Raw genomic sequence first — 56,246 nt, 5'->3', positions numbered from 1 at the left:
CTGGCCGACGTCGGTCACCCGGACGACGGCGCGGCCCTCTTCGTCGGAGGCCGCGAGATCGACCTCGGCGCTGATGCCCCAGTCATGGTCGCCGTTGGGGTCGGCAAAGGTCTGCCGGACGCGCCACAGGCCGTGCTCGGGATCCTCCTCGATGAGCAACAGCTTGGGGCCGCGTGCGTCGGGTCCGGTGCCGAGGTCGTCGTACTCGTCCCAGTACTTGTCCATGGCGTCGCCCCAGGCGTCCGCGTCCCAGCCGGAGTCGGCGTCCATCTGGCCGAGCTCCTCCACGTGGTCGAGGGCGGCGAGCTCGACGCGGCGGAAGAGGGCGTTGCGGACGAGGACGCGGAAGGCGCGGGCGTTCGACGTGACGGGCTTGACCTGGTCGGCCTTCTCCTGGGCCTCCTCGGCCGTCATGACCTCCGGGTTGGCGAGCTGCTCCCACTCGTCGAGGAGGCTGGAGTCGACCTGGCGGACCATCTCGCCGAGCCAGGCGATGAGGTCCTCGAGGTCCTCGGACTTGAGGTCGTCCGGAATGGTGTGCTCCAGGGCCTTGTACGCGCTCGCGAGGTAGCGCAGCACGATGCCCTCGGTGCGGGCGAGCTCGTAGAAGGACGTGAACTCGGTGAAGGACAGCGCCCGTTCGTACATGTCGCGGATGACGGACTTCGGGGAGAGGGGGTGGTCGCCGACCCACGGGTGGCTGGTGCGGTAGGTGTTGTACGCGTGATACAGCACCTCCTCCAGGGGCTTCGGGTACTCGATGTCCTGGAGGCGCTCCATCCGGTCCTCGTACTCGACGCCGTCCGCCTTCATCTGGGCCACGGCCTCGCCGCGCGTCTTGTTCTGCTGGGCGGCCAGGATCTGGCGCGGGTCGTCGAGGGTGGACTCGACGACGGAGACCATGTCGAGGGCGTAGGAGGGGGACTCCGGGTCGAGGAGTTCGAAGGCCGCGAGGGCGAACGTCGACAGGGGTTGGTTGAGCGCGAAGTCCTGCTGCAGATCGACCGTGAGGCGCACGATGCGACCGGTGGCATCCGGCTCGTCGAGCTTCTCCACGACGCCGCCGTCGAGCAGGGAGCGGTAGATGGCGATGGCCCGCCGAATGTGCCGCAGCTGCTGCTTGCGCGGCTCGTGGTTGTCCTCGAGCAGGCGGCGCATCGCCTCGAAGGCGTTGCCGGGACGGGCGATCACGGACAGGAGCATCGTGTGCGTGACCCGGAAGCGCGAGGTCAGCGGCTCCGGCTCGGACGCGATGAGCTTCTCGAAGGTGTTCTCGGTCCAGCCGACGAAGCCCTCGGGCGCCTTCTTGCGCACGACCTTGCGGCGCTTCTTCGCGTCGTCGCCCGCCTTGGCGAGCGCCTTCTCGTTCTCGATGACGTGCTCGGGGGCCTGCGCCACGACGAAGCCCGCCGTGTCGAAGCCCGCCCGTCCGGCGCGCCCCGCGATCTGGTGGAACTCCCGCGCGCGCAGCGTGCGCACGCGGTTGCCGTCGTACTTCGTCAGGGCGGTGAACAGCACCGTGCGGATGGGGACGTTGACGCCGACACCGAGGGTGTCCGTGCCGCAGATGACCTTCAACAGGCCCGCCTGGGCCAGCTTCTCCACCAGGCGCCGGTACTTGGGCAGCATGCCCGCGTGGTGCACGCCGATCCCGTGCCGGACGTAACGCGACAGGTTGCGGCCGAACTTGGTGGTGAAGCGGAAGTTGCCGATGAGTTCGGCGATCTGGTCCTTCTCCGCGCGGGTGCACATGTTGATGCTCATCAGCGACTGGGCCCGCTCGACGGCCTGAGCCTGCGTGAAGTGCACGATGTAGACGGGCGCCTGCTTGGTCTCCAGGAGCTCGGTGAGCGTCTCGGTGATCGGCGTGAGCCGGTACTCGTACGAGAGCGGGACCGGGCGCGTCGCGGAGCGGACCACGGACGTGGGACGCCCGGTGCGGCGGGTGAGGTCCTTCTCGAACATGGAGACGTCGCCGAGGGTCGCCGACATCAGGATGAACTGCGCCTGCGGCAGTTCGAGCAGCGGGATCTGCCAGGCCCAGCCGCGATCCGGCTCCGCGTAGAAGTGGAACTCGTCCATGACGACCTGGCCGATGTCGGCGTCCTTGCCGTCCCGCAGCGCGATGGACGCGAGCACCTCGGCGGTGCAGCAGATCACGGGGGCGTCGGCGTTGACGGAGGCGTCGCCGGTGAGCATCCCGACGTTCTCCGTGCCGAAGAGCTTGCACAGGTCGAAGAACTTCTCCGACACCAGGGCCTTGATGGGAGCGGTGTAGAAGGTGACCTTGTCCTGGGCCAGGGCGGTGAAGTGCGCGCCCGCCGCGACCAGGCTCTTTCCGGAGCCCGTCGGGGTGGACAAGATCACATTCGCCCCGGAGACCACCTCGATCAGCGCCTCCTCCTGGGCCGGGTAGAGAGTGATCCCCTGGTCCTCGGCCCACGACGAGAAGGCTTCGAAGAGGGCATCGGGGTCGGCGTCCGGCGGCAGCTGATCGATAAGGGTCACACCCCCATCTTGCCTTCCTTCCCACCCGATCAGGGAACCGGACGTCGGAACGAAGATCACGAACGCTACGCTGTGGGGCCAACAGGGCGTCAGCTAGGCGGAAATGGGGCGGGGAACAACCATGATGGGTCCGGCACACTCACTGTCGGGAGCGGCGGCCTGGCTGGGGGTGGGCGCGGCCGCGGCGGCCGCGGGGCACACGATGCCCTGGCCGGTGCTCCTCGTCGGCGCCCTGATCTGCGCGGGTGCGGCGCTCGCCCCCGACCTCGATCACAAGTCCGCGACCATCTCGCGGGCCTTCGGACCGGTCTCCCGGGGACTCTGCGAGATCGTCGACACCCTGTCGCACGCGGTCTACAAGGCGACGCGCAAGCAGGGCGACCCCCGGCGCAACGGCGGGCACCGCACGCTCACCCACACCTGGCTGTGGGCGGTCCTCATCGGCGCGGGCACCTCGGCCCTGGCGATATTCGGCGGGCGCTGGGCGGTCCTCGCGATCCTCTTCGTGCACATGGTGCTCGCCATCGAGGGCCTGCTCTGGCGGGCCGCGCGCGGATCGAGCAGCGACGTGCTGGTCTGGCTGCTCGCGGCGACGAGCGCCTGGATCCTCGCGGGCGTCCTGGACCAGCCGGGCAACGGCTCGGACTGGCTGTTCACCGAGCCCGGCCAGGAGTATCTGTGGCTGGGCCTGCCGATCATCCTCGGCGCCCTGGTGCACGACATCGGGGACGCGCTGACGGTGTCCGGCTGCCCGATCCTGTGGCCCATTCCCATCGGCCGGAAGCGCTGGTACCCGGTCGGCCCGCCCAAGGCGATGCGGTTCCGGGCCGGGAGCTGGATCGAGCTGAAGGTCCTGATGCCCGTGTTCATGCTGCTCGGGGGTGTGGGCGGCGCGGCCGCGCTCAACTTCATCTGAGCTCAGGGCGCCGGTGGCGGCTCACCGTGCCAGGACTTCCAGAGCGCGGCGTAGGTTCCGTCGGCCGCCACCAGGGCGTCGTGGGGGCCGAGTTCGGTGAGCCTGCCGTCCTCCATGACCGCGACCCGGTCGGCGTCGTGGGCGGTGTGCAGCCGGTGCGCGATGGCGATGACGGTGCGGCCGTGCAGGACGGCCGCGAGGGCGCGCTCCGTGTGGCGGGCGGTCGCCGGGTCGAGCAGCGCCGTGGCCTCGTCGAGTATCAGGGTGTGCGGGTCGGCGAGGACGACGCGCGCGAGGGCGAGCTGCTGGGCCTGCGCTCCGTGCAGCACCAGGCCGCCGGGGCCCAGCTCGGTGTCGAGGCCGTCGGGGAGGTCCCCGGCCCATGCGGCACCGACAGTCCGCAGCGCGGCGAGCAGTGCCGCGTCGTCCGCGGACTCCGCGGCGATGCGCAGGTTGTCGCGCACCGAGCCGAGGAAGACGTGGTGTTCCTGGGTGACCAGGACGACCTGCTGGCGCAGCCGCTCCGGGGACAGCTCCGCGATGGGGACGCCGCCCACGGTCACCGTGCCGGAGTGTGGCGCGTCGATGCCCGCGAGGAGTCGGCTCAGCGTGGTCTTGCCCGCTCCCGACGGCCCGACGACCGCGAGCCGCTCGCCCGGCCGCACCGTCAGATCGACCCCGCGCAGCACGTCGCCGTGACCGTCGTAGGCGAAGCGCACGGAGTCGACATCGATGCGGTCGTCGGCGGGAAGGGCGGCGACGGTGGGTTGTTCCGGTGGTTGTGCCGGGGGTTGTTCCTGCTGTGGGACCGGACGCCGGTCCCGGCCCCGCTCCTCCGCGGCGTCGGCCTTCGCGAGGCCCTCGATGCGGGCGAAGGAGGCGCTGCTGCTCTGCAGGGCCTCGAGCTGCTGGAGGATCGTGTCCAGGGGCTGGGAGAGCTGGCGCAGATAGAGCGCCGAAGCCACCACGGTGCCGAGGCTGACGGCTCCGTGGTCGTGCAGCACGCTGCCGATCAGCAGCACCCCGACCACCGGGACGACGTACGAGATGTCGATGGCCGGGAAGAGCACCGACCGGAGCCGCAGTGTCCGGGTCCGGGTGCGGAGGCACCACGCGATGGCCTCGTCGGCGGCGGCGATGCGGCGACGGCGCAGGCCGAGCGCCTCCACGGTGCGGGCGCCGGACGCGGTGGCCGCGAGTTCCTCGGCGAGCACGGAGTGCGCGGCGCCCTCGTCGAGGTAGGCGGCGGGCGCACGGCGCAGATACCAGCGGGAGGCGAACCAGATGCCGCAGAGGCCGAGCACGCCGCAGACACCGAGCAGCGGGGAGAGGACGAAGACCGCGCCGAGCAGGAACAGCGCCTGGACCGCGGCGACGAGGACATCGGGGCCGGTGTCGCGCAGGGCCAGGCCCGTGGCGGCGACGTCGGTGGTGCCGCGCACGGTCAGGTCGCCCGTGCCGGCGCGCTCGACCGCCGAGGTGGGCAAGGCGAGGGCGCGGTCGAGGAACTGTTCGCGGACCCGGGCGAGGGTGCGTTCACCGAAGCGGTGCCCGACGAGGCGGGCGTAGCGGGCCAGGACCAGTTGGACGACGGCGGCCGCGACGATGGCGAGGGCGAGCCGGTCGACCGTGGCCACGCCGCCGCCGTCCTTGACGGTGTTGATGATGCGGCCGAGCAGCCAGGGGCCGAGGAGCCCGGCGGCCGAGGCGAGGGCGTTGAGGAGGAGAAGGAGGGCGAAGGCGCGGCGGTCCCGGCGGATCAGACGGAGCGCGGCACGGCGGACCTGGCCGGGACCGGCGACGGGAAGCCGGCCGTCCGTCGCGGGGTCGGGAGCGGAGCGGCGAGGAGTGGACTTCACCTGGCGATCTCCTGGGGGTGCGGGTGGTCGTCGTCCAGCGGCTCACGGGGCGGCCTGCCCTCGTCGCCGTCCCCGGTCCTGACGCTGCTGTCGTCGCCGTCCCCGGTCCTGTCGCTGTCGCCGTCGCCGTGGCTGCGGTCGTGGCTGTCGAGATCGTCCTCGCCCCGCGCGACGAGTCGCCGATACCCGGGCTCAGTGGCGAGCAGGTCGCGGTGGCTGCCGACGTCGGCGGGGCGGCCGTCCGCGGCCAGGTAGTACACGGTGTCGGCGAGGTCCAGGACGAGAGGGGAGGCGGTGGTGATGAGCGTGGCGCGGTCGGGGCGGCCCGCTCGGGTGGCGCGGATGCGCTTTGCGATGGCCGCCTCGGTGGGGGCGTCCACGGCCGACGTGGGCTCGACCGCCAACAGGACGTCCGGGTCGGCGAGCAGGGCGCGGGCCAGTCGGACGCGCTGGCGCTGGCCGCCGGAGAGGTTGCGTGCCTGGGCGTGGAGGGGTGAGTCGAGCCCGAGGGGCAGGCCGTGGACGATGTCGTCGGCCAGGGCGGCGGCCACGGCTCGGGCGAGCTCGGCGTCGTCCACGTCGTCCGGTTCACGTCGACCCGCGAGAGCGGCACGCAACGTACCGGCGAAGATGTCGGCTTCGTTGTCCGCGACCAGGATCGTGTTGCGGACCTGGTCGAGGGGGAGTTCGTCGAGTCGAGTGCCGCCCCAGGTGGCGGCGGAGGGGGTGAAGCGGCCAAGGCGGTCGACGACGGCCACGGCGTCGGCGGGGCGCTCGCCGACGAGCGCGGTCAGCCTGCCGGGCGCCACCTCGACCCCGGACTCGGGATCGACGAGGGATCCACCGGGTGCCCGGGCCAAGGCTCCGCCGGTCGCCGGACCCGCAACGCCCGCCCCCGCCGCGAAATCCGGCTCCAGCCGCAGGAACGCCACGATCCGGCGGCCCGCGACCACCCCGTGGGTGAGGTCGTAGCCGCCCTCGATGAGGGACATGACCGGGACCACCAGGACCGCGACATAGCCGTACACCGCCACCAACTCGCCCACCGTGATGGACCCTTGCGCGGCCATCCGCGCGGCGAGCCACGTCACCGCGGCGAGGAACAGCGCGGGCAGGCCGAGGGCGAGGGCCTGGAGCCAGCTGAGGACCGCGCCCACCCGGTAGCCCTCCTCGACCAGCTCACCGGAGCGCTGCCGGTAGCGCGCGGCGAACACCTCTTTGCCGCCCAGGCCGTTGAGGACGCGCACGCCGCCGACGAGGTCGCTGAAGACGGCGGCGAGGGAGCTCTGCCGTTCCCGGTAGGCGGTCTCCACGCCCTGGAGCCGCCCGAGGAGCGGGCCGACCAGGACGGCGAGCAGCGGCACCCCCAGGAGCACCACCACCGCGAGGAGGACCGAGACGGAAAGAAGGAGCGCGGCGACCACGCCGTACGCGAGCACCGCGCCCACACCGGGACCGGTGACGGTCAGGGTCTGGCTGACGACCCGGACGTCCCCGCTGCCGATCGTGGCGACCTCACCGGCCGAGACCTGCCGGGGCAGCGCCGCGCCGAGCCGGGTCGCGTGGTCCACCACCACGCGGACGGTGCGGTAGTACGCGTCCATGCGGATCCGCGTCATGGTGCGGTGCCGCATGATCGACAGCCAGGCGTTGAGCACCCCGACCGCGAACAGGACCGCGACCCAGCCCGCCAGGGCAGCCGAGTCGCCGGGCAGGAGCCCGTCGTCGACGGCGCGCGACAGCACGTAGGGAGGCAGCGTCAGACCGACCATCCACAGCGTGCCGTACGTGGCCCCGGCGGCGACGCGGCCCCGTTGCCGGACGGTCAGCCACCACAAGTACCGGAGCGGGCCGCGACGTTCGGGCGCCGGGTCCGTGAGCGGATTGTTGGCCAGGGCACTCATCCCCGCACCCTAGCCCGCGCCTCTCACTCCCCGTCCGGCAGGCCCGGGCCCCACGCAGGCGACGCAGACAGGTCCGGCGCCGGGCAGCCGGGTCAGTCCGCTCACCCGTGCCACGACCTCCACAGCGCCGCGTACGCCCCGTCCTCGGCCACGAGCCGCTCGTGGCTGCCGAGTTCGCTGATCCGGCCGTTCTCGACCACCGCGATGACGTCCGCGTCGTGCGCGGTGTGCAGGCGGTGGGCGATGGCCACGACCGTGCGGCCGTCCAGGACCCGGGCGAGGGACCGCTCCAAGTGCCGGGCCGCGCGCGGGTCGAGGAGCGACGTCGCCTCGTCGAGGACCAGCGTGTGCGGGTCGGCCAGGACCAGACGGGCCAGCGCGATCTGCTGCGCCTGCGCCGGGGTGACGGCGAGGCCGCCCGAGCCCACCTCGGTGTCCAGTCCGTCGTCCAGGGCGCGCGCCCAGCTGTCCGCGTCGACCGCGCCGAGCGCCGCCCACAGCTCGGCGTCCTGGGCGCCCGTCCGCGCGAGCAGCAGGTTGTCGCGCAGGGAGCCGACGAAGACGTGGTGTTCTTGGTTGACCAGGGCCACGTGCGCGCGCACCGATTCCGCGGGCATGTGCGACAACTCCGCGCCGCCGAGGGTCACTTGGCCGGTGCGCGGCCCGTAGATGCCCGCGAGCAGCCGCCCGAGGGTGGACTTGCCCGCACCGGACGGACCGACCAGCGCGACCCGAGTGCCCGGGGCGACGGCCAGGGACACCTCGCGCAGCACGTCGACGCCCGGCCGGTAGCCGAAGTGCACGTCGTCCGCGAGGACGTCGCGCCCGTCGGGGGCCACCGAGGCGTCGCCCGCGTCCGGTTCGATCTCCCGCACGCCGACGAGCCGGGCCAGCGAGACCTGGGCGACCTGCAGTTCGTCGTACCAGCGCAGGATCAGGCCCAGCGGCTCGACGAGCATGATCGCGATGAGCGAGCCCGTCGTCAGCTGGCCCACGTCGATCCAGCCCTGCAGCACGAAGGTCCCGCCGACCATCAGCACCGCGAACAGCACCGTCGTGTGCGTGAAGGTGATGACCGGGAAGAAGACCGACCGGAGGAAGAGCGTGTAGCGCTCCCAGCGGACCCATTCGAGGATCCGTCGCTCCGACAGCTCCACGCGCCGCTCGCCGAGGCGGTGCGCCTCCACGGTGCGGCCCGCGTCGACGGTCTCGGCGAGAGCCGCGGCCACGGCGGCGTACCCGGCGGCCTCCGAACGGTACGCGGACGGCGCCCGCTTGAAGTACCAGCGGCAGCCGACTACCAGGAGCGGCACCGCGAGCAGCACGGCGGGCGCCAGCGGCGGCGCGGTCACGGCGAGCCCGGCGAGCAGCAGCCCCGCCCACACCACGCCGATCGCGAGCTGGGGCACCGCCTCCCGCATGGCGTTGGCGAGCCGGTCGATGTCGGTGGTGATCCGCGACAGCAGATCGCCCGTACCGGCCCGCTCCAGGACGCCCGGCGGCAGCCCCACGGAGCGCACCAGGAAGTCCTCGCGCAGATCCGCCAGCATGCGCTCGCCGAGCATCGCGCCGCGCAGCCGCACTTCCCGTACGAAGACGCCCTGCACGACCAGCGCGACCGCGAACAGGCCGAGGACGAGGCCCAGATGGATGTCCCGGGCGCCGTCGGAGATGTCCTGGACGAGGTCGCCCAGGAGGTACGGGCCGACCATCGAGGCCAGCACCGCCAGCGCGTTGACCGTGATGAGCAGGGCGAAGGCGCCGCGGTGCCGCCGGAACAGCTCGCGTACGTACGCGCATACCGTCGCGCCCGTGCCGACGGGCAGGGTGGCGGCCGTCGTCGGGGCCGCCGGATCGTACTCCGGTGGCGCCAGGCCGATCATGCGGACTCCTCGATGTCGATGGCGATGTCGGTGCTGTTGGTGCGGTCGGCGCTGCCGACCCGGTGGCTCGCGGGGACCTTCGGGCCGTTGCCGTTGCCGTTGCCGTCCCCGTCCCTGTCTCCGTCTCCGTTCCCGTCCCTGCCCCTGCCCCTGCCGTCCTCGGGCTCGCGCGTCACCACCGCCCGGTACCGCGGTTCGCTGTGCACCAGTTGGCGGTGTTCGCCCACTGCGGCGACCTCGCCGTCGTGGACGAAGACGACGCGTTCGGCCTGGTCCAGGAGGAGCGGCGACGACGTCAGGACGACGGTCGTGCGGCCCTCGCGCAGCTGCCGCAGCCCTGTCGCGATGCGCGCCTCCGTGTGCGCGTCCACGGCGGACGTGGGCTCGTCGAGTACCAGCGCCTCCGGGTCCGTGACCAGCGAGCGGGCCAGCGCGAGCCGCTGGCGCTGGCCGCCGGACAGGGACCGGCCGCGCTCCGTGAGCGGCGCGTTCATGGGGTCGTCGTCCAACGACGCCTGCGCGAGCGCGTCGAGGACGTCGGCGCACTGCGCCGCGGACAGGGCCACCTCGGCGCCGACGGCACCGGACGCCGGTACGTCGAGGACCTCCCGCAGCGTCCCGGAGAGCAGCACCGGGTCCTTGTCCTGGACCAGGACGGCCGTGCGCGCCGTGTCCAGTGGCAGCCCGTCGAGTGGCACCCCGCCGAGCCGGACCGACGGCAGGCCCCGCGCGCCGTCGTCCGCCGGGTGCCCGCCGAGCCGCTCCGCGAGCAGCCCCGCCGCGTCCGGATCGCCGCACACCACCGCCGTGAGACACCCCGAGGGGGCGAGCAGCCCGGTCGCCGGGTCGTACAGGTCCCCGGTCGGGGCGTCGACGTCCACGGTTAGGTCCGCGACCGCCTGGGCTTCTGAAGCCTCCGGAGCTTCCGAAGCCTCCGGCGCGCTCCGCTCCAGCGCGAGCACCCGGGCCGCACGCTTCGCGGAGGGCCGCGAGAACGCCCAGGCCATGCAAATCTCCTCAAAATGCCGCAAAGGGTAATTGAGGATGGTGATCGCGCTGTAGACGGTGACGAGTTCGCCGACCGTGATCCGCCCCTCCCGCGCCAGGTTCACGCCGTGCCAGAGCAGGGCGATGAGCATGAGACCGGGCATCAGCACCTGCACCGCCGAGATGGCGGCCCACATCCGGGCGCTGCGCACCGCTGCCGTCCGCACTTCCTGCGACGCGCTCCGGTAGCGGTCGAGGAAGAGCTCCTCGCCGCCGATGCCGCGCAGCACCCGCAGGCCCGCGACGGTGTCCGAGGCGAGCTCGGTGGCGCGCCCCGCCTTCTCGCGCTGGAAGTCGGCGCGCCGCGTCGCGCGCGGCAGCAGCGGCAGGGCGGCGAGCGCCATGACCGGCAGGCCGATCGCGACGACGAGGCCGAGCGAGGGCACGTACACGAGCAGCCCCACGCAGACCACGGCGACCGTGAGCGCGGCGGCGGTGAAGCGCGACACCGCCTCCACGAACCAGCCGATCCTCTCGACGTCGCCTGTGGAGACCGCGACGAGTTCGCCGGCGGCGACCTTGCGCGTCAGCGCGGAGCCGAGCTGTGCGGTCTTGCGGGCGAGCAGCTGCTGGACGCGGGCGGCCGCCGTGATCCAGTTGGTGACGGCGGTGCGGTGCAGCATCGTGTCGCCGAGCGCGATGCCCACGCCGCACAGCAGGATCAGCCCGCCGCCGAGCGCGAGCCGCCCGCCGGAGCCGTCCAGGACGGCGTCGACGGAGAAGCCCACGACGTACGGGAGCACGGCGATGGACAGGAAGTGCAGCAGCCCCCAGGACAGGGACTTGAGCTGACCGCCGAGTTGGTTCCGGCCGAGCCAGAGCAGGAACCGGGGGCCCGAGCGAGCGTCCGGCTCGCCCGGGTCGGTATACGGAAGATCGCGAATCTGCATGACGTCCCAGAAATCGGCATGACGGACTGGCCGCAGCGGACCTCAAGCGGTCGTCCGGCGGTCGGTGCGCGGTAACGAATGGTGAAAGGTTCGCGTCGCTGAGTGGTCCGGGGCAAACGGTTTTCCGTCGGGAGGCAAAGAATCGGCCCCCTTGTGCCCGCCCGGCCGGGGCCCGGCCGGGAAGCGCGGGACCGGGTGCGACCATGGACCGCATGCGAATAGCCGGTGCTGTGCGAACGGTGGCCGTGGCGGCGGCCTGCTCCTTCCTCCTGACGTCCTGCGGGAGTTCGGGCGACGGCGGCGGGTCCAAGGACGACGAGGGCGGACCGGGTTCCGGCCACACGGACGGGCGCGCCGCCGACCTCAAGCGCATCCCGGACGTCGGCGACCGGCTCCAGTCGAAGATCCCGAAGGACGCGCGCCAGGTCGTCGCGGTCTACGGCGACGGCGTGAACGCGATCACCTCGACCGTCGTCCTCTACACGAAGACGGGTGACTCGACCGGCGCCACCTGGAAGAAGACCCGCAGCTGGCCCGCGCACAACGGCAAGCGGGGCTGGACCACCGCCCACCGCGAGAACGACAAGCGCAGCCCCGTCGGCGTCTTCACGCTCTCGGACGCGGGCGGCGTCCTCGCCGACCCGGGCGCGAAGCTCCCGTACTCCCGCAGCGACTCCATCCAGGCCCCACACTACTGGCCCAAGTCCCACTGGCACGACTTCGACTACGTCATCGCCATCGACTACAACCGCGCCAAGGGCACCCCGCCCAACGACCCCACCCGCCCCCAGGGCCAGGAAAAGGGCGGCAGCATCTGGCTGCACATGGACCACGGCAGTGGCACGTCGGGCTGTGTCAGCCTCTCCAAGTCCGGCATGGAGTACCTGCTCACGACGCTCGACCCCAAGCTGCACCCGGTCGTCGTGATGGGGGACAGGGCCGCGCTCAAGGCGTGAGCTTCGCGCCCTCGCAAGGACTGCCGTCGCAAGGACCACCCTCGCAAGGATCAATAGGCGTGGCGCAGTTCCGGCCACAGCACCGACCACCGGGCGGCCGGTCCGGCACACAGCACGACGGCCGCACGCTGCTCCTCGTTGTCGATGCCGTGGCCGTTGTCGACGCGGGCGACGGTGCGGCAGCCGGTGAAGTGCCGCTCGATGCCGGACGCGTCGGCCTGCCGGACAAGGAGGACGGGTCCGGTCGCGGAGTCCGGCGGCGGGCCCCAGTCGGCGTAGCTCATGTGGCCCGAGTACGGGGCGGGCAGCCCGCGCGCGGGGCCGTAGCGCTCCAGGGCGCCCGCCTCCCCGTAGTTGCTGGTGAAGAGCACGGCGCGGGAGCGGTCGGGCGCAGGGATGCGGGCCCAGCCCTGCCGTGCGGCGTCGGCCAGTTCGGGCCAGCCGAGCTGCTCGCCCTGCTCCTGGTTGAGAGCCATCGGCACGGCGAGGTCGTCCGGTGCGAGCACCGGCAGGGTGATCGCGGCGTTGACGGCGGCCGAGAGGGCGACGGCGGTGGCGAGCAGCGCGCGGCGCCGCCGCATCCGGCCGCGGCCTGCCCTGTCGCGCTCAACCCGGCCGCGGCCTGCCCTGCCGCGCTCAACCCGGCCGCGCCCGGCCCACCGCAGCACGGGCTGGCACCCCGCGGCGAGCAGCACGACCAGCAGCGGCACCGTGTAGTACCCCTTGCCGCCGACGGCCAGGACGACGACGCACAGCAGCGGGTACGCCACCGCGAAGGCCCGCGCCCACCGCAGCTCCGGGTCACGCCACAGCCGACGCCACCCGGCGATCCACACCGGCACGAACAGCGGGGAGAGATAGATCAGTTGCTGCGGTACGAGCAGGGCGCGGTTCTCCGCTCCGTCCTCCCCGCTGATGCCACGGGCCACCGTGAACTGCGGCCAGTCGTGGGCCGCCTGCCACACCAGGTTCGGCGCGGCCAGGGCCAGCGCCACCGCGCACCCGGCGGCGAACCAGCGGTCGCGCAGCACCGCGCGCGGCCCCACCCAGCCGATCGACGCGAGCAGCACGGCCACGAGCAGCACCACGAGGTACTTGTTCTCGATGCCGATCCCCGCGGCGGCGCCGGCCACCGGCCACCACCGCCCGTCCCGGGTCCGCAGGACCCGCAGGACCAGCCAGCTCACCACCACCCACACCAGCAGGTCGAACGTCGCCGTGGACACCATGTGCCCCACCGCGAGCACCTGCCCGCCCAGCGCCACGAGCGCGGCCGCGAGCAGTTGGGCACCGCGGCCACCGCCCAACTCCCGTGCCACCAGGGCGACCACGAGCACGGTGGCGCACGCGGCGAGGGTCGCGGCAACCCGCAGCCCGACGAGGCTGTCCCCGAACGCCACGGTGGAAGCGCGCGCCAGCAGCGGGGTGAGCGGCGGCTGATCGACGTACCCCCAGGCGAGGCGCCGCCCCGCGGCGAGGAAGTACAACTCGTCGCGGTGGTACCCGTACCGGGCCGACAGGAGGGTCAGCACCCCCGCGTACAGGCCGACGAGGCACCACACGGGCCGCCACGCGAACGGCGGCGGCTCCCCGTGCACCGCGCCGCCCCGCCCCACGCCCCGTGCCCGGTCTCCGTCCGCCTTCATCCCCGTGCCCCCGCCCCTGCACGCAGCCGCGCCGATGGCCGGGGAGCGTACTGATGCCACGGCACCCGGTCGAGAGTTCCCGAGGCCATTGCGCCGAGCAGGCACCGCACCGTAGAACTCCGCCCATGAAGAGACGCGTCATGTCCATGCTGGCCGGAGCGATCCTCGCGGCGGCCGCCCTCCTCGCGCCGGGCGCACCCGCCACGGCCGCCGGCGGGCGGCCCGACGTCCCCGCCGAGTTCGGCACCGACTGGCACGACCCCGTCACCGCCGCCCCGCCCGTCCCGAAGCCGCACACGAAGTCCTGTGAAGTGACGCTCGCCGACGCCCAGTTCCGTGACTTCACGCCCTACAAGGGCAGCTACACACCGCCCACCGCCTGCGGGCACGGCCGCTGGGGCAAGGTGGTGCTGCGCCTCGACGGCAAGGTGAAGGGGCGCCAGTTCGACCGGCTCGGCTATCTGCGCGTCGGCGGCGTCGAGGTCTTCCGCACCTCCACGCCCGAGCCGTCGCCCGACGGGATCACCTGGTCCGTCGAGAAGGACGTCACCCGCTACAGCGCGACGCTCCGCCGCGACCAGCCCGTGGAGATGCTCATCGGGAACGTCGTCGACGACACGTACACGGGTGTCATCGACGTGAAGGCCACGCTCACGTTCTACGCGCCCGAGAGCCGCAAGCCGTCCTCGTCCTCGTCTTCGTTCTCATCCTCGCGCTCATCGTCTTCGTCATCGTCCTCCTCCGCGAGCGTCCCGGACCAGGTCCTGCCCCTCACCGACAACAACACCGTCACCACCCCGCGCAACAGCGAACGCCTCGTCGCCGAGGTCTACGCCACCGGATCCGGGGGCGGCTGCGAGGAGTACTGGTATCTGACGGTGCCCGACGCGGCGCCGTACTCGTGCAAGGCGGCGGACGGGCCCTACCGCGAGGTGCAGATCAGCGTGGACGGCCAACTCGCCGGTATCGCGACGCCGTTCCCGACCGTGTGGACCGGCGGCTGGTCCAACCCCTTCCTCTGGTACGTGATTCCGGGCCCGCGCGCCTTCGACATCAAGCCCGTCGAGTACGACCTCACGCCCTTCGCCGGGCTCCTGAACGACGGCCGCCCGCACCGCGTGGACGTCTCCGTCGTCGGGGTGCCGAAGGGGCAGGCCGGGTGGAGCACGCCCGTCAACGTCCTCGCGTGGCAGGACGAGAAGAGCGACCACGTGACCGGCGCGCTCACCCGCCACGACGCGGGCGGGCTCACCAACAAGACGTCCTACACGCCCGGTTCGCCCGGCACCGAGCACCGCCTCGACACCCGGGGCGGCCACCGGCTCACCGTCTCGGGGTACGTCGACACCTCGCACGGCCGCGTCACCACGACCGTGACCCGCGAGCTCGCCCACACCTCCGCACACAGCTGGACCGACGGCGAGTCGAAGGACGCGCTCACGGCCGAGTGGACCGACCGCGAGCGGATCACCAGCGGCGGGCGCACCACCCGTACCCACCGCACGTACACCATGGACGGCACCACCACGCTCGGCGCGGGCGACCGGCTGCGCACCGTCCTCGGCCTCGGCGACCGGGCCGAGACGGTGACGTCCGCGCACGGGCGGCGCCCCCACAGGACGGTGCTGGAAGACCGTTACGCGGGCGACGCCACGTACACGGCCAACGTGCCGCGCGACCAGCGGCACGCGGTCGGCACCTCGCGGGAGCGCTACCGGCTGCTCACCGACCGGGGCTGCTACGACCGCGGCATCGCCACCGAGCAGGGCACCCTGACGGAGGACCGGCGCCGCTGCTGAGAGGGCGGTCAAGTGGCGTGACGTGTCGGCGGGTTGGTGCCCGTACCGCGATCGGTACGGGCACCAACCCCCTCTTCCCGTCCCCTTACGGCTCCTGCGGCTTCTCCGAGTCCATGCCGGGCCGGGACTTCTTCCACAGGCCACGGGTGAAGTCCGGGATCTCCTGCGGCGCGCCCTTCGCCTTGATCGAGGCGTGGCTGAGCGGCACCGGCGAGGTCCAGGTCGCGGCGTCGTACACGTCGAAGTCCGGCACCAGGCCGAGGCGCATGCACTGCATCAGGCGGAACACCAGCATGTAGTCCATGCCGCCGTGCCCGCCGGGCGGGTTGGCGTGCTCCTTCCACAACCAGTGGTCGAAATCGGTGTACTTGGCGAAGTCGCCCCACTCGTCGTTCGCGTGGTCGGGCTCGATGTAGATGCGCTCGGGATAGTCCTCGAAGACGCCCTTCGTGCCGCCGAGGCTGTTGATCCGGGAGTAGGGGTGCGGGGTGCTGACATCGTGTTCGAGGCGGATGACGCGGCCCTTCGCCGTCTGCACCAGGCTGATGGTGCGGTCGCTCTCGATGTAGGTCTCCTTCCAGCTCGGGTCGCCCGCGGGCATGTGCGCCTTGCGGTACTCGGCGAGGCCGAGCGAGGGCGTGCCGAAGCTGGAGATGTGCGTGACGCGGTCGCCGCGGTTGACGTCCATGTAGCCCGCGACCGGGCCGAAGCCGTGGTTGGGATAGAGGTCGCCGCGCAGCCGGGTGTGCCAGAGGCGGCGCCACGGACCCTCGTAGTAGTCCGGGTCGAACATGAGCCCGCGCAGGTCGTGGTTGTAGGCGCCCGCGCCGTGCAGGAGGTCGCCGAACTTGCCCGCGTGGGCCATGCGCAGGACCCGCATCTCGTTCTTGCCGTAACAGCAGTTCTCCAGCTGCATGCAGTGTCTGCGGGTGCGTTCGGAGAGGTTCACCAGCTCCCACAGCTGGTCGAGCTGGAGCGCGATGGGACACTCCACACCGACGTGCTTGCCGTTCAGCATCGCCGTCCTGGCCATTTCGAAGTGCCAGTCCCAGGGCGTGGCCACGTACACGAAGTCGATGTCGCCGCGCTTGCACAGGTTTTCGAAGTCGTGCTCGCCGTTGGTGTACGTGGCCGGGGCGGGCTGGCCCGCGTCCGTCACCTTCTTCGCGGCGGCCGCCGTCTTCTCCTTGACCGGGTCGCACAGCGCCACGACCCGCACTCCCGGCTGCACCAGGAACAGGTCGATCATGCTGCCGCCGCGGTTGCCGAGCCCGACGATGGCGACCCGCACGGTGGAGCGCCGCTCGAAGGGCACGCCGATCATGGTCTTGCCCTGCCGGGCGGGCGCGGCACCCGCCTCTGCCGCTCCTGCTGCCTCCGACACGCCTGCCGCCGCGGGTGTCGCGTCGGCGGCGTGCGCCGTCGTGGCGGAGAAGGCGCCGAGGCCGATGCCCGCACCGGCCGCCAGGCCCGCCGAGCGCAGGACCGTGCGTCGGGAGGCGCCGGACGCCTCCTCGGGGGCGGGGGAGCCGTTGTTCTCGTCAGGTACCGGTGTCGCGTTCTCGTCGTGCATCGGACCTCCGTCGTCGTGGTCTCTACCACTGGGCGGAAGTCACCCTGGTGCGGGTGCGTGCGTGATGCAAGAGGCCGAAGTGGCCAGGGAGTTGGACTTTTCAGCCCGCGGGACGCACACCCCGCGGGACGCTCACCCCGCGGGACGCTCACCCCGCGGGACGCGTCGCCCGCTCCAGTTCGATGAGCACCGAGTAGTAGCCGCGCCCCGTCGCGTGGTCCATGCCCACCTCGCACATGCGGTTCGCCGACAGATGCGCGTCGAAGTCGCGCGCCGTCACCTCCGCGGCCTCCTTGCGCGTGGCCGACTCGGTGAGCTCCTTGTGGAGCATCCCCCGGTCCCCGGCGAAGCCGCAGCACTTGGCGCTGTCCGGCACCACCACCTCGTCCGCGCACGCCTGCGCGACGGCCCGCAGCTGGGCCGTGTCGCCGAGGTGCTCCATGGAGCAGGTGGGGTGCAGGACGGCGGAGCGGGCCGTGCGGTGCACCGTGAGGCGGGGGAGCAGCTCCTCGGCGGCCCAGACGAGGGAGTCGACGATCGTCAGCTCGGCGTGCAACTCCTTGTTGGCGTCGGTGAGATAGGGCACCACCTCGTGCGCGATGCCGAGCGTGCAGGACGAGGCGTCCACGACCAGCGGAAGGCGGCCGCCCGCCGTCCAGCCCCAGGCCGCCTCGACGATCCGGTTGGCCATCACGGCGTTGCCCCGGTCATAGCCCTTGGAGTGCCAGATCGTCGCGCAGCATGTCCCCGCGACGTCCTCCGGGATCCATACCGGCCTGCCCGCGCGCGCGGAGACGGCGACCACGGCCTGCGGGAGGGTGCGGTCGCCGGGGCTCGCGAAGATGCGGTTGACGCACGCCGGGTAGTAGACGGCCGCGGCGCCCACCCGCGAGGTGCCCGGCAGCTTCCGGCGCGCCGCGCCCGGCACCTGCGCGAGCCACTCCGGTACGAGGTCGGGGCGCACCGCCTTGCGGGCGGCCCGGGTGACGGCGGTGAGCAGCCGGTCGCTGATCTTGTCGGCGGCGGCCACGGCCAGCCGCGCCGAGGCTTCGACCGCCTTGAAGTTACGGGCCGCGAGGGCGGCCACCTGCTCCTCGCGCGCGGAGTGGCGCGCGTGCCGGAAGCCCTTCATGTACGCGCCCGTGTCGATGCCGACGGGACAGGCCAGCTTGCAGGTGGAGTCGCCCGCGCAGGTGTCCACGGCGTCGTACCCGTACGCCTCGACCAGCCCTTCCTGGACCGGGGAGCCGTCCGCCTGGCGCATCATCTCGCGGCGCAGCACGATGCGTTGGCGCGGTGTGGTGGTCAGGTCCTCGCTGGGGCAGGTCGGTTCGCAGAAGCCGCACTCGATGCACGGGTCCGCGATCGGCTCGACCTTCGGGATGGTCTTCAGGCCGCGCAGATGGGCCTTGGGGTCGCGGTCCAGGACGATGCGCGGCGCGAGCACCCCGTCCGGGTCGATGACCTGCTTCGTGCGCCACATCAACTCCGTGGCGCGCGGCCCCCATTCGAGCTCCAGGAACGGCGCGATGTTGCGGCCGGTGGCGTGCTCGGCCTTCAGGGAGCCGTCGAACCGCTCGACGGTCAGGCGGCAGAAGTCGTCCATGAAGGCCGCGTACCGCTCCACGTCCGCGGGCAGCCCCGCGTCGAACGCCAGCAGGAAGTGGAGGTTGCCGTGCGCCGCGTGACCGGCCACCGCCGCGTCGAAGCCGTGCCGCACCTGCAGCTCGAGGAGGGCCTGGCAGGCGTCGGCGAGCCGCGCGGGCGGCACCGCGAAGTCCTCGGTGATCAGCGTCGTCCCTGAGGGCCGCGAACCGCCGACCGCCGTCACGAACGCCTTCCGCGCCTTCCAGTAGCCCGCGATCGCCTTCGCGTCGCGCGTGAACGCGTTCGTCACCGACGCGACGGGTGCGACGAGTTCGAGCCCCTCGACGACCCCGGCCGCCGCCTGCTCGTACGCTTCCTGCCGCGCCTCGTCCGGAGCCCGGAACTCCACGAGCAGCGCCGCGGTCTCCTTGGGCAGCCGCGCCCAGTCCTGCGGCACGCCCTTGACGCTCACCGATGCGCGCAGCGTGTTGCCGTCCATCAACTCCACGGCGAGAGCGCCCGCGTCGTTGAAGAGCGGGACGGCGGCAGCGGCGGCGGGCAGCGACGGGAAGAACAACAGCGCGGTCGAGACGTGCCGGTCCAGCGGCAGCGTGTCGAAGACGACCTCCGAGATGAACCCGAACGTCCCCTCCGAGCCCACCATCAGGCCGCGCAGGATCTCCACGGGCGTGGCCCCGTCCAGGAACGCGTCGAGCCGGTAGCCGTTGGTGTTCTTGATCTCGTACTTGGCGCGGATGCGCGCGACGAGGTCCGGGTCGGCCTCGATCTCCCGCTTGATCTCCGACAGGCCCGCGCACAGGGCGGGTTCGGCGTGCGCCAGCTGCTCGTCGGCGTCCGGCTCGCCCGTGTCGACGACCGTCCCCGACGGCAGGACGAAGGTCAGTGAGGCCACGGTCCGGTACGAGTTCCGGGTGGTGCCCGCCGTCATCCCGGAGGCGTTGTTGGCGACGACGCCGCCGATGGTGCAGGCGATGGCGCTCGCCGGGTCGGGGCCGAGCACGCGCCCGTAGCGGGAGAGCGTCGCATTGGCGCGCACCACGGTCGTGCCGGGCCCGATCCGCGCCTGCTCACCGTCGCCGAGCACCTCGACGCCGGCCCAGTGCTTGCGTACGTCGACGAGGATGTCCTCGCCCTGCGCCTGCCCGTTCAGCGAGGTGCCCGCGGCACGGAAGACGACCTCGCGGCCCTTGCCGTGCGCGTACGAGAGGACCGCCGAGACGTCGTCGATGTCCTCGGCGACCACGACGACGCGCGGCACGAAGCGGTAGGGGCTGGCGTCCGAGGCGTACCGCACGAGGTCCGAGACCTTCGTGAGGACCTTCTCCGCGCCGAGCAGCTCGGTCAGCTCCGTGCGCAGCGGCTCCGGGGTGCCCGGGGCCTGTGCGTCCGGGACCCGGTCGGGGGCCGGGTCATGTCCGGGGCGGACGGCGGGACGCAGTGCTTCGGGGTCGGGCTCCAGCAGCGGCATGGCCTCTCCACGGGTCCTCGGGGCCGCGGGTCCCGGGGCCTCTCAGGTCCTCGGGTCCTCGGGCGAAGGGCGGCGGTGTCAGCAGCGACGGTCTTCCGGTACGTCGAGCAGCGTGTTCAGCAGGCCGCCCAACTGCTCGCGCTGCTCGGCGTCCAATGGAGCCAGGATGTCCTCTACGGCGGCCCGGCGCGCGCCGCGCAGCTCCCGCAGTGCCTCCCGGCCCTCCTCCGTGAGCTCGATCCGCACCACCCGGCGGTTGCTCGGATCGGGCGCCCGGCGCACCCGCCCGCCCGCCTCCAGCCCGTCGACCAGCGTCGTCACCGCCCGCGGCACCACTTCGAGGCGCTGCGCGAGATCGGCCATGCGGGGCGGTTCGCTGTAGTGCGCGAGGGTCCGCAGCAGCCGGGACTGCGCCGGGGTGATGGCGAGCTGCGAGTGCTCCAGGTGGTGCTTCTGGATGCGGTGCATCCGGCGGGTGAGGCGCAGCAGCTGCTCGGCGAGCTGGCCGTCGGCGTCGGCGGGGGGAGTCGGGCCCGGAGTCATGGGGGGAGAATAACAGGACCTTGCTCATTGTGAGCATAGGTAACAGTGAGTCATGCTCTCAAAGGGGCGGGGCGGCGGCGAGGGACGCGGCCGCCGGGTGGCATGGTCCCAGGAAGACGGCGATGCCCCGGCCGCCGGGGGAGGGGTGGGTGACCTGGGTCCAGCCCCGGCGGCGGTAGAAGGCGAGGGCGCGGGGCGAGCGGACCGAGGTCAGCAGCCAGCAGCGGCCGCCGGGCGCGCCGGCGGCGACGGCGTCGAGCAGCGCCGCGGCCACCCCGCTGCCCTGGGCGGCGGGCCGGACGGCGAGTTCGTCGATCTCGCGCGCGCCGCACAGCCACCGCGCGGTGCGCTCGGCGCCGAGCAGTGCGGCGGCCTGGGGGTAGCAGCGGTCGGCGGGGAAGGGTGTGCGGGTGGTCCAGGCGGTGGCGAAGCCGACAACGTGCCCTTCCCGTACGGCCGTCGCGGCGGTGAACCCGGGCCGGGCCACCTGCTCAGGGAGGCGCTCGGCGAACGCCTGGGCGGCGTGCTCGTCCTCGTTCCAGGGCGGGGCGCAGAAGGCGTCGGCGTAGACGGACCGTAAGGCCCCGGTGTGTGTGAGGAGTTCGGGGCCGGTGAGGATGCGGATGGCGACGTCGGTGAGGGCGCGGGCGCGGATGTCGGCGCCCGTGCGGGGTCGGATGTCGGCGCCGGTGGGCTTATGGGTGGCGGCCCCCGTCGTGCCGCCGCCCGTCGTGTCGCCTCCCCTCGTGCCGCTGCCCGTCACGCCGCCGCCCGCGCGGCGGCGACCGGGTGCAGGGCGGCGCGTTCGAGGGGAGCCGAGGGGTCGATCGACACGTCCAGCGGCGCCGGTTCGGCACCGGCCCGCACCAGCAGGTCGCCGACGGCCGCGATCATGGCGCCGTTGTCCGTGCACAGCCGCAGCGGCGGTACGCGCAGCGCGACGCCCGCGGCCCGGCAGCGCTCCTCGGCGAGCGACCGCACCCGCGAGTTGGCGGCGACGCCACCGACCACGACGAGCGTCCCCACCCCGTGCTCCGCGCAGGCGGCCACGGCCTTGCGGGTCAGCGCGTCGGCGACGGCCTCCTGCAGCGACGCGGCCCCGTCCGCCACCGGCAGCACGCTCCCCGTGTGGCCCTCGGCCCAGCGCGCGGCGGCGGTCTTCAGGCCGGAGAAGGAGAAGTCGTACGAGCCGGGCAGCGGCCGCGGGAAGGCGACGGCGCGCGGATCACCGTCCCGCGCCGCCCGGTCGATGGCCGGACCTCCGGGATACGGCAGCCCGAAGACCCGCGCCACCTTGTCGAAGCACTCGCCCGCCGCGTCGTCGAGGGTGTCCCCGAGGTGCGTGATCGGGTCCCGCGCGAGGTCGCGGACGAGCAGCAGCGAGGTGTGGCCTCCGGACACGATCAGCACCATGCACGGGTCGGGGAGCGGCCCGTGCTCCAGGGTGTCGGCGGCGACATGGCCGGCGAGGTGGTGGACGCCGTACAGCGGAACGCCCAGCGCGTAGGCGATCCCCTTGGCCCCGGCGAGCCCGACCTGCAGCGCGCCGGACAGCCCCGGCCCGGTGGTCACGGCGACGGCGCCGATGTCGCCGAGCCCCAACCCGGCCTGGTCCAGCGCCTGTTGGACCACCGGTCGCGGCGCGTGCACGTGCGCCCGCGCCGCGATCTCGGGAACGACGCCTCCGTAACGGGCGTGCGCGTCCATGCTCGACGCCACGGCGTGCCCGAGCAGCCGCCCGTCGCGCACGAGCCCCGCGCCGGTCTCGTCGCAGGACGACTCGATGCCCAGGACGACCGGGGACTTCACCGTCGCTCACCCCTTGCTGCAGAGATTTTGTTATTGCGAACAGTATGCAATAAGGATGGGAGGGGTGTGCGCCCGGGGTGCTTCGTGTACGGCAGACGTATGCGGCCATGGCGAGAGATATGGGTGACGCGCTGGGTGGAGCGCAGGGTGGAGGCCCTGCTGCCGGAGGTGGTGCGGCGCGTGCTCGAGGGTGCGGAGCCGCAACCTGAACGGGTGTCGCGGCGATGGGCGACGGTGGTCTCGGCCGACATCGACACCGATGCCGGTGTGGGGGCGGTCTGGATCGTGTGGTGGCCCGGGTCGGCGTGGGCGCGTGAGTGCATCGAGCACCTGGAGTGGTACCGGGGGCAGTGGCGGAACACGGGCGGCAGCGGTGGCTCGGTCGATGATGATCCAGCGGCCGTCGGGGCGGTCGATGTCCTGGAGGTGTCCGACGGGGGAGGTGTACGCAGCGCCGCTTTCCGCGACAGCCCGCCCCGTTCCCTGGCGGAGATTCCCTGGGTGGGCTGCAGCGTGGTGCGCGTCGGGCCGGACGTCGCCCAACTCCTCGTCGGTGACCGCCGGATCGAGGTTCCCGAACGGCGCGCGCTCGTCGTCGCATGGGCGGCTCCGCCTGACTGCCACCCGGTTCGCCCGGTCGTCGTGGCCCTCGGGCGCGACGGCGCCGAACTCTCCCGCATGGGACCCCACGACGTCCTGGACACCTATACGTGGGCCCGGCTGAGGGATGAGCTGAGGGATGAGACGTAGGCGGGCGTCACCACCCGTATGGCGGGGACACGACATCGCTCCCACCGGGAACGGCTCCTTGCGTCGACCGGTCGTCCGGCCGTCGGCGACGAGAGGGTCCCTCCAGGGGCCCATGGCGAAAGGTCACCGCATGCGCAAAGCACTTGCCGGCATCACCCTCACGGCGATGGGCGTTCTCGGACTGACGGTCACGGCGGCGACGGCGCACGCCGACACCCCGGGCGTGGTCGTGTGCAAGGAGGTCAAGGCCATCTCCGGCCTGAAGGGCGCCTATGAGGCGCACTCCTGCTCCGGGGTGCCGGGCACCTACCAGCCCGGCGACCTCATCACCGGCAAGCCCGGCAGCGTGCAGGAGTACCGGTGCCTGACGGTCGACGCCCGCGACCTCAAGGCCGTCGGCGCCCTGGGCTGTGTGCCGAAGCCCGGCGTGCCCGCGACCACGACGCCGGTCCCGGCCGTGAAGTAGGCCGGTCGGGCCGGTCGGGCCGGTCCGGGCAACTCCTGGGGCCGTCAGACCTCGACCTGGATCTCCACCTCGACCGGTGCGTCCAGGGGGAGGACCGCGACGCCGACCGCGCTGCGGGCGTGGACGCCCGCGTCGGCGAAGGCGGTGCCGAGCAGTTCGCTGGCGCCGTTGACGACGCCGGGCTGGCCCGTGAAGTCGGGGGCGCTGGCCACGAAGCCGACGACCTTCACGACGCGCTTGACGGCCGAGAGGTCGCCGACGACGGACTTCACGGCCGCCAGCGCGTTGAGGGCGCAGCGCCGGGCCAGCTCCTCGGCCTGTTCCGGGGTGACCTCGGCGCCGACCTTTCCGGTCAGCGGGAGGGCTCCGTCGACCAGGGGCAGCTGGCCGGAGGTGAAGACGTACGAGCCGTTGCGTACCGCCGGGACGTACACGGCGACGGGCGCGGGGGTCGGCGGCAGCTCCAGACCGGCGGCGGTCAGGCGGGCTTCGGGGGTGGTCATGTCTCTCCTTCAAGGGGGGGATGGGCAGGGGGGCAGGGGTGGGCAACGGGCAGCGGGATCAGGTGAGTTCGCCCGTGAGCAGGAAGCGCTCCATGCGCTCCTGGTAGGGGCTGATGTCGATGCCCTGCTCGGCGAGCCAGGCGTCCGCGTAGTACTTGTCCAGGTAGCGCTCGCCCGGGTCGCACAGGAGCGTGACCACGCTGCCCTCCTCGCCGCGGGCGCGCATCTCGGAGACGAGGCGGGCGGCGGCCCACACATTGGTGCCGGTGGAGGCCCCGCACTTGCGGCCGAGGAGCCGTTCCAGGACCCGGATCGTGGCGATGGACGCGGCGTCCGGCACGCGCATCATGCGGTCGACGGCGCCCGCGATGAAGCTCGGCTCCACGCGCTGCCGGCCGATGCCCTCGATGCGGGAGCCGACTTCGGTGGTGGCCGCGGGGTCCTGGCTGCGCCAGCCGTCGAAGAAGGCGGAGTTCTCCGGGTCGGCGACGCAGATGCCGGTGGCGCGCTGCGTGTAGTGGACGTAGCGGGCGAGGGTCGCGGAGGTGCCGCCGGTGCCGGCCGCGGCGACGATCCAGGACGGCTCGGGGTGCCGCTCCCCGGCCAGCTGGCGGAAGATCGAGTCGGCGATGTTGCTGTTGCCGCGCCAGTCGGTGGCCCGCTCGGCGTAGGTGAACTGATCCATGTAGTGGCCGCCGGTCTCGGCGGCGAGGCGCGCGGACACCTCGTACACCTCGCTCGGGTTGTCCACCAAGTGGCAGGTGCCGCCGTGGAATTCGATCAGGTCGATCTTCGAGCGGGCGGTCGACCTGGCCATCACCGCGATGAACGGCACGCCGATGAGCTTCGCGAAGTACGCCTCGGACACGGCCGTCGAACCGCTGGACGCCTCGACGACCGGCTTCCCGGGACGGACCCAGCCGTTGCACAGGGCGTACAGGAACAGGGAGCGGGCCAGACGGTGCTTGAGGCTGCCCGTCGGGTGCGTCGACTCGTCCTTGAGGTAGAGGTCCACGCCCCACTCGGCGGGCAGGGGCACGGTCAGCAGATGGGTGTCTGCCGAGCGGTTGCTGTCGGCCTGGACCTTGCGGACGGCCTCGCGCAGCCAGGCGCGGTACGCCGGGTCGTAGCGGTCGATGTCCAGCTCGAGGCCGGTGGTGTCGAGGGTCTCGGGGTCGGCCGGGACCTGGGGTGCGATGGTCATGGGTGACTCCAGGGCAGAAGGGGCGAGTGGGTGTCCGGCGAAGGCTTCGCGGCTCAGGCGAAGGGGCCGAGCCAGCGCAGCAGCGCCAGGGCGACGACGCCGACGCCGACGGTGGCGTACATGTTCTTGGTGCGCCAGGCGACCAGGACGGTGGGCACCGCGGCGAGCAACAGGGGGTTGGAGAGGGAGAGTTGGAGGGCGTTGCTGTCGGTGTCCGGGGTGCACAACGACGGCAGGACCAGCGTGGCGAGCACGGCGGGCGGCACGTAGTTCATCCAGCGCAGCACTGCCGCGGGGATGGTGACGCGCCCGGCCAGGAAGAGCGGCGCGCAGCGCACGGCGTAGGTGACGGCGGTCATGCCGCCCAGGAGGAGAAGCAGGTCGGTGGTGCTCATGAGGGGCACTCCATGGTCGCTACGTCCGGTGCGTCTGCTGCGTCTGCTGCGTTCGATGCGGCCGCTGCGCTCGATGAGCCCAATGCGCCGTCGTGGTCCGCCGTCTCGCCCGAGGTCTTGTTCTCCCAGACGAGACCGGCCGTCGCGGCCACCACCGTCGGCACGATCACGGCCCACAGCGGCAGACCTGCGCTGGTCATGGCGACCGCGAGGACCCCGGCGAGCGCGGCGACGACCAGCTCCCTGCGGCCCTTGACCAGGACGGCGAGCAGCGCGATGAACATCGCCGTCTGGGAGAAGTCCAGGCCGAGCGCCTTGCTGTCGGGAATGAGTCCGGCGGCGACGGTGCCCAGGGCGGTGGAGCCCGCCCAGGCGGCGTGGATCAGGAAACTGAATATCCGGCACTCACCGGCGGAGCGCTCGCGCTTCGCGAATTCCGTGGAGTGCACCGCGAATGCCTCGTCGGTCAGCTGCCAGGCGAATCCCAGTTTGTCGCGGGTCTTCCAGGTGCTGGTCCTCGGCGCCATGGTGAGCGAGTAGAGGGCGTGCCGGAGATTGACGAGAAAGGTCGTGAAGACGATCGACACCGGCGAGGCCCCGGCCTGCAGCGGGCCGAGCGCCGCGAACTGGGAGGACCCCGCGAAGACGATGCCGGACATCGCGATCGCCGCCCAGGCGGGCACTCCGAAGGTGGGGGCCAGCACACCGAAGGCGAAGGACACCGGCAGATAGCCGAGCATCACGGGACCCGCCGCGGTCACGGCGGCACGCCAGTCGGAGACGTTCACGTCCACGTCCACGCCTGCGTCCACGTCTGCGTGCCGCACCAATGTCTGAGCCATGGTCCCAACCTCTCCGTCGGTTCCTTACGGAATTCATGCTAGGAACCGGAAAAGCGGGAATTGAGCGGCAAAGGTCCCGGCCCGTCAAGCTGTTCGGGAGGGGTGCCACAAGTTTCAGTAATGCGATGGAAATGCTTGGGGTGCGGCAAAGAAGTGCTTTGAGGCGTGCGTCATGCGTCCTGAGGAAAGGCGGACGACTCGGTGAGGGACACCGCGAGCCCGAGCTGCTGGATCATGGCGCTCACGGCCGGCACCGCGTCCAGCCCCGGCAGCGTCACCGCGAGCACCCGCCGGTGCAGCGCGGGTTCCACCAGCAGCGCACGCACCCCGGGCGGCAGCCCGCCGAGCAGCGCCAGCTCCGGTACGAGGGCGACACCGAGCCCTTCCGCCACGAGGCCCGCGACGGCCGGGTTGTCGTCCGTCGCGTACCCGATGTCCGGGTGGAACCCCGCCTCCTTGCAGGCGTCCACCAGGTGCCCGCGGCACTGGGGGCACCCGGCGATCCAGCTCTCGTCCTTCAGCTCCTCGAGGCGGAGCGGTTCGGTGCGCGCCGTCCCGGACAGCCGGTGGCCGGGCGGCAGCAGCACCCGCATGCGCTCGGTGAACAGCGGGTGCGTGCTGAGATCCGCGACATCGGTCGGCCCGCTGCTCCCGCACCTGCCGTCGGCCGCCGCGTCGGCGCGCCCGGGGTAGTCGAAGACGAGCGCCACTTCGCAGTCGCCGCCCCGCAACAGGCCGAGCGCCTCCAGCGGTTCGGCCTCGACGAGGGTGATGCGCAGCTCCGGGTGGGCGCGGCGCGTCAGCGAGATCGCCTTCGGGACGAGCAGGGAACAGGCGCTGGGAAACGCGGTCACCCGCACCCGCCCCGCCTGCAGTCCCGCGAGCGCCTGGATCTCCGCCTCCGCCGTGTTCAGCGCGCCGAGGATCGTGGCGGCGTGCCGGCACAGCGACTCGCCCGCCTCGGTGAGCTGCATCTGCCGCCCGGAACGGACGATCAGCGGAGTGCCGAGGGCCCGCTCCATCGCCTTGATCTGCTGGCTGATCGCGGGCTGGGTATAGCCGAGCTGCCGGGCCGCCGCTGAGAAGGAGCCACTCCGGGCAACCGCCCGAAAAATGGTCAACTGTCGCATTTCGATCACGGGCCCACCGTACGCCCGAGTGCCGCGCCGACCGCTCGTCCTGCCGGTCCGGCCCCGGCCGGGGCAAGGCTCCCGCCACCGCCACCGCCACCGCCACCGCCACCGCCACCGCCCGCGCCCCGCGAGGTCGCCCTCGCCCACCACACGGGTGCCTTCACGGGCGCCCTCGCGGGTGCTCCACCTCCGGCTCGACGGCGACCGGGTGGCGGACGTGACGTGGCTGACGCCCTAGCGGACCCGGTACACCTGCCCCGTCTGCGCGCCCTCGACCGAGCGGACGTACGCCGTCGCGACGCGGGTCGCGGGGACCGGCTCCATGCCGACGAAGAACGGCCCGTACGCGGGCAGGGACTCCTCGACCACCGTCGGGCTGACCGCGTTGATCCGCTGCGGCGGGAGCTCGATCGCGGCAGCCCGTACGAACGCCTCGACCGCCCCGTTCGCCGCCGAAGCCGCCGCCCCGGCCACGATCGGCTCCTCGGTGAGGATGCCGCTGATCAGCGTGAACGAGCCGGTCGGGGTCACGTGGGCGGCGCCCTGGCGGACCAGCTCCAGCTGGCTGAGCGCCTTGCCCCGCAACGTCGCCGCGAAATCGTCGGAGGTCAGCTCGGACAGCGGGCGGAACACGGCGTCGCCCGCCGCGACCGCCACCGCGTCCAGCGGACCCGCCTGCGTGTACAGGCGCGACACCGCTTCCGGGTCGGTGACGTCGGCCACCAGGTCGCCGCCCGTGCGGCCCACCCCGATCACCTCGTGCCCGCGCTCCGTGAGCGCCTTGTGCACCGCACTGCCCAGCGTGCCGCCCGCGCCGACCAGAAGAATCCTCATCCCACACACCCACCGTTCGTCCGTGCGTACTCGGACCCGGGGGAGCCCCCGGGCGTCATCGACGCTACGGACCCGGGACCGCGCCCGGAAATGCCTTCTGGGCAGGGACTATGCTCCGTAGGCATGGATGATGTGGAGCTGCGCCATCTCAGGGCCCTGGACGCGGTGGCCGCCGCGGGCACCGTCACCGCCGCCGCGGACCGGCTGCACATGACGCAGCCCGCCCTCTCCCGCACGCTCGCCCAGCTGGAGGCGCGCGTCGGCGTCCGGCTCGTCGACCGGTCGTCGCGGCACCTGGCCCTCACCCCCGCCGGGGCCACGCTGCTCGGGCACGGTCGGGCCATCCTCGCCCACCTGGACGCGGCCCTCGCCGACACCCGCACCGTCTCCCGTCCGCTGCGCCTCGGCTACACCTGCGCGGTGCTCGGGCAGCAGACCGTCCCGCTGCTGCGCTCGTGGCGCCGCACCCACCCGGACATCGAGCTGGAGGTGGTCCGGCAGGACAACAGCACCGCGGGGCTCGCCACCGGGGACACCGACGTGGCGGTGCTCCGCACCGTCCCCGCCGACCCGCGCATCCGCACCGAGGGCCTCTACACCGAGGACCGGGTCGCCGCCCTGCCCGACGACCATCCGCTCGCGGACCGCGACCGGGTGACGCTCGCCGAGCTCACCGCCGGGCCGGAGCTGCCGCTGGCGCTCTGGCCGGACACCGGCACCGCCTCGACCGACCTGTGGCCCCCGGAACAACGCCCGGCTCGCACGGTCGAGGTGGGCAACGTGGACGAGTGGCTGAACCTCATCGCCATCGGCGGCGCGTTCGGCGTGGGCGCGGCGGGCACGGCGGAGAGCCACGGCCACCCCGGGGTCCGGTTCGTCCCGGTCGCCGACGCCCCCGCCGCCACCGTCTACCTGGCCCGCCCCGCGCACCCCACCCATCCGCGCACCGAGGACTTCCTCGCGGCGGTCCGGGACGTGGTCAGCGCCTGACGGCCCGGAGGGCGTCGAGCTCCTGTTGCAGGCCGCGCGCGTGCCGGTAACTCTCGTACAGATAGCGCACCTTGGTCCGCAGCGCCCACGGGTCGACCGGCTTGAGGACGATGTCGGCCACGCCGAGCATGAAAGCGGCGGCGGACAGGTCACGGCCCATGCCGAAGCCGGTCAGCAGAAGGATGGGGATGCGCTGCGTCTGCTCCAGGCGCCGCATGTACCGCACCACGTCCAGGCCGCTGGTGCCGGGCAGCCGCACGTCGAGCAGGACGACCCCGACCTGGTCGCGCAGTATCTCCTTGAGGGCGTCGTCGCCGGTGGTGACGCACTTCAGCTCGTAACCGAGAGGGACCAGGGCGCTCTCGATCGCGAACAGGGTGTCCGTGTGGTCATCGACGATGAGGACCTTCAGGTCGGATGGCGGCATGCGGTCGGGCCCCCTCCTGTGAGCAACCGGCTGATGTCCATGCGGAGTTGGGAAATCCTGCTTCGCGCAAGGGGGTGCGGGCAAGCATGTGGGGCGACACGCGAAGAGCCGAGTGCATAAATGCACGGGACATCTCGTCCCGGGAGGGGGCACGGAGGGCGAACAAGGGTACCTTCACAGGAGGTTGACCCCTCTCCGGGCGGGAGCGCGGTCACCCCGATAGGGACGGCCGCCGCCGCGCGCGTCGCGGACGACGGCGACCGTCGAGAGCGCGAGGGAGCGAGGCTCCCCTCCATCGCTTCCTCGCGCGACCCCCACGGTGGCGTCAGCCGGCGCCGCGCAGCCCGGCGAGGACCGGGCGGTGGTCGCTGCCGAGGTCGGGGCGGACCGTGACGTCGGTCGCCGTCAGGCCCCGTACGAGAACGTGGTCGATGCGGACGAGCGGGAACGCGGCGGGCCAGGTGAAGCCGGGCCCGCGGCCCGCCTGGTCGCGCACGGAGTTCAGCTCGCGCGTCAGGGGCGCGAGCCCCCGGTCGCGCAGACTGCCGTTGAGGTCACCGAGCAGCACCAGGCGCGCGGCGGGGTCGTGGGCCACACGGTCGCGCAGCGCGGCCGCGCTCGCGTCCCGGTCCGCGACGGCGAACCCCTGCCGCGCGGTCACACGGACGGACGGCAGCCGCACCGCGTACAGCGCCGTGTCGCCGCCGGGGGTGCGGGCGACGGCCCGGATCGCGTGCGGCCAGGCCCCGCCCAGGTCGAGTGCCTCGACGTCGTGCAGTGGGTAACGCGACCACAGGCCAAGGGTGTTGGCCGTCGCATGATGCGGATACGCGGCGGCGAGGCGCCGCTCGTACTCCTTGACGGCTCCGGTCGGCACCTTCTCCAGGGCCACGACGTCGGCGTCGGCAGCAGTCACCTCGCGGGCGACCTCCTCCGGAGTGGTGCGCTCACCGCCGACGTTGAGGGTCAGGACGTGGAACTCGGCCCGCTCCGGGTGCTGTTGGCCGAAGAATTCCGGGCCGAAGACGGCGGCCCAGACCACGGCGGGCACCAGCGCCGCGGCCACCTGCGTGGGGGAGCGGCGCAGCGCCGCCCGCAGAAGGAGGAACGGGACGGCGAGGCCGAGCCACGGCAGCGCGGTCTCGGTCAGGCTGCCGAGGTGGCCGGGGGTGTCGGGAATGATGCCGGGGAAGGCCAGCAGGGCGGCGAGCAGCCCGGCGAGGACGAGGGTGCCCATGCTCAGAACGGGCGCCCTCCGTCGCGGGGCCGCCGACCCTCCGTACGCCGTCGGGTGAAGCCCCAGCCCGCCAGGCCGAAGCCGACCGAGGCGAAGGAGATCCCGAGCAGCGCGCCGCTGATGAAGTGGGCCCGTTCCGGCGAGGCCGTGGCGATCGAGGCCGCGGCGACGACGGTCAGCAGGGCTGCCGACAGTCCGGTCAGCGTCAGGGTGGTCCGTGCGGTCTCACGCGTGGTCATCGCTTCCTCCTGCGACCTGGGTCTCGTGCTGCTCTGCCCCTCCACCCTGGCGGCGCCCCGCTGAAGGGAGCCTGAGGCACCTGAAGCCGCCTTCAGGGAGGGAAGGGGGGAGCGCGGACAAAGAGAGGAAGGGAGGGCGGAAGCGGACCATTTCCCTACGTATGTGATATTTGACCCGTGAAGATCCTGGTCATCGAAGACGAGCGGCCGCTCGCCGACACCCTGCGCAGGGCCATCTCCTCGGACGGCCACTGGGTGGACGTCGCCCATGACGGACACGCAGGACTCGAGCTCGCCCTGACCGGGGGATACGACGTGATCGTGCTCGACCTGATGCTGCCCGGCATCAACGGGCTGGACGTCTGCCGCCGCCTGCGCGGCCTGGACGAGCCCGCACTCGTCCTCATGCTGACCGCCAAGGACGGCGAGTACGAGGAGGCCGACGGCCTCGACGCGGGCGCCGACGACTATCTGACCAAGCCCTTCTCGCTCGTCGTCCTGCTGGCCCGGCTGCGCGCCCTCGGCCGCCGCGCGGGACGGGAGCGGCCCCCGACGCTCCAGGTCGGCGACCTGACCCTGGACGTCGTCGCCCGGCTCTGCAAACGCGGCGAGCAGACCGTGGAGCTGACGGCCCGCGAGCTCGACGTGCTCGGCTGTCTGATGGGTGCGGACGGCGGCGCGGTCGCCAAGCAGCACATCCTCGACGAGGTCTGGGACTCGCCCGCCGACGTCGACCCCAACATCGTCGAGGTCTACATCAGCTCGCTGCGCAAGAAGCTCGACGCCCCCTTCGGGCGGCACACCATCCGCACCGTACGAGGCGTGGGCTACCGGCTGGCACCCGATGCCCCCTGAGAGCCGCGCCACCGGGCGACGGTCGCGCGTGCTGCGCCTCCTGTGCTCCCTCCGTCCCCGGATGCCCCGCACGCTGCGGGCCCGGTCCACCGCGGCGGCCGTCGTGACGATGGTGATCGCCCTCGCCGCGGGCGGCGGCTGGCTCTACCTCACGCTGCGGAACAACCTCCTCGACGACGTCTCCGACCGCACCGAGCTCGCCGCCCGGCAGACGGCCGCGATGATCACCGCCGATCCGAAACGGCTCCACGCCGACCTGCCGGAGCCCGACGGCGGCGTCGACTCCGTGCTCGTCCTGGACGACCGCGGCCGCCCGCTCGGCAGCACCGCCCCCGACCCCGCCGCCCGCGCGCAGCGCCTCGCGCACTTCCGCCCCGATGCCGGGGACGACTCCGGCGTACGGGAGTTCTCCGGCAGCGAGGCACTGGCCGGTCACCGCAGCGTGATCGCGGTCGTCCGCACTCCCTCGCCGCAGGGCGACCGTTACGTCTACGCCCTGACCCAGCTCAACTCCGTGGCCGACGCGGAACGGGCCCTCGCCCTCACGCTCCTGGTCGGCGGGCCGCTCGTGGTGCTGCTCACCGGTGCCATCGCCTGGACCGTGACCGGTGCGGCGCTGCGCCCGGTCGAGTCGATCCGCGGCGAACTGGCGGCCGTCAGTGCGGACCGGCTCAGCCACCGGGTGCCCGCCCCGGGCGGCCAGGACGAGATCACCCGCCTCGCCCGCACCGTCAACGACACCCTGGAGCGCCTGGAAGACTCGGTCACCCGCCAGCGGCAGTTCGTCGCCGACGCCTCGCACGAACTGCGCAACCCCATCGCCACGGCCCGCGCCGAACTCGAACTCGCCCTCCTGACCGCCCCCGACGACCAGGCGGCCGCCCTGCGCCATTCCCTCGACAGCACCCTGCGCGTGGAGCGCATCGCCGCCGACCTCCTGCTGCTCGCCCGCCTCGACGCGCGCCAGACACCGGCCGCGCACCCCGTCGACCTGTCCCTGCTCGCGGCCGAGGAGATCGCCCGGCGCCGCGCGCCCCGCGTACCGCTGACCCTGGCGGCGGGCGAGCCGGTACCCGTACGGGCCGACCGCGGCCAGCTGGAGCGCCTCCTGGCGAACCTGCTGGACAACGCGGAGCGGTTCGCGGACTCCGAGGTGCGCGTCACCGCCACGACGGACCCGGCGACCGGCGCGGCGGTGCTCGAGGTGGCCGACGACGGACCGGGCATCCCGCCCGAGGCGGCGGAGCAGGTCTTCGACCGCTTCACCCGGCTCGACGCGGACCGCAACCGAGACAGCGGCGGCACGGGACTGGGCCTGGCCATCGCGCGGGAGATCGCGCGGGCTCATGGGGGGACGCTGGGCGTGGAGCAGGGAGGGCAGGGTGCACGGGGTGCGCGGTTGGTGCTGCGCCTGCCCGCGACGGGCTCCGCGTCGGGGGACACGGACTCCTGAGCCGGCCCGGCAGCCGGCCGGCGTACCGGGCCCGGCAGCCGGCCGGGCCACACCGGCCCGGTGACGCCGGCCCCTGAGCTCGCCCTTATCTGAAGCCCGCTTCCGTTTCCTCAGGTTGCCTTCAGGATGCGGTGCCCAGGATCGTCGCCATGCCCCAGCACCGAGCCGCTCGCCCCTACCGCCCCCGACGCCGTGCCCGCCGGTTCCGGCTCGGGCGCACACTGCTGATCCTCACCCTGGCCCTCGTGGTGTGCGGCGGCACGGCTGCCTGGTACCTGTACCGCGAGGTCGACAGCATCGGGTCCTCGTCCGCGCTCGGCGACGACGCCCCCAAGTCGACGAACGGCTCCACGAACATCCTGCTCATGGGCCTGGACACCAGGAAGGACCAGAACGGCGAGGACCTCCCCGACGACGTCCTGGACAAGCTCCACGCCGGCAGCTCCGACATCGGCGGCTACAACGCCAACACCCTGATCCTGCTGCACGTCCCGGCGGGAGGCGGCAAGGCCAAGGGCTTCTCCATCCCGCGCGACGACCTCGTCGACATCCCCGGCTTCGGCAAGGACAAGATCAAGAAGGCGTACGGCCTCGCGAAGGCGGCGGAGGAGGAGCGCCTGCGCCGCAAGGGCGTCACCGACCGGCACGAGCTGGAGAACGGCGGCCGGGAGGCCGGGCGCCGGTCGCAGATCCAGACGGTGCGCGCCTTCCTCGGGGTGCCCATCGACCACTTCGCCGAGGTCAGTCTCGCGGGCTTCTACCACCTGGCCGGTGCGCTCGACGGCGTCGAGGTGTGCCTCAACAAGCCGGTCAAGGACCGTTACTCGGGCGCCGACTTCCCGGCGGGCAAGCAGAAGCTCGACGGCCAGCAGGCTCTGGCCTTCGTACGGCAGCGGCACGGTCTGCCCCGCGGCGACCTGGACCGCACCCGCCGCCAGCAGGCGTTCCTCGCCTCGGCCCTGCACCAGGTCAACAGCCTCGGCACCCTGACCAACCCGGCCCGGCTCCTCGACCTCAAGAACGTCGTCAAGGACAACATCGTCCTCGACAAGGGCTGGGGCGTGTTCTCCTTCGTCAAGCAGGCCGAGAACCTCTCCGGCGGCAAGGTGGAGTTCACCACCCTGCCGGTGGAGCGCTTTGCCAAGCACCACGGCGAGGACGTCAACATCGTCGACCGCGACCTGGTGCGGCGGCGCGTGCAGGAGGAGACGTCGGGGCAGGCGGAGAAGGAGACGAAGACGCCGCACGGGTCGAAGGACGGATCGAGGGACGGGTCGAAGAGCTCCCCGTCCCCGTCGCACAGCGACGAGCAGAAGATCGACGGCGGCGGTGTCCCGTGCGTGAACTGAACGCCCGGCGCACCGAAGCGCTCCTGCTCGCGCTGGCTCTCGTGGTCGTCGTCTACGGCTACACGGAGTCGAGCCTCGCCATGACGGGCGAACTCCCGCAGCACCTGGCCGGCTTCTGCCTCTCACAGGTCTGTCTCGCCGCCGCCGTGCACCTCGCGGTCCGCAGGTTCACGCCGTACGCCGACCCGCTCATCCTGCCGCTCGCCTTCCTCCTCACCGGACTCGGGCTGCTCCTGATCAACCGGCTTGACGCGTCCTACGCGGCCCGCTTCGACGCGGCACCCGCGAGCACCGGCCAGCTCGTGTGGACCGTCCTCGCGATGGCTGCCGTCATCGCGGTCCTGGCCCTGCTGCGCAACTACCGCCGCCTGCAGCGCTATCTCTACGTCACCATGGCGGCGGGCCTCGCCCTGCTCATGGCACCGGCCTTCTTCCCCGGCGACACCTACGGCGCCAAGCGGTGGGTCTACCTGGGCCCGTTCTCCTTCCAGCCGGGCGAGTTCGCGAAGATCGCCGTGGTGGTCTTCTTCGCCGGGTTCCTGGTGCTGCACCGGGACGCGCTGGCCCTCACCGGGCGCCGCGTGCTCGGCGTCACGCTGCCGCACGGACGACAGATCGGCCCGATCCTCACGGTGTGGCTGCTGAGCCTGCTGGTCCTGGTCTTCGAACGCGACCTGGGCACGTCGCTGCTCTTCTTCGGCGTCTTCGTCTCCATGCTCTACATCGCGACCGAGCGCACCAGTTGGGTGGCGTGCGGGACCGCCATGGCCGTGGTGGGGGCCGCCGCCGTCGGCGCGGCCGAACCGCATGTGCGGGGCCGCATCCTCGCCTGGCTGCACCCCTTCGACATCTATCTGCCGCCCGACCAGCGCCCGCCGGGCCTGGTCTCGGACCAGGCGGCGAAGGCCCTGTTCGGCTTCGGCAGCGGCGGCGTCACGGGCACCGGCCTCGGCCAGGGGCACCCGGAGCTCATCGGCTTCGCCGGGCGCACCGACTTCATCCTCACCACCGTCGGCGAGGAGCTCGGTCTCGCCGGGATGGTGGCGGTGCTGCTCCTCTACACGTTGCTCGTCGCGCGCGGGCTGCGCACGGCCATGGCCTGCGCCCACCCCTTCGGCAAGCTGATCGCCGCGGGCCTGTCCGTGGTCCTCGCGCTCCAGGTCTTCATCATCACGGCGGGAGTCACCGGCCTGATGCCGTTCACCGGCAAGGCGCTGCCGTTCCTGGCCCAGGGGGGTTCCTCCATGGTCGCCAACTGGCTGATCGTCGCGATTCTCCTGGTCATCAGCCACGAGGCCCGCAGACCGCAGGCCGAGCCTACGGGCGAGGAGCCAGCCGCAGCTGCCGCACCGACTCCTCACCGGGAAAGGCCCCTGGGGGAACCTGTGCGGGCGGGAGGGTGAGCGAGTCCCACCACGCGCCGCCCTCCTCGATGTGCCGCAGCAGGATCCCTTCCCTTACGGCCCAGGGGCAGACGGTCAGCCGGTCGATGCCCATCAGCTTCATCGCGGTGTGTCCGACCAGCGCCCCGGCCAGGGCCTGGGCCGCTCGGGGCGCGGAGATGCCGGGGAGCTGAGCGCGCTCCTGGGACGGGAGCTCGGCGAGGCGGTCGATCGCCTGCCGCAGTTCCCTGCGCGGCAACTCCCGCTGCACGAAGGGGCCTTGGCGCCCCGGTGCCGCGCCGCAGAGCCGGGCGAGCTGGCCGAAGGTGCGCGAGGTGGCGGCGGCCGTGTGCGGGGCCTCCCAGCGGACCCGGGCGGCGACGTCCCGCAGCTCGTGCCGGATCACCCGGCGCAGGGCCTTCAGAGTGGCGAGGTCCGGGGGATCCTCGCCCCTGAGGTGATCGCGCGTCAGCCGGCTCGCGCCCAGCGGCAGGGAGAGGGCGAAGTCCGGGACGCGGCCCCGCCCGAACGCGACCTCCAGGGACCCGCCGCCGATGTCGAGCACGAGGAGCGGTCCGGTGCGCCAGCCCATCCAGCGCCGTGCGGCCAGGAAGGTGAGCCCGGCCTCCAGCTCGCCGGGCAGCACCCGCAGCCGTACGCCGGTCCGCGTGTACACCGCGTCGAGGACCTGTTCGCGGTTGGGGGCGTCGCGCACGATCGCGGTGGCGAAGGCGAACGGCTCGTCCGCGCCCCGGTCCAGGGCTTCCTGGCGGGCGTCGGCGACCGCCCGGACCACCTTGTCGATGTTCCGGCCCCGGATGCGCCCGTCCCCCTCCACGAGTTGGGCGAGGCGCAGGCGCCGCTTCGCCGTGTGCACCGGCAGGGGCGCACCGGCCTCGGTGTCGGCGATGGCCAGGCGCACCGTATGGGATCCGACGTCCACGACACTCATCCGCATGGCACGTGCGTACCCCGATTCACGCGCGCCACGCGGCTCCTGGCCATCGGAGGCCAGGAGTCGGGCGGGAGGATCCGCCGGACAGGGCTAGCCCACGCGCTGCAGCGCGCGCTCACGCCGCTGCGCCACCCGTGACCCTGACTCGTGCCGGGCCATGCGGCGGAGCACGACCGGGGCCACCGCGAGCCCGAGCGCCGCCCAGGCGCCGAGCACCCCGACGGTCTCCAAGTGCCGCCAGGAGTCGCCGATTTCCACGGTGACGGCACTGTGCGGCAGCAGCGCGGAGCGCATGCCGAGGCCGAGCCAGTAGAACGGGAAGACCTGGGCGGTCCACTGGAGCCACCCGGGGAGCGACGTCAGGGGATAGAAGATCCCGGAGATCCCGATCAGGGCGAGCGTCGGCAGCGTGAGCAGCCCTTGGGCGCGCACGCTGGTGAACGCGGAGCCGAGGACCGCGCCGACGGGCAGGGCCGCGAGCAGCCCGAGGGCGAGGACCCACAGAAGGGTCAGCCAGGCGTCCGCTCCGGTGACCGCGAGGCCGTCCACGAGCAGCATGCCGGGGACCAGGAAGATCGCGAGATCGGCGATCAGGCTGCCGGAGACGGTGACGATCTTGCCGAGGAGATAGCCGGGCATGCCGTTCGGGGTGGCCTTCACGCGCAGCAGGGTGCCGTCCTCGCGGTCCGCGGTGAGGTGCTGGCTCATGACGATCATGCCGACCGCCACGTTCATGCCGAGGATGCCGGGCAGCGCCAGCGTGCCGAGCAGCAGGCCGCTCTCCCCGAAGGTGTCGTCCCGCAGGTAGAACGTGACGCCCAGCATGAGGACCGGCCAGAAGAGGTGGTTCCACAGGTCGCCGCCGTTGGTGAACGACTGGCGGAGCTCGATCACGCCCCGGGAGAGCCCGGCGCGCAGCATGACGGTGGCCGGCCCGGGGGTCTTCACCGGGTGGACGGGGCTCGACTGCATCCCCGGAGTCCCCTGCATCCCCGGCTTCCCCGGCTTCCCCTGCGTCCCCGGCATCACCGGGTCACCTCCGGCAGGGGGCGCGATTCCTGTTCCCCCAGGGCGGATTCCGCCTCCCGGACCAGGGCGAGATAGGTGTCCTCCAGGGACGACCTGCGCACTTCGAGGGCGGTGACGGACGTGCCGTACTGCTGGAACAGGTCGTGGACGAAGCGGGTGGACCGGCTCGTCGTCCGCACGAACTGCTGTCCGTCGAGCGTCCAGCGGACCTCGTCCTCGCCGGTGATCCGGCGGGCGAGCTCCTGCGCCGTGCCGTCCGCGACGATGCGCCCGCCGCTCAGGATCACGATGCGGTCGGCGAGCTTCTCGGCCTCGTGCAGATCGTGCGTGGTGAGCAGGACGGTGGTTGCCCGCTCCGCGGCAAGGCCCTGTACGAGGCCGTGGAACTCGCGCCGCGCCTGCGGGTCGAGTCCGGCCGTGGGCTCGTCCAGGAACAGCAGTTCAGGGCGGCCCACCAGGCCGATCGCCACGTCGAGGCGGCGGCGCTGGCCACCGGAGAGCGTCCTGACCTTCCGGTCCGCGTGCTCGCTCAGTCCGACCGCCGCGACCAACTCGTCCGCGTTCCAGGGGCGTTGGACCGAAGCCGTGGAGTAGCACGCGTACCAGGAGCCGAGATGTGCGAGCAGCTCGCGCACCCGCCACTTGCCGTGATCCCGCCAGGACTGCAGGACGACGCCGATCCGGGCCCGCCATGCCTCGGTGCCGTGCGCGGGGTCCGAGCCGAGGACCTCGGCCCGCCCGGCCGAGCGCATCCGGAAGCCCTCGAGGATCTCGACCGTCGTGGTCTTCCCCGCCCCGTTCGGCCCGAGCAGGGCGAGCACCTCGCCGTGCCGCACCTGGAACGTCACATCGCGCAGCACGTCGTGCGCGCCGTACCGCATGCGCAGCCCTTCGACGTCGAGCGCGATCTGCTCGCTCACCGCCATGGTTCACCTTCCTTCGCCGTACCCATCGTTCAGACAGCCGCGAAGGCTACGTTGCGTTTTACAAGTCGACAACGAAAGTGGAGGTCAATTGCCCCGATTCAAGCGGGAATTATGGGCCGAAAATTGCAATCCCGCTGCTGCTTAATGCAACGCCTGTCGAAGATCACCGTTGCAATGCACTGCGGGTGAACGCACACTGGGCCGCCACGACGAACCCCACCGAGGAGGCGAGCGCCGATGCCCGGCAGCAGGCTGACCCAGGAGGACCGGCACCGCATCGCCGGATGGCTGGCGCAGGGGATCGGCTATGCGGAGATCGCCCGGCGGCTCGGCCGTCCCACCTCGACCGTCAGCCGTGAAGTGGCGCGCAACGGCGGGCCCGAGCGCTACCGCGCGGACCACGCCCAGTACGCCACCGGACGCCGCGCCCGGTGGCCCCGCACGGCCAGGGCGGCCACCGTCACCTCCACGTGTGACGCGGACGGCCGCGACCCGGACCAAGTACGGGCGTTCACCGAGGAGTTCGCGGACCTGATGGTGCAGACCGGGGTGCCCCGCATGGCCGCCCGCGTCCTCTCCTCCCTCTTCACCGCCGACTCCGGCAGCCTCACCTCCGCCGAACTCGTCCAGCGCCTGCGGGTCAGCCCCGCCTCGGTGTCCAAGGCCATCGGCTACCTCGAAGGACTCGCACTGGTCCGGCGCGAGCGCGAGCGCGAGCCGCGGCACCGGCGCGAGACGTACCGCCTGGACGACGACGTCTGGCAGAAGGCGTGGACGACCAGCGCCCACTCGACCGAGAAGTGGGCGGAGGCGGCACGCAGGGGCGCCCGGCTCCTCGACGCGTCCACTCCCGCCGGGGCCCGCCTCGACGACATGGGCCTCTTCTTCACGCGCCTCAGCGACGACATGGACAGCGGCCCGACCGACGTCGCCGCCGGGGACAGCGCGCTGACCGTGCTCGCGGCCCTCGTCCACGCGGGCGCGCCCCGCACCCCGGAGCAACTGGCCGCCGCCCTCGGCTGGCCGCCCGAGCGCGTCACCGCCGCCCTCGACACCGCAGCCGACCACCCGGACCTGGCCGATCCGCTCGCCCTGCACCGCACGCCGTCCGGGGCCTACGCGGTGGCGGCCCGGGCTGCCCGGCTCACCGACCGGCAGCGCGCGGCCCTCTCGGCGGAGGGATGACCGCAGGGGCGGCGCAGGAATATTTTGAGGACCCTATTCATTGTGAGCATAGGTAACAATGAGCTATGCTCTCAAAGTCATCCTCGCCTCACCTCCCGTAGGAGCCCATGCATCCCGAACAACCCACGTGGACACCCCCGCCCCAGGACGCGGAGCAGCCCAAGCAGCTGCGCCGCATCCTGCGTCTGTTCCGGCCCTACCGCGGCCGCCTCGCCCTCGTCGGCCTCCTCGTCTGCGCCGCCTCACTGGTCTCGGTCGCGACGCCCTTCCTGCTCAAGGAGATCCTCGACACCGCGATCCCGCAGGGGCGCACCGGGCTGCTGAGCCTGCTCGCCCTCGGGATGATCCTCAGCGCGATCGTGACCAGCGTCTTCGGCGTGCTGCAGACGCTCATCTCCACCACCGTCGGTCAGCGCGTCATGCACGACCTGCGCACCGCGGTCTACGGCCGCCTGCAGCGCATGTCGCTCGCCTTCTTCACGCGCACCCGCACCGGTGAGGTCCAGTCCCGCATCGCCAACGACATCGGCGGCATGCAGGCGACGGTCACCTCCACCGCCACCTCACTGGTCTCGAACCTCACGAGCGTCATCGCCACGATCGTCGCGATGCTCGCCCTCGACTGGCGCCTGACCGTCGTCTCGCTGCTCCTGCTCCCGGTCTTCGTGTGGATCAGCCGCAAGGTCGGCCGCGAGCGCAAGAAGATCGCCACGCAGCGGCAGAAGCAGATGGCGGCGATGGCGGCGACGGTCACCGAGTCGCTGTCGGTCAGCGGCATCCTCCTCGGCCGCACCATGGGGCGCGCCGACTCCCTCACCCACGCCTTCGCCGACGAGTCCGAGCGCCTCGTCGACCTCGAGGTCCGCTCGAACATGGCGGGCCGCTGGCGCATGGCCGTCATCACGATCGTCATGGCCGCCATGCCCGCCGTCATCTACTGGGCCGCGGGCATCGCCTTCCAGCTGGGCGGCCCCACGGTCTCCATCGGCACGCTGGTCGCCTTCGTCTCGCTGCAGCAGGGCCTGTTCCGGCCCACCGTCAGCCTGCTCTCCACCGGAGTGCAGATCCAGACCTCGCTCGCCCTCTTCCAGCGCATCTTCGAGTACCTGGACCTGCCGATCGACATCGTCGAGCGCGCCGAACCCGTGCGCCTGGACACCGTCAAGGGCGAAGTGCGCTTCGAGAACGTCCAGTTCGCGTACGACGGGACGAGCGGCCCCGTCCTCGACGGCATCGACCTCACCGTGCCCGCCGGCGGCAGCCTCGCCGTGGTCGGCCCCACCGGCTCCGGCAAGTCCACCCTCAGCTACCTCGTGCCCCGTCTGTACGACGTGACGGGCGGCCGGGTCACGCTCGACGGGGTCGACGTGCGCGACCTGGACTTCGACACCCTCGCCCGCGCGATAGGCGTGGTCTCCCAGGAGACCTACCTCTTCCACGCCTCGGTCGCCGACAACCTCCGCTTCGCCAAGCCCGACGCCACGGACGAGGAGCTGCACACGGCCGCGAAGGCGGCACAGATCCACGAGCACATAGCGTCCCTGCCCGACGGCTACGACACGGTCGTGGGGGAGCGGGGCCACCGCTTCTCCGGCGGCGAGAAGCAGCGCCTGGCCATCGCCCGCACCATCCTGCGCGACCCGCCCGTGCTGATCCTGGACGAGGCGACCAGTGCCCTGGACACCCGTACCGAACACGCGGTCCAGGAAGCCATCGACGCCCTCTCCGCCGACCGCACCACCCTCACCATCGCCCACCGGCTCTCCACGGTCCGCGGCGCCGACCAGATAGTGGTCCTCGACTCCGGCCGCGCCGCCGAACGAGGCACCCACGAGGAGCTCCTCGAGCGCGACGGGCGCTATGCGGCCCTTGTCCGCCGAGACGCCCAACTGGAGCCCGCGACATGAAGATATGCCGGGTTTGTCCCGTTCGGCGCGTTACCGTGCCCGCATGCAGACCAACACTCCGCGCCGGGGCAGGATCCGGCTCACGCGCCGGGGCCGGATCGCCCTGATCGTTACGGGGGCCGCCGTGGCGGCCTGTGCCGTGGCCGTCCCGTTGCTGCTCCCGGACGACCACCATCGCGCCGAGTCCCTGACGATCCCCGAGGGCTGGCGCTCCGGCCAGGTCTACGCGGCCATCGACCAGGCCCTCGACCTGCCCGCGGGCTCCACCGAGAAGGCCGTCCCCAAGGCCGACCTCAAGCTCCCGAGCGACGCGGGCGGCAACCCCGAGGGCTACCTCTTCCCCGCCACGTATCCGATCAGCTCCCAGTCGACCCCCGCCTCCGTCCTCACGTACATGGTGAACACCGCCAACAAGCGGTTCGGCGGCAACCAGGTCGCGGCGGGCGCCGACCGGAACGCGGTGAACGTCTACCAGACCGTCACCATCGCGAGCATGATCGAGGCCGAGGCCGGCACCAAGGCGGACATGGGCAAGGTCTCCCGCGTCATCTACAACCGCCTCGACCAGGGCATGCCGCTCCAGATGGACTCGACCATCAACTACGCCCTGAACCGCAGCACGTTGAAGACCACCGACCGCGACACGAAGATCAAGAGCCCGTACAACACGTACGCGCGCATGGGCCTGCCGCCCACCCCGATCTCCAACCCGGGCGACGCGGCGATGAAGGCGGCCGCAGGCCCCACGGCGGGAAACTGGCTGTACTTCGTGACGGTGAAACCGGGCGACACCCGCTTCACGTCGAGCCTGGCCGAACACCAGAAGAACGTCGCGGAGTTCAACAAGCGGACGTAGCGGACGCAGCGGCCTCCCGCAGCCGCGTCAGGACCGCCGCGAGCACCGGGTCGTTCTCGGACCCGGCGCGCACGGCGGCGAAGACGTGCCGCACCGGAGGCGGACCCGCCGGGGCGCGCAGGACGAGGCCCGGGCGCTGCGGCGGCCGCACGAGCCGGGGCACGAGCGCGACCCCGAGGCCCGCCCCGACGAGGGCGGCGACCGAGGCCCAGTCGCCCACGGGGTGGCGGATGTCGGGCGTGAAGCCGTTCGCCGCGCACAGGGACCGGGTGATCGCCCCGCAGCAGCTGCGCGCGTCCCCGACGATCCATGGGTCCGCGGCGAGCTCCCGCAGCGGCACGCGGGCGCGGTCCGCCAGTGGATGGGACGCGGGCAGCGCCAGGTCCAGGACGTCGGCCAGCAGGTCGACGCGGGTGTAACGGCCGTCGGTGTGCGGCGGGGCGGCGGCGAAGTCCACCGCCACGGCGAGGTCGACGTCGCCGCCGTCCAGGCGCGTGAACAGGTCGGGCGGCTCGGCCTCCACGACCGAGACGGTCACGTCCGGATGGTGCGCGGCGAGCAGCCCGAGCGCGGGCGGCAGCAGCCCGGTGATCGCACTGGAGAACGCCCCGATGGTCACCGCGCCCCGGCCGCCCTCCTCCCATGCGGCGAGGTCCGCACGCGCCCGTTCCCACTGCGCGGCCAGCACGGCGGCGTGCTCGAGCAGGACCCTGGCCTGCCCGGTCAGACGCACCCCGCGCCCCTGCCGCTCGATCAGTGGAACCCCCACCTCCCGTGCCAGCGCGGCGAGTTGCTGCGACACGGCCGACGGCGTCAGATGCAGCGCCTCGGCCGTGCGGGCCAGGCTGCCGCGCCGGTCCAGCTCCCGCAGCACCCCCAGGCGGCGCAGGTCGACAGTGAAGGAATTCCTTACCTGTTCCATGCAGAGAGATTAACTGGACCTGCACGATCGCCCGGCCGGATCATCGAGCCATGACGACCGAGTACGCGACGACGGGGCACGCGACGACGGGGCACGCGACGGCCCCGGGCCGCTTCCTGCTGCTCCACGGCTGGCAGCACCACCGCCCTGCCGGACACTGGCAGCGCTGGCTGGCCGACCGCCTCACCGCGGCGGGCCACACCGTCCGCTACCCCCAGCTCCCCGACCCGGACGAACCGGACCTGGAGCGCTGGCTGGCCGAACTGCGCGTACATGTGGGGGAGTTGAGCGGTGGAGAAGGGCGACGCACCGTGATCTGCCACAGCCTGGGCTGTCTCCTCTGGCTGCACACCGTGGCGCGCGACACCGTCCCGGTGCCCGTCGACCGGGTCCTCCTCGTCGCCCCGCCCGCACCGGAATTCGTCGAACAGCACCCGCAGATCGCGCAGTTCGGCCCGCCGCCGACGTCCGCCGCGCGGCTCCGCGCCGCCGCCTCGTACACCCGGATCGTCGGCTCCGACGACGACCCCTGCTGTCCGCGCGGCGCCGCCACCACGTACGGCGGTCCGCTCGGCCTGCCCACCGACGTGCTCCCCGGCGCGGGCCACCTCGACCCGGCCGCGGGGTACGGGCCCTGGCCGGACCTGCTCGCCTGGGCTCGTGAACCAGGGGCGCAGGCCCTCGGCGCGGGGGCGCGGGCCCTACGCTCACGCCATGAGATCCAGCAGTGAGCGCGCCGCCCTCGCGGCCGCGGTGCGGGCGGCCCTGACCGCGAGCTGCCGCGGCTCGCGGACGCTGCTCCTCGGGTCGCTGGCCACGGCGACCGACGACGCGTACAGCGACATCGACCTCGAATGGGTCGTTCCTGACGGGGAGTTCGAGCGGTGCGTACGGGAGGCGCGTGCCGTCCTGGACGGGGTGCGGGCCGTCGCGGAGGTGCGCGCCGACCCGGATCTCCTGCACTCCGACCGGCGCCGGCTGCTGTTCGTGCGCTTCGCGGACGTGCCGCTGTTCTGGCGGCTCGACCTGTCGGTGCGTGCCGCGTCCGTCGCCCGGGACGCCGCGTACGACCTCGACAATCCCCGGGCGCGGGCCCGCGACGACGAGTGGTCGCGACCGGCCAGCGCGCTCGCCAACGCGGTGGGTGCCGTGAAGGAGCTGGCGCGGGAGCGGCCCGGGGCTGCTCTAGGGCTCCTGGAGCGGGGGTTCGCGCGGATCGGGGAGGAGGGGAGCCCGGTCGGCGCGGACAGCTCTGTCCGGGTGGACGCCATCGTGCGCCTCGCCCGTGCCGCCGCCCGCCGTGAACCGGGCCTGGCCGAGCTCGCCGAGCAGGTCGTCGCGCTGGCCCACGAGGAGCTTCGCACGTAAGGGGCGAGTGCCCACAGAGTGCTCACGGAGCGTGCCGATGCGGACGTGCCCGGCGCGTGGGTCAATGGGCCCATGAAGATCTCCAACACGCCGTCGGCGCCCTGCTGGGCCGATCTGTCCACGACGGACCCGGCCGCCGCGCGGGACTTCTACGGCACCCTCTTCGGCTGGGACTGCGCCGTCGCGCCCGAGCCGGAGGCCGGTGGATACGGCCTGTTCAAGGACGAGCGGGGCGCGGCCGTCGGCGGTGTCGGGCCCGTCATGGATCCGGGGCGGCCCGCGTCCTGGCTGCCGTACTTCCAGTGCGACGGCGTCGACGCCGTGGTCGCCCGGGTCACCGGCAACGGCGGGCAGACCCTCGCCGGACCCATGCCGGTCCTCGAACAGGGCTTCATGGCCGTGTGCGCCGACCCGGGCGGAGCCGTGTTCGGGCTGTGGGAGCCGAAGAATCACCCGGGCTTCGGTGCGGTCAACTCACCGGGAAGCTTCTGCTGGTTCGAGCTCGCGACGCGCGACACGGCGGGCGCCAAGGACTTCTACCAGTCGGTCTTCGGCTGGGGCGATGCCACGCACCCCTTCACGCGGGGCGAGCACCCCGGTGAGTACACCGAGTGGTCGGTGGCGGGCGACACCTTCGGCGGCATGCTCGCCATCGACGGCACGTTCCCGCCCGACGTGCCCCCGCACTGGCTGGTGTACGTCGCCGTCGACGACTGCGACGCCGCGGCGGTGGGCTGCACCGGCCTCGGCGGCAGCGTCCTCGTCGAGCCCGCCACCATCGACCCGGGCCGGTTCGCCGTCCTCGCCGACCCGCAGGGAGCCGTCTTCGCCGTGCTGGCCTACGCCGGGCAACAGCCGCCGGTCACGCCGTCCGGGTGAGGGCCTCGGCCAGGCCCACCACGTCCGGCACCACCAGGTCCACCTCAGCGGGCGGCGCGGGCACCTCCGCGTCCGGGCCCCACTCCGGGCGCGGAATGTACGCGGTGCGCAGGCCCGCCCTGGCCGCCGCCTCCAGGTCGTCGGGGTGGCAGGCCACCATGAGGAGCCGCTCCGGCGCGAGACCGAGGAGCTCGGCCGCCTTGCGGTAGACCCGCAGGTCGGGCTTGTACGAGTGGGCCAGCTCGGCGGACAGGACGCAGTCGAAGCGCAGCCCGGCGCCCTTGGCGAGCCGGGTGAGCGCGCCGAGCCCGCCGTTGGAGAGCGTCGACGTGATCACGGGGGAGCCGTGCAGCAGCTCCAGGCCGGGGCCCGCGTCGGGCCAGGCGCGCAGGCGGTGCCAGGCCCGTACGAGGTGCTCGCGGTCCGCCTCGCCGAGGGCGTCGAGGCCGTGCGCGGGCAGGATCTCGTCGAGCATGATCCGGTGCAGCTCGTCCAGGGAACGCCAGGACAGCTCGCCGGTGAAGACCTTGCGCAGCGTGGGCCGGTAGGCGCGCCGCCAGTCGTCGGTCACCTCGGCCCAGTCGGCCTCCAGCCCCGCCCGGCCGCCGACCCCGGCCAGCTCCTCGGCCACGCTCGACCGCCAGTCGGTCAGCGTCCCGAACACATCGAACACCGCGGCATCGACGTCGGACACGTCCATGTGCCTCAACCACCCCTCCGTGCCTGGCCGTTGCTGTGGGACCGCTGTGCCACAGCCGCCGGCACCGAGCCTAGGAGCGGAAGTTGATCATCGTCAACGAGATCGTGATCAAGCCCTCACCGGCTCCCGCTGCACCGCTTCGCGCGTCACTCGCTCCCGCTCCACCGCGTCACCGGTCACCTGCCCCCGCTCCACCGCGTCGCCGGTCACCTGCCCCCGCTCCACCGCGTCGCCGGTCACCTGCCCCCGCTCCACCGCGTCGCCGGTCACCTGCCCCCGCTCCAGCAGTCGCTTGATCTCCCGCACCGCCGCGCGCCCCGCCCTGTTCGCGCCGATGGTGCTCGCCGAAGGCCCGTACCCGACGAGGTGGATCCGCGGATCGGCCACCGCGCGCGTGCCCTCGACGCGGATCCCGCCGCCCGGCTCGCGCAGCCGCAGCGGCGTCAGGTGGTCGATGGCCGCGCGGAACCCGGTCGCCCACAGGATGACGTCGGCGTCCACGCGGCGGCCGTCGTCCCACTCGACGCCCGTCGGCGTGATCCGGTCGAACATCGGCAGCCGGTCCAGGACGCCGTCCGCGCGCGCCCGGCGGACGGCGTCGTTGAGGGGCAGCCCGGTCACCGACACGACGCTCTGCGGCGGCAGCCCGCGGCGCACCCGGTCCTCCACGAGCGCGACCGCCGCCCGACCGGTGTTCTCGTCGAAGGGGCCCTCGCGGAAGACCGGTTCGCGCCGGGTGACCCAGTGGGTCTCGGCGGCGTACGGAGCGATCTCCATCAGGTGCTGGGTGCCCGAGGCGCCGCCGCCCACGACGATCACCCGCTGCCCGGCGAACGCCTCCGGGCCCGGGTAGACCGAGGTGTGCAACTGCCGTCCGAGGAAGGTCTCCTGGCCCGGATAGCGCGGCCAGAACGGCCGGTCCCAGGTGCCCGTGGCGTTGATGAGCGCTCGCGTCGCCCAGGTCCCGTCCGACGTCTCGACGAGAAGCCGGCCGTCCTCGCCCTCGCGCACCTTGTGCACGTCGACGGGGCGGCGCACCCGCAGGCCGAAGCGCTTCTCGTACGCGTCGAAGTACTCCGCGACGACCTCGGCCGAGGGGCGCGCGGGGTCGGCGCCGGTCAGCTCCATGCCGGGCAGCGAGTTCATGCCGTGGACCTTGCCGAAGGTCAGCGAGGGCCAGCGGAACTGCCAGGCGCCGCCGGGGTGCGGCGCGTGGTCGAGGACCACGAAGTCGCGGTCCGGCTCGTACCCCACCCGGCGCAGGTGATAGGCGCTGGACAGACCCGCCTGCCCAGCGCCTATGACGACCACGTCCACGTTCCGTACGGCTTGTGCCGCCGCGTCTTGTACCCCGATGTCGTTCACGCTTCTACCAACTCATCGGGTGTGCGAGATCTTCCCGCACGGCCGAGGACGCCGGTCGTACGGCCGAGGATGCCCGTCGTACGGCCGAGGATGCCCGTCGTACGGCCGAGGATGCCCGCTCAGCGCCCGCCGGAGACGAGGAGCGGGGCGCCGCCCGGGGCGGAGGCCGGGCGGCCGTTGGCCGCGGGCACCCCCGCCAGGGGCGAGGCCGGGATGCGCGGGAGCAGCCCGCGCCGCGCCAGTTCCGGCGTCACGCCCTCACCGAACCAGTACGCCTCCTCCAGGTGCGGATAGCCCGACAGCACGAAGTGCTCGACGCCGAGCGCGTGGTACTCCTCGATCCGGTCGGCGACGTCCGCGTGGCTGCCCACGAGCGCGGTGCCCGCACCGCCCCGTACGAGACCGACGCCCGCCCACAGGTTCGGTGCGATCTCCAGGTCGTCGCGGCGGCCGCCGTGCAGCGCGAGCATCCGCTGCTGCCCGACGGACTCACTGCGCCCGAGCGCCTGCTGCGCGGCCGCGACGGTGTCCGCGTCGAGGTCGTCGAGGAGCCGGTCCGCCGTCGCCCACGCCTCGGCCGCGGAGTCGCGCGAGATGGTGTGCAGCCGGATCCCGAAGCGGACGGTGCGCCCCTCCTTCTCGGCGAGCCCCCGGATCCACTCGATCTTCTCCTTCACCTGCTGCGGCGGCTCGCCCCACGTCAGATAGACGTCCGAGTGCCGGGCCGCGACCGGCCCCGCGGCCGCCGAGGACCCGCCGAAGAAGATCTCCGGCAGCGGGTCCGGTGGCAGAGCGGTCAGTCCGCCCTCGACGTGGAAGTGTTCCCCTTCGAAGTCGTACGGGCGTCCGCTCCACACCCCGCGCACCACCGAGAGGAACTCGTCGGTGCGGGCGTAGCGGCGGTCGTGGTCCAAGTGGTCGCCGAAGCGCCGCTGTTCGGTGGAGTCGCCGCCCGTCACCACGTTGAGGAGCAGCCGCCCGCGCGTGATGCGCTGATACGTCGCCGCCATCTGCGCCGCGAGGACCGGCGAGATCACCCCGGGGCGGAACGCCACCAGGAACTTGAGCCGCTCGGTGTGCTGGGCGAGCGCCACCGTGGTCAGCCAGGCGTCCTCGCACCAGGTGCCGGTCGGCGTGAGCACGGCCTCGAAGCCCAACTGCTCGGCGGCCTTGGCTATCTGGGCCAGATACTCGATGTCGGGGGCGCGCACGCCGCTGACCGGCGTGACCCGGGAGCGGGTGATGCCGCCGTCGGTGTAGGCGTGCCGGTCGACGAGGGTGCGGCCGTCGCCGCCGGTGGGCAGGAACCAGTGCAGGTGGACCGTCATCGTCGGGACTCCTTGCCGTAGGTGCGGGGCTCGGTGGTGGAGGGCGGCAGGTTGCCGTTGAAGCGCCGGTCCACGTAGTCGCCGAAGCGCACACGGCCGGGGATCAGCTTCAACTCACTGAAGGTGTCGGCGATCTCCTGCTCGGACGCGACGACGTTCTTGTCGACGGCGACCGGGACGCGGGTGCCGTTGCTGCGCTTCACCGAGTCGAGCGCGACCTCATAGGGCAGCCCGGTGTCCTTCGACCAGACCTTCGCCCACGCCTCGGGGTGCTTGAAGACCCAGTCCTGCGCCCGCCGCAGCCGCTTCAGGTAGTCGTCGACGGCCTTGGCCTTCTTCTTGTCCGCCAGCGCGTCCGGCGCGGCCACCTGGAAGCTGAGCCCGTTCACCACGCCGTCCCCGTCGGTCAGCACACGGCCCTTCTTGGGGCGCAGCACCTGCGAGGTGTACGGGTCCCAGACCGCCCAGGCGTCCACTTTGCCTCCGGTGAACGCGGCGAACGCGTCGGCGGGCTGGAGGTACTTCACGTCGACGTCCTTGAGCGTGAGCCCGGCCTTCTCCAAGGAAGCGATCAACTGATAGTGCGCGGACGACCCTTGGGCCACAGCGACCGACTTCCCCTTCAGGTCGGCGGTCCGCTTCAGCGGCGAGTCGTTCGGGACGAGCACCGCCTCCCCGGTCGCCGTGCCGTGGCTCGCCGCCACGATGCGGATCTTCGACCCGGCCCCGGCGGCGAACACCGGCGGCGTATTGCCCACGGCACCGATGTCCACGGCTTTGGCATTGACGGCCTCAAGGAGCGGCGGCCCCGAGCTGAACGTCGACCAGCGGATCTTGTACGGCAGGTCGTCCAGCTCCCCGGCCGCGCGCAGCACCGCCTCCGAACCCCCCTTCTGGTCCCCGACGTCGAGGGTGAGCGACCCCTTGCCGTCGGTGCGGCCACCGGCGCCGCCGGTGGAGGAGCTGGCCGACGAGGTGGCGGAGCAGGCGGCGAGGAGGAGGGAGAGGGGGAGGAGCAGGGCGGCGGGGGCGAGGCTTCGTCGTCGCATGGGGGTCCGTTCGGTCGTTCGCAGGTCGCGGCGTTCTGGGGCGAGTTCAGGCGGCACGACGGCGATCCGAGGTGCTGGAGTCGGCGGAGGCGGCAGAGGTGGCGGCGGGGGCGGCAGAGGAGCTGGAGGAGGTAGCGGGGGCGGCAGAGGAGCTAGCGGAGCTAGAGGAGGTAGAGGAATGGGGTACGGCAGGGGCGGAAGGGGCCACACCGAGGCGTTCCAGGAGTCCGGCCCGGAGCTCGGCGAACCGGGGGTCGCCGATGTCGCGCGGGCGCTCGAGATCGATGGTCTGCTCGTGCGCGATGACACCGTCGTCCATGACCAGGACCCGGTCGGCCAGGAGTACGGCCTCCTCCACGTCATGCGTGACGAGCACCACCGCGCAGCCGCGCCGCTGCCACAGCTCGTCGACGAGGCGCTGCGCCTTCACCCGGGTCAGCGCGTCGAGGGCGCCGAACGGCTCGTCCAGGAGCAGCAGATCCGGTTCCCGCACCAGGGCCCGTGCCAGCGAGGCCCGTTGAGCCTCGCCGCCCGAGAGCGTCTTCGGCCAGGCGCCGGCCCGGTGCTGGAGCCCCACCTCCTCCAGGGCCCGTTCCGCGACCGCCCGCCCGGGGCGCCCCGGCAGCCCGAGGAGCACGTTGCGCCACACCCGCTTCCACGGCATGAGGCGGGGAGCCTGAAAGGCGACGGCTCGGCGCTTGGGCACGAGCACGGTGCCCGTGATCTCCCGGTCGAGCCCGGCGAGGATGCGCAGCAGCGTCGACTTGCCGCAGCCGCTGCGCCCGAGCAGGGCCACGAACTCCCTTGGCCGCACGTCGAGTTCGAGCTGGTCGATGACGGGGCGGCCGTCAAAGGCGCGGGCCAGCTCAGCCACCCGTACGGCGGAAGAAGCAGGGGACGGCGGGGCGGCTTCGGGGGTGGGGGTCACCTTCCGGTGAACGTCGGTCGCCATTGCAGCAACAGCCTTTCGAGGGTGCGGACGATGAAGTCGGCGAGCAGGCCGAGGAAGGCGTAGACGATGAGGCAGACCACGATCACGTCGGTCCGCAGGAAGTCGCGCGCCTGGACCATCAGGAAGCCGAGCCCGGCGTCGGCGTTGACCTGTTCGGCGAAGACGAGCGCGAGCCAGGCGATGCCGAGCGAGTAGCGCAGTCCCGTCATGGCCCCGGGCAGGGCTCCGGGCAGGATCACGTGCCGCACCAGCCCCCAGCGGGAGAGCCCGAGCGCCTCCCCGGCCTCGATCAACTGGGCGTCGACGCCGCGGATCCCGGCGTACACGTTCAGATACAAGGGGAACGAGACCCCGAGGGTGATGATGGCGATCTTCGGCGTCTCGCCGATCCCGAACCAGATGATGAACAGGGGGATGAGCCCCACGAACGGCACCGTCCGCAGCATCTGCACACTCGCGTCCACCAGATCCTCACCGACCCGGAAGAGCCCCGAGACCAGCGCGAGCCCCGTCCCGACGAGGACGCCGAACAGCAGCCCCACCGCGACGCGTTGCAGCGAGACACCCATCGCGGACGGCAGCGACCCGTCCTGGATCAGATCCCCGGCGACCCGTGCGATGGTCCCGGGCGAGGCGAGGGCATCGGCCTTCAACACCCCGGTGGTGCTGAGGAGTTGCCACAGGGCGAGCAGCAACAGCGGCCCGGAGGTGAGCCGTAGCCAGCGGGGAAGACGGGTGCGCCGTGAGGAGGCGGGAACGAGGGTTTCGAGATCGAGATCGGGGTCGAGGCCGGAGGCCCGCGCGTCGGGCGGGGCATGACTGATGGTCAAGAGTGCTCCAGGGCAGGGCAGGGCAAGGGAGGGGAGGGCAAGGAAGAGTGCGCGGCGGCGGACACGTGGGGCAAGCGGAGAACGGCAAGCCGAAGCGACCTCAGCGAAGAACCACTGAGTACTGAGCTACTCGGCTATGGAGTGCGAGACCGAGCGCGAGAAAGGGGAGGGAGAGGAAGACGTCAGCAGGCGCGAAGACACGCGGCCGAAGCCACCCGCAGCAGGTCGATGTGACCGCGCGTGGTGAGCATGGCTGAACGCAACATGCGGCAGAACGTAGCCAGATGGTCCACTCACGGTCAATGGCGTCTCGAAGACCGGACGCTCCGTACCAGCAAATGGTCCGCATGGGACGGGCCGGGCGAGCGGGGCAGTTCCCGGGCGGGACCCCGGATGGGAGAGAATGGCCCCATGTCGGATGTGTTCACCACCCGTGTCCTGAACGTCACCACCGGCTCGACGGAGACCGTCGTCGACCTCACCCGTGACTGCGAGAGCTTCCTGCGCGAGGCGGCGGCGGGCCGCGACGGCCTGCTCAACGTGTTCGTCCCGCACGCCACCGCGGGCATCGCCATCCTGGAGACCGGCGCGGGCAGCGACGACGACCTCCTCGCGGCCCTGCACACGCTGCTCCCCGCCGACGACCGCTGGCAACACCGCCACGGCAGCCCGGGCCACGGCCGCGACCACGTCCTCCCGGCCCTGGTCCCGCCGCACGCGACGCTGCCGGTGGTGGGCGGCGGGCTGGAGTTGGGGACGTGGCAGTCGGTGTGTCTGGTGGATACGAACGTGGACAACCCCAACCGCCAGGTCCGGTTGAGCTTTCTGGGCTGACCAAGATCGCCCGACTGGGGGTGACCGCCGAATCTCCGTACCCTGCGAGCTCGAAACGGAGCGACCTTGAGCGGTACGGATCCAGAAATGATCGAACAACCCTATGGCGGATGGGGGAAGTGCCTGCCTGGCGTGCGCCGTCTGTCGCGCGTGAAGGTGGCCACGTCGTCACCTGCGCGGATCGATGGCGCCGTCGCCACCGATCAGTCTTTTGCTCGCGGCGGACCCGGTTCTGGATCTCATGCTGCGGCATCGGCTGCGGCTGCTGGAAGCTGTGACGTGCCTTGCTGCCGACGTTGCCGGTACGCCGCAGCCGATCGTCGCACTCGCGGTAGACCCGGCGTGGGAAGAGCACGGACCAGCCCGGCAGATCCCCTCACAACCAACCGACTGGCCAGGCTCAACCCCTGACTTCAGCACTCGACGGGGCGCCATCCCTGCGTGACAACCACGTCACTTGGTCTTGGATCCCAAAGCCACACAAGCCGGGGCACCCCCTGCCGTCAGGAATGACACTCGGTATGTGGCTCGCTACCTGGAGCGTAGGTCGCGCGCTCTGCCGCTGTGAGACGCCTGCCCACCGCGCGGCAGATCTTCTCGATGGCCTCCTCAGGAGTCGGGAGGTCTACCCTCCAGACCGAGATGTCGCCGCTGTTGGTACCGATGACGAGAGTCCGACTATCGGGAGTGAGAGCCACGGAGCTCGGAGAACCCTCCGGGGTGGTCAAGGTGGCACGGGGGAGTCCCGTGGCCGCATCCCACAGCCGCACGGTACCGTCGCTTCCGGCCGTCGCCAGGGTTCGGCCGTCCTGTGAGAACACCGCTGCCACGACGTGTCGAGTATGACCGTTGAGCGTGGCACGCACCCTGGCGCCTGGGATGTCCCAGAGGCGTACAACCCCGTCGGCCTCGCTGCTTCCGCCTGGTGTCGCCGTCGCGAGCGTTTGTCCGTCCGCCGAGAATGCCAGTCCCTCACCTACGTCCTCGGGGAGGGTCGCTCGCCGCTTCCGCCGCGCCGTGTCCCACAGTTGGGTGCCCTCACGGCCCCTGCCGACAGCGAGGGCCCTTCCGTCGGGTGAGAACGTCAGAGCGTCGGCCGAACGCTTACCGATCATCAGGTCCTGCAGGCGTTTGCCGGAGCCGGCGTCCCAGAGGACTACGCGCTGCCTTTCGCCGACAGACCGTTCTCCGGCCGCCAACAACCGCCCGTCCGGGGAAAGGGAGAGATCCGAAATCTCCGAACGATCCCGAGGCATCCTTCCGTGGATTGTCCCCGAGGCCGCATCCCAGGTGAGCATCTGCTGGTCACCGAAGCCGACGGCGAGAGGGCTCTCGGCGGAGTCGAATGTCGCAAGGTAGGCAAAGTACTGTGCTTGCTCCGGCCCCCGCGCCGTGAGGGCCTTCCCCCTCACGACATCCCAGAGTTGGGTGCCGCCGTCCTTACTGACGGTGAACAGTCTCTTGCCGTCCCCGCTCAGGGCAAGCGCACCCGTGTATCCGGCGGAGCGGCTCAAGGTGGCGCGGGGGCGCATGGCACTCAAGTCGTAGCTCCGAAGATTCTTGGACGTGTTGACGATCAGGGTGTCGTTCCTCGCGCCGAAACCCAGCTCCGTCCCCTGCCCCTGCTCCGGGGCCGCCACAGTTCCAAGCAATCTGCCCGTACCGGAATCGTGCAGGGTCACTGTGCCATCGTCGTTGGCGACCGCAATGGCACCTCCGTCGGGGCTGAAGGCGAGCGCGCGGATGCTGGTGACGCTGCGTCCCAGGGCGGTGCGTATCAGCTTGCCGTCGGCGACTCGCCTGAGCTGGACGGCCCCGTTACGCAGGCCGGTAGCCAGAATCCGGCTATCAGGGCTGAAAGCCAGCGCGCTGGCAGGGGGGTCGGACTTGCCGCTGATCTTCATCTGTTCGGATCCACCGGTAAGACTCCACAGGCTCAGCTCACCGGCTTTACTACTCATGGCTACGTAGCGGAGGTCGGGGCTGAAGGCCATACCGGTGCGCAGCTTGGAATAGCCCTCCACCTGCGATCGGGACCTACTCGTGCGCACGTCCCAGAGCCGGACCCGTCCGTACGAAGTGCCGCTGGCAAGGGTTCGACCGTCGGCGGAGAACATCAACTCCTCGAAGTTGTCGTGCTCCGTGCCGGTCAAGGTTCGCACCGTCTCGCCGGTTCGGATGTCCCGAAGCTGAATCTGATTCCTGGGCGACATGTCGGCATGACTGTTGGCCACGGCCAGGATGCGGTCCTCGTGGTTGAAGGCCATGGTCTGCTGAATCCCCATGTGGGTCTCGAAGGTGCGAACTCGCCTCCCCGTGGCGGTGTTTCGTAGATCGACCCCGTCGAAGCCGGCGACCGCGGCAGTACGGCCGTTGTGGCTCACGGTCATCGGGAGTGTGAACGCGTCAGTATCCTGTTGGCGGTCATAGATCTGGCTCATGTAAGCCCCGCCGCCCTTCACGCGCGGAAAGCGATGTCTGAGCGGAAGCGAAACAGCCCGGTACAGACTCGCCGTAGCCTCGGCTGTGGGCTCAGTCCGGTATGCCTCGACAGCGAGAAGCGACGCGAGATCGGGAGAGGAGTCGACCAAGGCTGCCGACTGCGCGGCGAGTTGCCGGGAAAGAGCCCGCTGTGCTTCCGCCTCGGCGTTCTGCCGCTGCCACACGGCTATGCCCGCCGCAATCAGGACAAG

General features: G+C 72.2%; 49 protein-coding genes (1 of these 49 running past the window's edge). 17 read left to right on the top strand and 32 right to left on the bottom strand.

What is annotated here, in order from left to right; all coding sequences use genetic code 11:
* Positions 1-2,568 carry the 5' portion of a DEAD/DEAH box helicase gene (locus tag ACQB60_RS13740; RefSeq protein ID WP_496926227.1) on the bottom strand. 6 nt of this gene lie to the left of the window's left edge, so 2,568 of the gene's 2,574 nt are visible here — the first part of the coding sequence; it begins with the start codon at positions 2,566-2,568; its stop codon lies off the left edge, out of view.
* 61 nt (positions 2,569-2,629) lie between these two features.
* Between ACQB60_RS13740 and ACQB60_RS13735 the strand changes: the two genes are divergently transcribed.
* Positions 2,630-3,424 (top strand): metal-dependent hydrolase, encoded by a 795-nt coding sequence (locus ACQB60_RS13735; protein WP_496926226.1) that lies wholly within the window; start codon positions 2,630-2,632, stop codon positions 3,422-3,424.
* 2 nt (positions 3,425-3,426) lie between these two features.
* Here the strand turns inward: ACQB60_RS13735 and ACQB60_RS13730 are convergent, their stop codons facing one another.
* From ACQB60_RS13730 to ACQB60_RS13715, 4 genes are all read right to left on the bottom strand, one after another.
* A complete protein-coding gene (locus ACQB60_RS13730; protein WP_496926225.1) occupies positions 3,427-5,283 on the bottom strand; it encodes an ABC transporter ATP-binding protein in 1,857 nt (618 codons plus the stop codon).
* Positions 5,280-7,187, bottom strand: a complete 1,908-nt coding sequence (locus tag ACQB60_RS13725) for an ABC transporter transmembrane domain-containing protein (RefSeq protein WP_496926224.1) — start codon at positions 7,185-7,187, stop codon at positions 5,280-5,282. Before ACQB60_RS13725 ends, ACQB60_RS13730 begins: the two co-directional genes overlap by 4 nt.
* 101 nt (positions 7,188-7,288) lie before the next feature.
* On the bottom strand, positions 7,289-9,070 hold the full coding sequence (locus ACQB60_RS13720; RefSeq protein ID WP_496926223.1) for an ABC transporter ATP-binding protein: 1,782 nt from the start codon (positions 9,068-9,070) through the stop codon (positions 7,289-7,291).
* The gene (locus ACQB60_RS13715; RefSeq protein WP_496926222.1) at positions 9,067-11,007 is read right to left on the bottom strand and encodes an ABC transporter transmembrane domain-containing protein; all 1,941 of its coding nucleotides are present in this window, start codon (positions 11,005-11,007) and stop codon (positions 9,067-9,069) included. Before ACQB60_RS13715 ends, ACQB60_RS13720 begins: the two co-directional genes overlap by 4 nt.
* Before the next feature lie 212 nt (positions 11,008-11,219).
* On the opposite strand from ACQB60_RS13715, the gene ACQB60_RS13710 reads away from it, so the two are divergent.
* Positions 11,220-11,963: a L,D-transpeptidase family protein gene (locus ACQB60_RS13710; RefSeq protein WP_496926625.1), complete on the top strand. Its 744-nt coding sequence runs from the start codon at positions 11,220-11,222 to the stop codon at positions 11,961-11,963.
* Positions 11,964-12,013: 50 nt separating this feature from the next.
* Here ACQB60_RS13710 and ACQB60_RS13705 read toward each other — a convergent pair whose 3' ends face one another.
* Positions 12,014-13,609, bottom strand: a complete 1,596-nt coding sequence (locus ACQB60_RS13705) for an ArnT family glycosyltransferase (protein WP_496926221.1) — start codon at positions 13,607-13,609, stop codon at positions 12,014-12,016.
* A gap of 125 nt (positions 13,610-13,734) precedes the next feature.
* Here ACQB60_RS13705 and ACQB60_RS13700 point away from each other — a divergent pair, with 125 nt between their 5' ends.
* Positions 13,735-15,408 (top strand): peptide-N4-asparagine amidase, encoded by a 1,674-nt coding sequence (locus tag ACQB60_RS13700; RefSeq protein WP_496926220.1) that lies wholly within the window; start codon positions 13,735-13,737, stop codon positions 15,406-15,408.
* Positions 15,409-15,493: 85 nt separating this feature from the next.
* On the opposite strand, the gene ACQB60_RS13695 is transcribed toward ACQB60_RS13700, so the two are convergent.
* The 5 genes from ACQB60_RS13695 to tsaD form a co-directional block, all read right to left on the bottom strand.
* Positions 15,494-16,981, bottom strand: a complete 1,488-nt coding sequence (locus ACQB60_RS13695) for a Gfo/Idh/MocA family protein (protein WP_496926219.1) — start codon at positions 16,979-16,981, stop codon at positions 15,494-15,496.
* A 148-nt stretch (positions 16,982-17,129) separates the two neighbouring features.
* On the bottom strand, positions 17,130-20,057 hold the full coding sequence (locus tag ACQB60_RS13690; protein WP_496926218.1) for an FAD-binding and (Fe-S)-binding domain-containing protein: 2,928 nt from the start codon (positions 20,055-20,057) through the stop codon (positions 17,130-17,132).
* A 78-nt stretch (positions 20,058-20,135) separates the two neighbouring features.
* Entirely contained in the window at positions 20,136-20,600 is a 465-nt protein-coding gene (locus ACQB60_RS13685; RefSeq protein WP_496926217.1) for a MarR family winged helix-turn-helix transcriptional regulator, read from the bottom strand.
* Positions 20,601-20,658: 58 nt separating this feature from the next.
* Positions 20,659-21,225, bottom strand: coding sequence for a GNAT family N-acetyltransferase (locus ACQB60_RS13680; RefSeq protein WP_496926624.1), 567 nt, complete (start codon positions 21,223-21,225; stop codon positions 20,659-20,661).
* 134 nt (positions 21,226-21,359) lie between these two features.
* Positions 21,360-22,409: a tRNA (adenosine(37)-N6)-threonylcarbamoyltransferase complex transferase subunit TsaD gene (tsaD, locus tag ACQB60_RS13675; RefSeq protein WP_496926216.1), complete on the bottom strand. Its 1,050-nt coding sequence runs from the start codon at positions 22,407-22,409 to the stop codon at positions 21,360-21,362.
* Positions 22,410-22,508: 99 nt separating this feature from the next.
* Between tsaD and ACQB60_RS13670 the strand changes: the two genes are divergently transcribed.
* Complete coding sequence (locus tag ACQB60_RS13670; RefSeq protein WP_496926215.1) at positions 22,509-23,159, top strand: hypothetical protein; 651 nt, start codon at positions 22,509-22,511, stop codon at positions 23,157-23,159.
* Between the two features lie 130 nt (positions 23,160-23,289).
* Positions 23,290-23,625, top strand: coding sequence for a hypothetical protein (locus ACQB60_RS13665; protein WP_496926214.1), 336 nt, complete (start codon positions 23,290-23,292; stop codon positions 23,623-23,625).
* Positions 23,626-23,669: 44 nt separating this feature from the next.
* Here ACQB60_RS13665 and ACQB60_RS13660 read toward each other — a convergent pair whose 3' ends face one another.
* From ACQB60_RS13660 to ACQB60_RS13635, 6 genes are all read right to left on the bottom strand, one after another.
* Positions 23,670-24,128 carry a RidA family protein gene (locus tag ACQB60_RS13660; protein WP_496926213.1) on the bottom strand — a complete coding sequence of 153 codons (459 nt, stop codon included), beginning with the start codon at positions 24,126-24,128 and terminating at the stop codon, positions 23,670-23,672.
* A 58-nt stretch (positions 24,129-24,186) separates the two neighbouring features.
* Positions 24,187-25,332, bottom strand: coding sequence for a PLP-dependent cysteine synthase family protein (locus ACQB60_RS13655; RefSeq protein WP_496926212.1), 1,146 nt, complete (start codon positions 25,330-25,332; stop codon positions 24,187-24,189).
* A 53-nt stretch (positions 25,333-25,385) separates the two neighbouring features.
* Positions 25,386-25,727, bottom strand: coding sequence for an AzlD domain-containing protein (locus ACQB60_RS13650; protein WP_496926211.1), 342 nt, complete (start codon positions 25,725-25,727; stop codon positions 25,386-25,388).
* Positions 25,724-26,569 (bottom strand): AzlC family ABC transporter permease, encoded by an 846-nt coding sequence (locus ACQB60_RS13645; RefSeq protein WP_496926210.1) that lies wholly within the window; start codon positions 26,567-26,569, stop codon positions 25,724-25,726. The genes ACQB60_RS13650 and ACQB60_RS13645 overlap by 4 nt, the downstream gene beginning before the upstream one ends.
* Before the next feature lie 170 nt (positions 26,570-26,739).
* A complete protein-coding gene (locus ACQB60_RS13640) occupies positions 26,740-27,708 on the bottom strand; it encodes a LysR family transcriptional regulator (protein WP_496926209.1) in 969 nt (322 codons plus the stop codon).
* Positions 27,709-27,936: 228 nt separating this feature from the next.
* Positions 27,937-28,536, bottom strand: coding sequence for a short chain dehydrogenase (locus ACQB60_RS13635; RefSeq protein ID WP_496926208.1), 600 nt, complete (start codon positions 28,534-28,536; stop codon positions 27,937-27,939).
* A 123-nt stretch (positions 28,537-28,659) separates the two neighbouring features.
* Here ACQB60_RS13635 and ACQB60_RS13630 point away from each other — a divergent pair, with 123 nt between their 5' ends.
* Positions 28,660-29,526: a LysR family transcriptional regulator gene (locus ACQB60_RS13630; protein ID WP_496926207.1), complete on the top strand. Its 867-nt coding sequence runs from the start codon at positions 28,660-28,662 to the stop codon at positions 29,524-29,526.
* Here ACQB60_RS13630 and ACQB60_RS13625 read toward each other — a convergent pair.
* The 3 genes from ACQB60_RS13625 to ACQB60_RS13615 all read right to left on the bottom strand — a co-directional run bounded on the left by ACQB60_RS13625 (position 29,516) and on the right by ACQB60_RS13615 (position 31,429).
* Positions 29,516-29,953: a response regulator gene (locus tag ACQB60_RS13625; RefSeq protein WP_496926206.1), complete on the bottom strand. Its 438-nt coding sequence runs from the start codon at positions 29,951-29,953 to the stop codon at positions 29,516-29,518. The two genes, ACQB60_RS13630 and ACQB60_RS13625, sit on opposite strands and share 11 nt — an antisense overlap.
* Positions 29,954-30,278: 325 nt before the next feature.
* The gene (locus tag ACQB60_RS13620; protein ID WP_496926205.1) at positions 30,279-31,190 is read right to left on the bottom strand and encodes an endonuclease/exonuclease/phosphatase family protein; all 912 of its coding nucleotides are present in this window, start codon (positions 31,188-31,190) and stop codon (positions 30,279-30,281) included.
* Between the two features lie 2 nt (positions 31,191-31,192).
* Entirely contained in the window at positions 31,193-31,429 is a 237-nt protein-coding gene (locus ACQB60_RS13615; protein ID WP_496926204.1) for a hypothetical protein, read from the bottom strand.
* Positions 31,430-31,606: 177 nt separating this feature from the next.
* Between ACQB60_RS13615 and ACQB60_RS13610 the strand changes: the two genes are divergently transcribed.
* The 4 genes from ACQB60_RS13610 to ACQB60_RS13595 all read left to right on the top strand — a co-directional run bounded on the left by ACQB60_RS13610 (position 31,607) and on the right by ACQB60_RS13595 (position 36,489).
* The gene (locus ACQB60_RS13610) at positions 31,607-32,284 is read left to right on the top strand and encodes a response regulator transcription factor (RefSeq protein WP_384832528.1); all 678 of its coding nucleotides are present in this window, start codon (positions 31,607-31,609) and stop codon (positions 32,282-32,284) included.
* 61 nt (positions 32,285-32,345) lie between these two features.
* The gene (locus ACQB60_RS13605; protein WP_496926203.1) at positions 32,346-33,737 is read left to right on the top strand and encodes a sensor histidine kinase; all 1,392 of its coding nucleotides are present in this window, start codon (positions 32,346-32,348) and stop codon (positions 33,735-33,737) included.
* A 149-nt stretch (positions 33,738-33,886) separates the two neighbouring features.
* A complete protein-coding gene (locus tag ACQB60_RS13600) occupies positions 33,887-35,086 on the top strand; it encodes an LCP family protein (RefSeq protein ID WP_496926202.1) in 1,200 nt (399 codons plus the stop codon).
* Positions 35,074-36,489, top strand: a complete 1,416-nt coding sequence (locus ACQB60_RS13595; protein WP_496926201.1) for an FtsW/RodA/SpoVE family cell cycle protein — start codon at positions 35,074-35,076, stop codon at positions 36,487-36,489. The genes ACQB60_RS13600 and ACQB60_RS13595 overlap by 13 nt, the downstream gene beginning before the upstream one ends.
* Here the strand turns inward: ACQB60_RS13595 and ACQB60_RS13590 are convergent.
* From ACQB60_RS13590 to ACQB60_RS13580, 3 genes are all read right to left on the bottom strand, one after another.
* Positions 36,404-37,426, bottom strand: coding sequence for a Ppx/GppA family phosphatase (locus tag ACQB60_RS13590; protein WP_496926200.1), 1,023 nt, complete (start codon positions 37,424-37,426; stop codon positions 36,404-36,406). The genes ACQB60_RS13595 and ACQB60_RS13590 overlap by 86 nt on opposite strands.
* 87 nt (positions 37,427-37,513) lie before the next feature.
* Positions 37,514-38,395: an ABC transporter permease gene (locus ACQB60_RS13585; protein ID WP_496926199.1), complete on the bottom strand. Its 882-nt coding sequence runs from the start codon at positions 38,393-38,395 to the stop codon at positions 37,514-37,516.
* Between the two features lie 53 nt (positions 38,396-38,448).
* The gene (locus ACQB60_RS13580; RefSeq protein WP_496926198.1) at positions 38,449-39,378 is read right to left on the bottom strand and encodes an ABC transporter ATP-binding protein; all 930 of its coding nucleotides are present in this window, start codon (positions 39,376-39,378) and stop codon (positions 38,449-38,451) included.
* Between the two features lie 237 nt (positions 39,379-39,615).
* Between ACQB60_RS13580 and ACQB60_RS13575 the strand changes: the two genes are divergently transcribed.
* From ACQB60_RS13575 to mltG, 3 genes are all read left to right on the top strand, one after another.
* Positions 39,616-40,563, top strand: coding sequence for a helix-turn-helix domain-containing protein (locus ACQB60_RS13575; RefSeq protein WP_496926197.1), 948 nt, complete (start codon positions 39,616-39,618; stop codon positions 40,561-40,563).
* Between the two features lie 107 nt (positions 40,564-40,670).
* Positions 40,671-42,470, top strand: a complete 1,800-nt coding sequence (locus ACQB60_RS13570; protein WP_496926196.1) for an ABC transporter ATP-binding protein — start codon at positions 40,671-40,673, stop codon at positions 42,468-42,470.
* Between the two features lie 43 nt (positions 42,471-42,513).
* On the top strand, positions 42,514-43,326 hold the full coding sequence (mltG, locus tag ACQB60_RS13565) for an endolytic transglycosylase MltG (protein ID WP_496926195.1): 813 nt from the start codon (positions 42,514-42,516) through the stop codon (positions 43,324-43,326).
* On the opposite strand, the gene ACQB60_RS13560 is transcribed toward mltG, so the two are convergent.
* Entirely contained in the window at positions 43,310-44,248 is a 939-nt protein-coding gene (locus ACQB60_RS13560; RefSeq protein ID WP_496926194.1) for a LysR family transcriptional regulator, read from the bottom strand. The two genes, mltG and ACQB60_RS13560, sit on opposite strands and share 17 nt — an antisense overlap.
* A gap of 50 nt (positions 44,249-44,298) precedes the next feature.
* On the opposite strand from ACQB60_RS13560, the gene ACQB60_RS13555 reads away from it, so the two are divergent.
* The 3 genes from ACQB60_RS13555 to ACQB60_RS13545 all read left to right on the top strand — a co-directional run bounded on the left by ACQB60_RS13555 (position 44,299) and on the right by ACQB60_RS13545 (position 46,495).
* Positions 44,299-44,979: an RBBP9/YdeN family alpha/beta hydrolase gene (locus tag ACQB60_RS13555; protein WP_496926193.1), complete on the top strand. Its 681-nt coding sequence runs from the start codon at positions 44,299-44,301 to the stop codon at positions 44,977-44,979.
* On the top strand, positions 44,963-45,616 hold the full coding sequence (locus ACQB60_RS13550; protein WP_496926192.1) for a hypothetical protein: 654 nt from the start codon (positions 44,963-44,965) through the stop codon (positions 45,614-45,616). The genes ACQB60_RS13555 and ACQB60_RS13550 overlap by 17 nt, the downstream gene beginning before the upstream one ends.
* A gap of 72 nt (positions 45,617-45,688) precedes the next feature.
* Positions 45,689-46,495, top strand: coding sequence for a VOC family protein (locus tag ACQB60_RS13545; protein WP_496926191.1), 807 nt, complete (start codon positions 45,689-45,691; stop codon positions 46,493-46,495).
* Here ACQB60_RS13545 and ACQB60_RS13540 read toward each other — a convergent pair.
* The 7 genes from ACQB60_RS13540 to ACQB60_RS13510 all read right to left on the bottom strand — a co-directional run bounded on the left by ACQB60_RS13540 (position 46,479) and on the right by ACQB60_RS13510 (position 52,970).
* Entirely contained in the window at positions 46,479-47,195 is a 717-nt protein-coding gene (locus tag ACQB60_RS13540; RefSeq protein WP_496926190.1) for a haloacid dehalogenase type II, read from the bottom strand. The genes ACQB60_RS13545 and ACQB60_RS13540 overlap by 17 nt on opposite strands.
* Positions 47,196-47,303: 108 nt before the next feature.
* Complete coding sequence (locus ACQB60_RS13535; protein WP_496926189.1) at positions 47,304-48,560, bottom strand: NAD(P)-binding domain-containing protein; 1,257 nt, start codon at positions 48,558-48,560, stop codon at positions 47,304-47,306.
* Positions 48,561-48,679: 119 nt separating this feature from the next.
* Positions 48,680-49,888: an LLM class flavin-dependent oxidoreductase gene (locus ACQB60_RS13530; RefSeq protein WP_496926188.1), complete on the bottom strand. Its 1,209-nt coding sequence runs from the start codon at positions 49,886-49,888 to the stop codon at positions 48,680-48,682.
* On the bottom strand, positions 49,885-50,937 hold the full coding sequence (locus ACQB60_RS13525) for an ABC transporter substrate-binding protein (protein ID WP_496926187.1): 1,053 nt from the start codon (positions 50,935-50,937) through the stop codon (positions 49,885-49,887). The genes ACQB60_RS13530 and ACQB60_RS13525 overlap by 4 nt, the downstream gene beginning before the upstream one ends.
* Positions 50,938-50,983: 46 nt before the next feature.
* Positions 50,984-51,889, bottom strand: coding sequence for an ABC transporter ATP-binding protein (locus ACQB60_RS13520; RefSeq protein WP_496926186.1), 906 nt, complete (start codon positions 51,887-51,889; stop codon positions 50,984-50,986).
* Positions 51,862-52,719, bottom strand: coding sequence for an ABC transporter permease (locus ACQB60_RS13515; RefSeq protein WP_496926185.1), 858 nt, complete (start codon positions 52,717-52,719; stop codon positions 51,862-51,864). The genes ACQB60_RS13520 and ACQB60_RS13515 overlap by 28 nt, the downstream gene beginning before the upstream one ends.
* Positions 52,720-52,901: 182 nt before the next feature.
* Positions 52,902-52,970: a putative leader peptide gene (locus ACQB60_RS13510; protein ID WP_496926623.1), complete on the bottom strand. Its 69-nt coding sequence runs from the start codon at positions 52,968-52,970 to the stop codon at positions 52,902-52,904.
* 160 nt (positions 52,971-53,130) lie between these two features.
* Here ACQB60_RS13510 and ACQB60_RS13505 point away from each other — a divergent pair, with 160 nt between their 5' ends.
* On the top strand, positions 53,131-53,553 hold the full coding sequence (locus tag ACQB60_RS13505) for a YjbQ family protein (protein ID WP_496926184.1): 423 nt from the start codon (positions 53,131-53,133) through the stop codon (positions 53,551-53,553).
* 503 nt (positions 53,554-54,056) lie between these two features.
* Here ACQB60_RS13505 and ACQB60_RS13500 read toward each other — a convergent pair.
* Positions 54,057-56,246 (bottom strand): WD40 repeat domain-containing protein (locus tag ACQB60_RS13500; protein WP_496926183.1); only part of this gene is annotated, 2,190 nt, incomplete at its 5' end.

The organism is Streptomyces odontotermitis (genome assembly GCF_050510915.1).
In the GTDB taxonomy this organism is placed as follows: Bacteria; Actinomycetota; Actinomycetes; order Streptomycetales; family Streptomycetaceae; genus Streptomyces.
This window is presented reverse-complemented; position numbering and strand designations above follow the sequence as displayed.

Excerpts from the sequence above, each read along its gene's own strand:
- ACQB60_RS13520 (WP_496926186.1), bottom strand. The coding sequence starts at position 51,889 with ATGGCGACCGACGTTCACCGGAAGGTGACCCCCACCCCCGAAGCCGCC.
- mltG (WP_496926195.1), top strand. The coding sequence starts at position 42,514 with ATGCAGACCAACACTCCGCGCCGGGGCAGGATCCGGCTCACGCGCCGG.
- ACQB60_RS13570 (WP_496926196.1), top strand. The coding sequence starts at position 40,671 with ATGCATCCCGAACAACCCACGTGGACACCCCCGCCCCAGGACGCGGAG.
- ACQB60_RS13600 (WP_496926202.1), top strand. The coding sequence starts at position 33,887 with ATGCCCCAGCACCGAGCCGCTCGCCCCTACCGCCCCCGACGCCGTGCC.
- ACQB60_RS13555 (WP_496926193.1), top strand. The coding sequence starts at position 44,299 with ATGACGACCGAGTACGCGACGACGGGGCACGCGACGACGGGGCACGCG.
- ACQB60_RS13710 (WP_496926625.1), top strand. The coding sequence starts at position 11,220 with ATGCGAATAGCCGGTGCTGTGCGAACGGTGGCCGTGGCGGCGGCCTGC.
- ACQB60_RS13525 (WP_496926187.1), bottom strand. The coding sequence starts at position 50,937 with ATGCGACGACGAAGCCTCGCCCCCGCCGCCCTGCTCCTCCCCCTCTCC.
- ACQB60_RS13690 (WP_496926218.1), bottom strand. The coding sequence starts at position 20,057 with ATGCCGCTGCTGGAGCCCGACCCCGAAGCACTGCGTCCCGCCGTCCGC.
- ACQB60_RS13615 (WP_496926204.1), bottom strand. The coding sequence starts at position 31,429 with ATGACCACGCGTGAGACCGCACGGACCACCCTGACGCTGACCGGACTG.
- ACQB60_RS13715 (WP_496926222.1), bottom strand. The coding sequence starts at position 11,007 with ATGCAGATTCGCGATCTTCCGTATACCGACCCGGGCGAGCCGGACGCT.
- ACQB60_RS13705 (WP_496926221.1), bottom strand. The coding sequence starts at position 13,609 with ATGAAGGCGGACGGAGACCGGGCACGGGGCGTGGGGCGGGGCGGCGCG.
- ACQB60_RS13665 (WP_496926214.1), top strand. The coding sequence starts at position 23,290 with ATGCGCAAAGCACTTGCCGGCATCACCCTCACGGCGATGGGCGTTCTC.
- ACQB60_RS13630 (WP_496926207.1), top strand. The coding sequence starts at position 28,660 with ATGGATGATGTGGAGCTGCGCCATCTCAGGGCCCTGGACGCGGTGGCC.
- ACQB60_RS13575 (WP_496926197.1), top strand. The coding sequence starts at position 39,616 with ATGCCCGGCAGCAGGCTGACCCAGGAGGACCGGCACCGCATCGCCGGA.
- ACQB60_RS13660 (WP_496926213.1), bottom strand. The coding sequence starts at position 24,128 with ATGACCACCCCCGAAGCCCGCCTGACCGCCGCCGGTCTGGAGCTGCCG.
- ACQB60_RS13550 (WP_496926192.1), top strand. The coding sequence starts at position 44,963 with ATGAGATCCAGCAGTGAGCGCGCCGCCCTCGCGGCCGCGGTGCGGGCG.
- ACQB60_RS13670 (WP_496926215.1), top strand. The coding sequence starts at position 22,509 with ATGCGGCCATGGCGAGAGATATGGGTGACGCGCTGGGTGGAGCGCAGG.
- ACQB60_RS13545 (WP_496926191.1), top strand. The coding sequence starts at position 45,689 with ATGAAGATCTCCAACACGCCGTCGGCGCCCTGCTGGGCCGATCTGTCC.
- ACQB60_RS13585 (WP_496926199.1), bottom strand. The coding sequence starts at position 38,395 with ATGCAGTCGAGCCCCGTCCACCCGGTGAAGACCCCCGGGCCGGCCACC.
- ACQB60_RS13635 (WP_496926208.1), bottom strand. The coding sequence starts at position 28,536 with ATGAGGATTCTTCTGGTCGGCGCGGGCGGCACGCTGGGCAGTGCGGTG.
- ACQB60_RS13650 (WP_496926211.1), bottom strand. The coding sequence starts at position 25,727 with ATGAGCACCACCGACCTGCTTCTCCTCCTGGGCGGCATGACCGCCGTC.
- ACQB60_RS13655 (WP_496926212.1), bottom strand. The coding sequence starts at position 25,332 with ATGACCATCGCACCCCAGGTCCCGGCCGACCCCGAGACCCTCGACACC.
- ACQB60_RS13685 (WP_496926217.1), bottom strand. The coding sequence starts at position 20,600 with ATGACTCCGGGCCCGACTCCCCCCGCCGACGCCGACGGCCAGCTCGCC.
- ACQB60_RS13700 (WP_496926220.1), top strand. The coding sequence starts at position 13,735 with ATGAAGAGACGCGTCATGTCCATGCTGGCCGGAGCGATCCTCGCGGCG.
- ACQB60_RS13695 (WP_496926219.1), bottom strand. The coding sequence starts at position 16,981 with ATGCACGACGAGAACGCGACACCGGTACCTGACGAGAACAACGGCTCC.
- ACQB60_RS13725 (WP_496926224.1), bottom strand. The coding sequence starts at position 7,187 with ATGAGTGCCCTGGCCAACAATCCGCTCACGGACCCGGCGCCCGAACGT.
- ACQB60_RS13560 (WP_496926194.1), bottom strand. The coding sequence starts at position 44,248 with ATGGAACAGGTAAGGAATTCCTTCACTGTCGACCTGCGCCGCCTGGGG.
- ACQB60_RS13580 (WP_496926198.1), bottom strand. The coding sequence starts at position 39,378 with ATGGCGGTGAGCGAGCAGATCGCGCTCGACGTCGAAGGGCTGCGCATG.
- ACQB60_RS13620 (WP_496926205.1), bottom strand. The coding sequence starts at position 31,190 with ATGGGCACCCTCGTCCTCGCCGGGCTGCTCGCCGCCCTGCTGGCCTTC.
- ACQB60_RS13720 (WP_496926223.1), bottom strand. The coding sequence starts at position 9,070 with ATGATCGGCCTGGCGCCACCGGAGTACGATCCGGCGGCCCCGACGACG.
- ACQB60_RS13540 (WP_496926190.1), bottom strand. The coding sequence starts at position 47,195 with ATGGACGTGTCCGACGTCGATGCCGCGGTGTTCGATGTGTTCGGGACG.
- ACQB60_RS13735 (WP_496926226.1), top strand. The coding sequence starts at position 2,630 with ATGATGGGTCCGGCACACTCACTGTCGGGAGCGGCGGCCTGGCTGGGG.
- ACQB60_RS13645 (WP_496926210.1), bottom strand. The coding sequence starts at position 26,569 with ATGGCTCAGACATTGGTGCGGCACGCAGACGTGGACGCAGGCGTGGAC.
- ACQB60_RS13625 (WP_496926206.1), bottom strand. The coding sequence starts at position 29,953 with ATGCCGCCATCCGACCTGAAGGTCCTCATCGTCGATGACCACACGGAC.
- ACQB60_RS13530 (WP_496926188.1), bottom strand. The coding sequence starts at position 49,888 with ATGACGGTCCACCTGCACTGGTTCCTGCCCACCGGCGGCGACGGCCGC.
- ACQB60_RS13605 (WP_496926203.1), top strand. The coding sequence starts at position 32,346 with ATGCCCCGCACGCTGCGGGCCCGGTCCACCGCGGCGGCCGTCGTGACG.
- ACQB60_RS13505 (WP_496926184.1), top strand. The coding sequence starts at position 53,131 with ATGTCGGATGTGTTCACCACCCGTGTCCTGAACGTCACCACCGGCTCG.
- ACQB60_RS13590 (WP_496926200.1), bottom strand. The coding sequence starts at position 37,426 with ATGCGGATGAGTGTCGTGGACGTCGGATCCCATACGGTGCGCCTGGCC.